We start from the raw sequence: 41,117 nt of genomic DNA, 5'->3' as shown, positions 1-41,117 counted from the left end.
TCACGAACTGGTCAATGAGTTCCTTCGGAATGGACGGCATCCGCGCCGCTCGGGCCTGGGCCGCAATCGTCGTTTTCCTGCTTGGCATACATGCTCCTCATCGTCATGATATGCCTCGCACACAAAATTCCGGACACCCTCTTTTCTCATGCTGAACACGTGGCGCACAGCACCTCTCTGGGTATAGCCGATCACGACCATGCGGCCCATCAGCATCCCGAAACAGAGGATCCGGAGTTCACCGTCATCCCTCCTGATGTCTTCCACCTCGGCAGTACGGCCGCTGAACACCAGCCAGGCGTCCTCGAAGTCCAGCCCTCTGTGGGCCAGTGTCCAGTCGCGCTTGGCTGGATCGTAAGACAGGGCATCAGAATTATTGTATATACGCAAAACAGGTCCTGCAATCGTCGTATCACTTGCCTGCCGCCCGCCCTCCGTGCAGGAGGTTGATCCGTCGATCGTGCAACGTCCGACGCCAGTCAACCCGGTCCGACAGGGCATTCTGGCGGCACAAACATCGTCATCGATCGACGCGCGGCCCGCGGAAAACGTCTGCGCCTTGCCGATGCTTGCCGAAGCTGCCAACATCGATTCCACCCCGGCTCACCGCAGCACGGATTTTCGAAACCTTCTCAACCCCCAGTCGGAGATCCATCGGGATGGATGAGCCGCCACCTGTGAACCCGATGGCCCGTATGGCAGGCCCTGTCGCGCTGGTTGCGATATCCATGGTCTTCGCCTCAGGGCTCGCCACAGGCGCTGCCCTCGACGACTACCCCACCCGCCCCATCCGCATCTTGGTCGGCTTCTCCCCCGGCGGTGGCACCGACACCTACGCCCGTATCCTCGCCCCGCGCCTGGCCGCCCGCGTCGGCCAGCAGGTGATCATCGACAACCGCGCCGGCGCAGGCGGCAACATCGCTGCGCAGGCGGTGGCCAAGGCGCTACCCGACGGCTACACGCTGCTGTTCATCTCGCCATCGCACGTGATCAACCCGTCGCTGCAGAAGTCGCTGCCGTTCGACCCCATCGCCGACTTCGAGCCGATCTCGACGGTCGCGGCCGGCACGGTCGTGCTCGTCGTGCACCCGGCGCTGCCGGTGAAGCACGTGAAGGACCTGATCGCGCTCGCGCGCAGCCAGCCGGGTGCGATCAATTTCGCTTCCGGCGGCACCGGTTCTTCGAGCCAGATGAACGTGGAGCAGTTCCGCAGCCTGGCCAAGATCGAGCTCGGGCATGTGCCATACAAGGGCACTGCCTCGGCCATCCCCGACCTGCTGGCGGGCGAGGTCCACATGGCGATCGACACCGTCGCTGCGCTGCTGCCGCACATCAAGTCCGGCCGGCTGCGCGCGCTGGGGGTCGGCGACCGCGTACGCTCGACCCTGCTGCCCGGCGTACCGACCATCGAGGAAGCGGGCGTGCCCGGCTACGAGATGTACGGTGGCACCGGCGTGCTCGCCCCGGCCAAGACGCCGCGCGAGATCCTTGAGCGCCTGAGCCGCGAGATCAACGCCGTGCTGAAGGAACCCGAGGTGGTGCAGCGCTTCACCGAACTGGCGGTGCGCCCGACCGGCAACACGCCAGAGGCCTTCCGCGCCCAGATGAAGACCGACATGGCCCGCTACGCGAAGATCATCGCGAACGCGGGCATCCAGCCGCAGTAGGAGGACCCCGATGCCGATGACCGCACAGGCCGCGCTCGAACGCGCGCAACGCATCCACGCCGAACACGTGGTGATCGATTCGATGGCGCCGCATTTCATCACCGAATGGGTGATGACCCCGCCGATGGTCGAGCTCGCGCGCGCACTGCAGGCGAAGGGGAAGAAGCGCTCCGAGATCCGCGGCGTCATGGCCGACTATCTGCTCGAGCACTGCGCCACCGACCCGGCCACGCGCGAGGCCTACCTGTCGTACTGGCGCCGGTCGGGGGTGACCGCAGGCAACATCACCCTGTTCGGTGGCGGCCGTCCGGGCACTGCCTGGGAGGCGCTGGTCGACAACCTTGGCCGCGCCGGGCGGATGATCGATGCGCTCGATGGCGCCGTGGTACGCGCCGACGGCGCTGCCGACATCGAGCGCGCGCACCGCGATAAACGCCACGCAGTGATCTACAACATCCAGAACGCCGAGCCGGTCGGTGACCAGCTCGACCGCGTCGACACGCTGTACGGCCTGGGCATGCGCAGCATGCAGCTCACGTACAACCTGCGTACCCGCTTCGGCGACGGCTGCCTCGAGAAGAACGACGGCGGCATCAGCCGCTTCGGCGAGGCGCTGGTCGACAAGCTCAACCGGTCGCGGATGATGGTCGACGTGTCGCATGCCAGCCCGCGCACCGCAGCCGATGCAGTCGCCGCCTCGACGATGCCGGTGGTCGCCAGCCACACCGCGGCGCGCGCCATCAGCGGCCATGCCCGTGGGCTGCCAGACGACGTGCTGCGCGCAATCGCCGCGCGCGGCGGCTACATCGGCCTGGTGATCCTGCCTACCTTCCTGATGCCTGCCGGCGGCGACGGCCGGGCCTTGAAGCGGGGCAAGCCTGCGGGCTGGGGCACGCTCGACACCGTGATCGAACATGTACAGCACATCATCGACGTGGTCGGCGAAGACCATGTCGGCATCGGCACCGACTGGGGCAAGCCGTACTACACGGCGATCGAATGGGCGCCAGCGATGACGAACGAGGCGGCGTCCGGCTTCGACTGGATCGGCTGGCGCCCGCAGGACAACTTCGATCCGAACGTGCAGATGGTCGACATGGAGACCTGGGACAAGTGGCACAACCTGACCGCAGCGATGCTCGAACGGGGCATGCCGGAGTCGACGGTGGTGAAGGTGGTTGGCGGGAATTTCCTGCGGGTGTTCGGGGAGGTGTGCGGGTAGGGCCTGCAAGCAGCTGGGCATCGTTCACAAGTTCACCCGAGCCTACCGCCCTCAGACCAACGGCAAGGCCGAGCGCTTCATCCAGTCCGCCCTGCGCGAGTGGGCGTATGGATGGGTTCTACCAGAACTCGAGCCAGCCCACTGCCACGCTCGCCAGCTGGCAGCACCACTACAACTGGCATCGCCCCCATGCAGGAATCGGGGGCGTTGCTCCGATGTCCAGACTCAAGCCGTCAGGAAGGAATAACCTCTTGACGCTTCACAGCTAGCCCAGACCATCCCAGTGCCCGAACGATTCCCGCGTCGCCCATTCGGTGGTGACGTTCGAGCGAACGGGCGGAAACGCGCGACGCGGTTGTGGCGCGACTTCCGGTTAGTTCGGTACGCCGGCATATCCGAACCGCTTTTTCTGAAGACTGTACGATTTCAAGCCACTTCCGCGAATGTCACTCTCATGACGGTTCAGTGGCAGCTTGTGCTTGCGCGGCGCGACCACGCATCCCTTTCGATCCAGGCTCATCTGATGAGCCTCTTGACTACTACGCTGCCGTCTAATTTCGAATCTTCACCGCCTTAAACGTTCGCGCACATTTGGGTTGTCATATTCGGGAACCTACCGCTTGATCTGCATCCTTTGGCTATAAGCTCCAGCGTCAGTTCATCCGGCGGGCAGCGAATTCCTTACCGCGCCAGCTCTTCTTTATAGTACCCAACCTACCCCAATCCTGAGGCGCAATTGCCAGAACAAACTCCCAGTTGGAGCCCATGGGGAAAGCTAAGGTACGCTGATCAAGGAAAAGTGCGAATACACCCGTTGCTCGATCACATGACTGATGTGGCATGTGTATTGGAAGCGATGCTCAGCACTGTGGGCTTGCGCCGAGCTGCTGAACGCGCAGCAGAGCGGCCCTTGAGCCGTACCGATATCGCGCGCCTATGTGTGTTGGCATTTCTTCACGATATCGGGAAAGCAAACGCGGGCTTCCAAGGGCGGTACTGGCGGACAACCGCAGAGCGCCCGGTCGGGTGGCACGCGCAGAATTGCGGCCACGGGCCTCAGGGTTGGGGCGTGCTCATTGGCACCTTTGCAACCGCTGATCGGATCAAGGCATGCTTGCCCGTCGCCGAAATCGCTTCTTGGGGCGACGGGTGCGAAACCTTGCTGCACGCCAGTATCAGCCACCACGGTCGCCCGGTAGCAGACGACTGCACCGAGAGCATCTGGGAGCGTGTTGTAGTTGGTGGACGCGTTCTCTACGACCCCGCAGACGCCATCGCAGCTATGGGGCTATCGATCCGTTCCCAGTTCCCCTTGGCGTTCGAGCCGGAGACCTCGCAGCTTCCTACGACGCCGGCGTTTACGCATCACTTCGCTGGCCTGGTGCAGTTGGCCGACTGGTTAGGCTCGGATACTCGCGAGGGATTCTTCCCCTACAGCTTGCCCGGCGAGGACCGCAGCCACACCGCCAAGCAACGAGCCAGACGAGCGGTTAGCACCATCGGTCTTGACGTCGGCGATCCAGATGAGCGCAGACGCGTGACGCATTTCGACTTTGGCCTTGCGTTTCACGTGGCGAAGCCGCGCCCGATGCAGACAGCGCTAGCCACAGCGGGCTTGGGGCCCGTACTCATTCTGGAAGCTGAAACAGGCAGCGGAAAGACCGAGGCGGCGCTTTGGCGTTTCCTGCACCTGTGGCGCGCCGGTCACGTCGACGCGCTTTACTTTGCCTTACCGACTCGCGTCGCGGCCACTCAATTGCACGAGCGCGTGCGAAAGTTCGTTGACCGAGTATGGTCTTCCGACGCGCCGGTGGTCGTGCGTGCATTGCCCGGCTACACCGCAGCAGACGGCCAGGGCTACGAGGCCTTGCCAGGTTTCGAGGTGCTGTGGCACGACACTCCTGCCGACGACGAAGCAGAGCGGCGCTGGGCGGCCGAGTCGCCCAAGCGTTACCTTGCGGCGACCATCGCAGTGGGCACGGTGGACCAGGCACTGCTTGGTACGCTACAGATAAAGCATTCGAATCTGCGTCAAGCAGCGCTGTCCCGCAGCCTGCTCGTGATGGACGAGGTGCACGCGTCCGATGCATACATGACGCGCCTTTCCGAGCATTTGCTCCGGGCGCATGTTTCCTGCGGCGGTCACGCCCTCCTCCTGTCAGCCACGTTGGGCGCAGTAGCTCGCACGCGATATCTCTCAATTGGTGCGCAGAAAGCGGCACCCATGCCTTCACTTGCCGAAGCGCGGGCAATGCCTTACCCAGCTATTGGCAGCTGCGACAAAGCGGGCCCCTATCTGGAGTCAGTCGTCGGCAACCCCAGAGGTAAGACTGTGCACTGGGAGACACTGGACCTTATCGACGATGTAGAGCGCATCGCGGCTTTAGCCCTGAATGCGGCGGCTGAAGGAGCACGCGTCCTCGTAGTCCGCAACACCGTCGCCGCGGCCATTGCCACACTTCGCGCCGTCGAAGCCTTGCCTGCGGCACGGGCACTGGACTGCCTCTTTCGAGTGGCTGGCGTCAGCACGCTGCACCACAGCCGGTTCAGCCGACAGGACCGGCCACTGCTGGATGCCGAAGTACAGACCCAGCTAGGCAGACACCGGACGCAATCCGGCGGCCGAGTAGTGATCGGAACCCAGACGTTGGAACAAAGCCTGGACATTGACGCCGACCTTCTGATCACCGACCTATGTCCCATGGACGTTCTACTGCAGCGCCTCGGCCGGCTGCACCGGCATGAGAGGCCCAGCGCCGAAGCACCGGACGACCATCGGCCTGAAGGCTTTGGACTGGCACGCGCTTTGGTGCTGACCCCATTAGGCAACAACTTGGGGGCGTTGCTCAATCGCCAGCGTCATGGATTGGGTCCGATACGTATCAAGGGCCAGCCGTTGGCCGGCGTATATGTGGACCTGCGTGTGCTGGAAGCTACTCGTCGCCTTATCGCTGGAGCGCCAACGCGGAGCATCCCCGCCGACAACCGTATGTTGGTTGAGTTGACCACGCACCCTGCGGCTCTGGATGCCGTCGCCCGCGAAATGGGGCCGGATTGGGTCACCTTCGGGCATGAGGTAGACGGTGGACTGGCCGCGAACAAGACAATAGCTACGATGCACGCCTTGCCTTTCGATCAGCCCTTTGGCGAATCATTGTTCCCACAAAACGAGCATATGATCGGAAGCCGTCTCGGCGCAGCCGACCGCCTAGTGACGTTTGAAGACTTGGCACCAGTCGGGCCCTTCGGCCTCCCTGTTGTGCAGATCGCGTTACGTCATCACATGGTGCCGCGCGCGTTGGCAGCAGATACCCGGCCCGAGGCTGTGCGGCCCCTGCCCTGCGAAGGTGGATTTACGTTTCGGTTGGGCGAGGCTGAATACCGCTACTCTCGATGGGGCGTCGAGCGCCTTTCGTCCGACTGAAGGAGATGAGCTGCAATCATGCCAAATGATGTCGAATCGGACGGATGCCACTGGTGCCTGCTGGACAAGCCCGTTATCCGCTGGCGCGAAAGCGTCACGGGTCGCCTGACGCGTGGCAGCCTTCCTGAGCTTATGGCAGAGATGGCCAATGACCGCGTGCGGGACTTCCCCGGGCTTCGTGCACACCAGCGACATCCCTGGCACGCCTTCCTGGTGCAACTCGCCGCGATCGCACTGCATCGAGACGGAGCCACGCAACCCTTTCTAGATGCCACTGCATGGCGGCGTGCGTTGCTTGCGCTGACGCCTGATGCCCCGGACGGAGCAGCGTGGTGCCTGGTGTCGCCGGCGGATCGATCGGCCCTGCTTCAGGCGCCGGTGCCCCACGAGCGTCCAATGGACTGGAAGAACCAGTTACGTGCAGCCGATGAACTGGACATGCTGGTGACATCGAAGAATCACGACTTGAAGGGAGCGCGTGCACGGCATGCGGAACCCGACGATTGGTTGTTCGCGTTAGTCAGCTTGCAGACACAAGAAGGCTTCCTTGGCGCAGGCAACTACGGCATCTCTCGCATGAACGGGGGCTTCGCCAGTCGCCCGGGCGTTGGCGTCGCCGCCTTTGGGCTGTGGGGCAGACGCTGGCTGGACGATACTGAACGTTTGTTGTCGCAACGCGACCGAGTTGTATCCACCCAAGGCTTCGCACCCGAAGGAGGAACGGCACTGCTGTGGACAGTCGCGTGGGACGGGACTGCCTCATTGGCACTTTCAACGCTGGACCCACACTACATTGAAATCTGCAGACGCGTGCGCCTGATGATTAGCGAGGGAACGATCACGGCAGCCGTCATCGGCAGCAAAGTGGTACGAGTTGCAGCCAAGGATCGCAACGGGATCACCGGCGATGCTTGGACGCCCGTTGAGACTGCTGAAGCCAAGGCCCTGACCGTTTCCGGCACCGGCTTCGAGTACAAGCTCATGAGTGACCTCCTTATCGGAGAGCGCTTCACGCAAGGCGCGGCGTGGCGGATGGATTCCTGGCCGCCGGAGGTAGCGCTCGAGGTCATCGCCCAAGCGACGGTTCGCGGGCAAGGAAAAACGGAGGGCTACCACGAGCGTCGTGTCCCCGTCTCGCCCAAGATGCGTCGCTTGCTCGGCGGACCGCAGCGTGCAGCCGTTGCCGAGATCGCGAAGCAACGTATCGCGGCCATCGCAGCACTGCGAAAGCTACTGTGGAGCGCACTCGCGTTGCTTTTCGCGAACGGTGACGGAGACGACCGAAACGACACGATCAGCGATCGCGCCGGTCGCTTCGCGCGGCCCTTCGAACAGCAGGAAGACAGCCGATTCTTCGATGATTTGGCACAGGAAGCCGAAGCCGGGGACGGAGAGCGGGCTGCGATGCGCATGGCCTGGATGATTGGGCTGGTCGCGCGCGCTGATGCGGTCTTGAATGGGGCATTCAACGCCGGGCCGCGCAGCGCGATGCAACGCTACAAGGCACAGTCGGCAGCGTTGTCCCGTTTCCACGGCGGATTGCGTGGCGCCAAGCCGGTACTACCGGACCTGGCCCATCACTATGCACAACAACGTACCTCCGAGGGCACCGGAACAAAAGGAGAACCCCGTGGTTGAAGAATTATCCGACTCAGATACTGGGTTGGCGGCACAGACGAAGCGTACGAGTCCGCTCGCCGCTTTGGCAGCCTATGTGCAAAAGGCGGGTCTCGGCGAGCGTGCTGCGCTTGCACGGTTGGTACCCAATGCACTTCGTCCGCACGAGGTGGCTGCCCTGACACGCGCCCTCCTTTATTCCGGCATGAAGCCCGAGACGTGGCGAGCTGATACATGGCCTCGCTGGGCCTTGGTCGCCCAAGGGATAGCCCTTGCAGGGCACGATGGTGGAGGCCGCTTGGGCGTCCAGTTCGCGGATGCCGGGGTTGCCGAGTCCAGGGTCACCAAGCTACTGACATCTCGTGGCGAAGCCTTTCGCCAGTTACTGCCTCGCGTGTTGCGTCTCCTGGCGAGCAAGTCAGTGCGGCCGAACTGGTTCGAGCTCGGCGAACTTGTGCTTAAGGAAGACAGCGCGCTCGATGAAGACCTGGAGCGCGCCGAGCAGCTCAGGCTGCGGATCGCCAGCGCCTATTTTGCAGCGCAGTCCAGGAAGGACTGAATTTCCTCATGCACTTCAAAGGTAGATCGCAATGATGATTCCCCGCTTCATACAGATCCATACGTTGCACAACTACCCGGCTGCGCTGCTGAACCGGGATGACGCTGGCTTGGCGAAGCGGCTGCCATACGGCGACAAGGTGCGAACGCGCATCTCCTCGCAATGCCTGAAGCGCCACTGGCGTGTCGCCAAGGATGCATGCTCCCTTGAGCGACTGGAGGTGCCCATGGCCGTTCGCTCGCGTGAAACGCTGCGGCTCATACGGGACCGGCTGGTCGCGGCCGGCGTTTCCGAACCTCTCGCACAAACTGCTGTTGAGGGCTTGCGTGCGGCGGGATTGGTGGACAAGGCGAAGGACCTCAAGGGCAACGACGCCCTCGAGACAGGTCAAGCCGTCCTGCTCGGCTACGCAGAGGTCGACTATCTGGTCCAACGCTGTGCAACGCTCGCTGGTGAACATACCGAAGAGAAAGACTTAAAGGCAGCTATCGCCGGCTTCCTGAAGAACGAGAAGAAGAACATTGAGGCGCTCCGCCTGGGTAGCGGTTTGGAGTCCGCCCTATTCGGTCGCATGGTAACGTCCGACGTCCTCGCCAACCGTGATGCGGCGGTGTATGTGGCACATGCCTTTACGGTGCATGAAGCACAGGTCGAGAACGACTACTTCACGGTTGTTGACGATCTGCTGCGAGATGCAGGTCAACTCGGCTCCGCGGGCATTTTTGACACCGAACTCGCGAGCGGTTTGTATTACGGCTATCTCGTGGTCGATGTGCCACAGCTGATCGCCAACCTGGAAGGAGTATCCATCCACGACTGGGCCGCAGTGCGCCCCGATCAGCGCGAATTGGCTGGCCGCGTGGTGAAGAGCCTGTTGCATTTGGTAGCGACCGTCAGCCCTGGTGCAAAACGAGGCTCCACCGCGCCTTTCGAATGGGCCAAGTTCATGCTCGTCGAAGCGGGTGACTGGCAACCACGCAGCTTGGCAGGCGCTTTCCACAACGCGTTACCACTGGCACAGCCGGCGCTGCGCCAGGCTGCAGTGCAGCGCATAGCCCACGAACTGGGCGGCTTGGACGCAGCCTACGGCGCGCCGCTGGCACGACGTTTCCTTTCGGTTGACGAAGTGGCCATTCCCGGCGCACAGCGTTTGCCGCTGGCCGCGCTCAGCGATTGGGCCCAGGCGGCTGTCATGCAGGCAAGCGTGGAGGCATGAAGTGACGCGCCATCTCGTGTTGCGGTTGGCAGCACCGTTGATCGCCTTTGGTGGCGAGGCAATCGACAACCGCGGTGTGATCCGTGATTTCCCCGCCCTTTCGATGCTGACGGGTTTGATCGCTAACGCGCTGGGTTGGGATCGTGCGAATCACGAATTGCACAACCGATTGCAGGAGCGCTTACGCATGGGTACCGCGCTCGAGCCAGGATCGCGCCGGCTGCAGGATTTCCAGACCGCGGAGCTAGGTGCATCAGACAGTGGCTGGACTACGTGGGGCCAGCCGGAAGAGCGGCGTGGAGGCGCTGGGTCGTATGCTAGCCCTCATTTGCGCTACCGGGACTACCAAGCCGATTTTCGAGGCTGGGTGGTGCTTGCCCTGCAACCGGCGGACGAGGCCCCGACGCTGAGCGCAATTGCCGATGCGCTTGACCGACCAGTGCGCCCGTTGTTCATCGGACGAAAAGCCTGCGTGCCGAGCGAACGTCTGGTTGCCGGCTGGCAGGATAGCGACAACGTGCTGGGCGCCCTGCGGGCGCTCGTGAATGAGCACGTATCTCCGGGTGCAGAAGGTTGGCGGGTCCAGTGGCCTGAGGGTGAAGGTGCTATGGAGCCCAACCGCCGGATGGATATCTGTGACGAGCGCAATTGGACTAGTGGGCTGCACGGTGGCTGGCGTCCGGTCTATGAGGCGATCGTCGGTGCGCAGGAAATCGCGCCATGAGCAATGGCTTGCATTTGTTGCATACACGCCCGGACACCCGGCTGCTCGCGACGTGGATGGCGCAGCACCATGCCCGCCATGAGCGCCAGACGGCGGACCTCGGCGACGTTCTTCATGGGCTTCTTCGCGCAGTTTTCGGCAGTGCTCCCCCCCAGCCCTTCCGCTACCTGGAGGAGGGACGGGGCCTCCTTGCCTACACTTCGCTTGACGCCCATGCGCTGGCCGCTAAGGTCGAGCGGGCGGACTTGTTGGCGGCTCGAACGTTGGGGCTTGTCGCCACCAGCGAGCGCGAAGGTTTCCGCGTACGGCCGTTCCCGACAGAATGGCCAAAGGGCAAGATTCTGGGCTTTGAGGTCCGAGTCCGGCCCACGGTGCGCGCGGCCAAAGGCGAGCAGGATGCTTTTCTACACGCCGCGGCCCAGGCGCCTGATGCACCGCTGAATCGCGAAGCGGTCTACGCGCAGTGGCTGCGAGAGCACTTGGCGCCTCGCGCAGGCTCAGGAGTGGAGCCCTGGCAAGGCGCGGTGGATCTGCTGGATGTTCATCTGTCTGCATTCAAGCTAGGAAGCATCGTGCGGCGTGCCCAGGCTTCGGAGGGGATCCGTCGCAAGGCACAAGCTATAGAAGGCCCGGATGCAGTGCTCAATGGGCGATTGCAGGTTCTGGACCCCACGGCCTTTGGGCACCTGCTGGCCCGGGGCGTGGGTCGACACCGCGCCTTCGGCTTCGGCATGCTGTTGTTGAGCACAGCAGACTGACGAGCTGCTGGCATGTTAAAGGGACGCCTCGGTCTGGCGACTGCGCGCATGCCGCACACGGATCGCCACGGCCTGCTATGGCTTTCTCGGGGCGAGCTTTGCGTAAGCAATGGCTGTTTGAATTTCCTGCGCGGGCGCGAAAGTCTGAATCCGAGCATGGACCAGATTCCGCACCAGTCGGTGTCGATGGTTCTGCTCGGTCCTGGCAGCAGCGTTACACAGGACGCGCTGCGCCTGCTCGCGCGCCACGGCACGCTGCTGGCAGCAGTGGGCGAGGACGGCGTACGCACCTATACAGCGCCGCCGCTACTCCCAGATCGCTCAGATGTCGCGCGACGCCAAGCCGAGCTATGGGGTAATCCGCGAAGGCGCATAAGCGTCGCGCGTCACATGTATGCGCTGCGGCTAGGTGAGGTACTTCCTCACCGGGAATTGGATACGCTGCGCGGTATAGAGGGCGCACGTGTTAAGGACGTGTACAAGCACATGGCAGAGAAGCACGGTGTTCGATGGCAGGGGCGCAACTACGACCGGGCCGATCCGAACGCTGCCGACCTTCCCAACCAAGCCATCAACCACGCGGCTACTGCGGTGCAGGCAGCTGCAGCAATTGCGGTGCAATCACTTGCTGCCCTCCCGCCTCTAGGCTTCATTCACGAGCATTCAGGGCAGTCTTTCGTGCTCGACATTGCGGATCTGTTTCGTGAGACGGTGACCTTGCAGGTCGCTTTCACGGCGGCAAAGCGGGCCGAGCAAGGGGACGAGACGGTCGACCGACTGGTCCGGCGAGAGGCCGCGGCTGTGTTCCGAAAGCAGCAGGTGATCGGAGCGATGATCGACCGCATCAAGCAGGTTTTGCGCATGGATGAGAAGGATAGCGAGGCGAATAGTGGCGCTAGTGATTATCGTAATCCGTGACGCGGCCGACCGCTTTCACGGGTTTCTGTCGTCCGTGATGCTGGAGATGGCACCAAACGTATTCGTCTCGCCTCGGATGAATCCTAGGGTGCGCGAGAGGGTGTGGGAGGTGATGCGCGACTGGCATCGTCATGAGTCGCGAGGCAGCTTAGTAATGGTGTGGCGAGACCTTAATGCTGTCGGCGGCGTGGGCGTCGCCAGCCTGGGCGAAGTCCCACGTGAGTTGGTAGAAGCTGATGGAATGTGGCTGGTACGCCGCCGTTCCATGGTTGCCAGAGTTCCTTAAAATATTGGACTGACTTTGCTTTTCCCCCTTGCACGCCAATCGGTTGCATGCAAGAGGTTGCCCCGCGCGAGCGGGGATAGGCCTTTCCGCCCACTCCCGCAGCGTCTTGGCAACGGGGTTGCCCCGCGCGAGCGGGGATAGGCCCGCAAAGCCGTTGCCAAGACGCTGCGGGAGTGGGGTTGCCCCGCGCGAGCGGGGATAGGCCGTACCGTAGCGCAATGGTGCTGATCCCGCGAAAGGTTGCCCCGCGCGAGCGGGGATAGGCCCGCGCGGCACTCGTTCAACTACTTTTTTCGGGGGGTTGCCCCGCGCGAGCGGGGATAGGCCGACAGCGACCGTCTGGCGCGATGTAGTGCTTCCGGTTGCCCCGCGCGAGCGGGGATAGGCCCGTGGAGGCATGCTCCGATGACTGCACTTATGCGGTTGCCCCGCGCGAGCGGGGATAGGCCCGCGTCCATGTCGCGATCCTCGTGCAGTTTCCGGGTTGCCCCGCGCGAGCGGGGATAGGCCCATCAGCCGCGGCGCGTCTGGTGGCCCCGGCTAGGTTGCCCCGCGCGAGCGGGGATAGGCCCCAAGCAACTGCGCGCAGTGCGCGCACAAGTTGGGTTGCCCCGCGCGAGCGGGGATAGGCCGAATCGCAAGTCACTGGCCTGCTGCTCGGACGTGGTTGCCCCGCGCGAGCGGGGATAGGCCCTCATCATCCGTCGCCAGCCCGTTCGCGTGACGGGTTGCCCCGCGCGAGCGGGGATAGGCCCGTGATGTAGTTCGCCGCCGACGAAACCGCCCCGGTTGCCCCGCGCGAGCGGGGATAGGCCCGAGTGATGCGACGACGACTGAGTTCATGCGATGGTTGCCCCGCGCGAGCGGGGATAGGCCCGTCCGCTTGATCGCCGCCGCGCCGGAGATGCTGGTTGCCCCGCGCGAGCGGGGATAGGCCCGGGTCCGGTCGCAGGGCTAGCCCCTTTGAACAGGTTGCCCCGCGCGAGCGGGGATAGGCCCGAGCCGATTGCGCTAAAGCACGGCGTCAGTCCGGTTGCCCCGCGCGAGCGGGGATAGGCCCAGCTTCCGCGCGTCGCAAGGGCAGATGCTCGCGGTTGCCCCGCGCGAGCGGGGATAGGCCCGATGCGCTGCGCTCGGCTTCCCGTGGGCAGTCGGTTGCCCCGCGCGAGCGGGGATAGGCCCCCGGAGTCGATGTCTTGATCGCGCAGCGCGGGGGTTGCCCCGCGCGAGCGGGGATAGGCCCGTCGATCAGGAAATCCCGGCACTGATAGAGGCGGTTGCCCCGCGCGAGCGGGGATAGGCCCGTCGATCAGGAAATCCCGGCACTGATAGAGGCGGTTGCCCCGCGCGAGCGGGGATAGGCCCTGCGGCGCGCGGAAATCGACCGCTTCGCCCAGGGTTGCCCCGCGCGAGCGGGGATAGGCCCCAGAAGCCAATGGACACGGCGCGCGCATTGGCGGTTGCCCCGCGCGAGCGGGGATAGGCCCTGTCGATCGACATCTACACCGCGCCGCCCGGTGGTTGCCCCGCGCGAGCGGGGATAGGCCCTCATCAAAGCGGCCGAGATCCTCGAAGTGAGCGGTTGCCCCGCGCGAGCGGGGATAGGCCCCCGGCATTCGACGGCATGGAGTTCGTTGACGGGGTTGCCCCGCGCGAGCGGGGATAGGCCCTCGATCACCTCGGAGTCGGTCAGCAGCACGGCGGTTGCCCCGCGCGAGCGGGGATAGGCCCGCGGGCTACGCGATGGAGGTCAAGGCGCACGCGGTTGCCCCGCGCGAGCGGGGATAGGCCCCCCATGGCCGCGTCGCTGCCGGACAGCAGGACGGTTGCCCCGCGCGAGCGGGGATAGGCCCTTTCCGGGCGGTGCGGCGCTACAGTTCAGCCAGGTTGCCCCGCGCGAGCGGGGATAGGCCCTTCTCCGCCGACTTCACCGCGCGCGGGATCTCGGTTGCCCCGCGCGAGCGGGGATAGGCCCGCAGCCACGCCGCCGACGAACAGATCGCCCGGGGTTGCCCCGCGCGAGCGGGGATAGGCCCTGTCTGCCACGCTGGATCGCATCCGAGTGCGTGACAGGTTGCCCCGCGCGAGCGGGGATAGGCCCTTGACCGTGCGTTTCCAGCCCGCCACGCTGCCGGTTGCCCCGCGCGAGCGGGGATAGGCCCGTCGTTGATGCCGCGACCACCGCCGACAACGGGGTTGCCCCGCGCGAGCGGGGATAGGCCCCGGCCGGTGTACCTGCACTACCTGGTCGCACGGGTTGCCCCGCGCGAGCGGGGATAGGCCCTCGGCTGCCACGATCACCTCCGGGTCGACGCCGGTTGCCCCGCGCGAGCGGGGATAGGCCGTAGCCGACGCCGATGTCGGATTGCTCGAGCGGGGATAGGCCCTCGGACGGCTCGAAAAAGAACTCCAGGGCGCTGGTTGCCCCGCGCGAGCGGGGATAGGCCCGCGAGCGAGACGGCCACCGCGCAGCAGATCAAGGTTGCCCCGCGCGAGCGGGGATAGGCCCAAGCTGGGTTCCTTTCCACCGCCACCGAAAATGGTTGCCCCGCGCGAGCGGGGATAGGCCGCAATGCAGATGGCGCTGGAGTGTCTGGAGTCCGGTTGCCCCGCGCGAGCGGGGATAGGCCCCTCGGCGCAATCAACATCTCGTGGGAGTGACCGGTTGCCCCGCGCGAGCGGGGATAGGCCCTAGGCTGGCTGGATCGCGGACGTACCCCGTGGGCAAGTCCTGACGCTGCTCGTAGGCCTGGTGCCAGCCCTTGAGGGCGTTCTTCGTCGGATAGCCGAGCTGGCGGATGGTCAGGCCAGCGCGCTTGCCCAGCTTGATGTAGAGCTGAATAGCTCGCAGTCTGTCGTCGTATGAGTACATGAACTACCCCTGAAGGTAGTCCAAGAAATCGTCCGCACCCCCAGTGGGTCAGATTTACTTCGGCGTTGACAGCAGGTTGCCCCGCGCGAGCGGGGATAGGCCCACCTGGGCGGCGATCACCTAGAGCCCCAACACGGTTGCCCCGCGCGAGCGGTTCTACGCGTCCCCACCGTATCGGTCGTCTCGCGATCGCCGGCTCGGACAAACGCCGTCAGGTCGACTTCAGTTCTTCGCGCAGCACCTTCCGGAGCGTCGCGACCGTCAACGAACTTTCCCGAGGCGAGTCGATGGCCTTGCGCAGTGCGGCGTTGATCAGCGTCTGGTAGCCCGATCCTTCGGTAGTGGCACGCCCCTTGAAGGCCTCGAGTACGTCGTCGTCGATCATGATGGTGATGCGTGTCTTCCCGCAGCGAGGCAGGACGGCACCGCGCTTGCCCTTGCTGAAGTCATATTCGTCGCGCATGGTATTGCTCCGCTTCGCGGGGGCTGGCTTTCCGTGCCGAGATGATTCGTGTCGTGTCGCCACGTTGCGTATGGACCACCACCAGGATTCGTGCGAGTCCATCCATGCACAAAGAGATGAATCGATACTCTCCGCTCGAATCAGGGTCTTCGATTGAAATCGCGAAGTCGTCCTGCAAAGCCTGGATGGCATCGACGAAACGCACCCCATGCTTGCGGTAGTTGGCAGCCGCCTTCGCTGGATCGAACGATGTTTCCATGAAAATGATACGCATAAAATATGCATTGCGTCAATGCTGATCCAGGCCGATCCATGTGCCTTGAATCGGTGCGGAACAGGTACCGCAGCCGAACGACGACTTCGGATGCCGACTGATTCTGTCCTGTCCGCGTCTGCTCGACGCGTTGCGACAGGAACGCTTGGCAGCGCAAACCTTCCCGGTCAGGCGTCACCTTTCCCGCTCTGCATCGTTCGTCGGCTTATAGGCACCTCATGTGCGCCATATGGCAGGTTCTTCGAAAGTCGACATGGCTGCGCATCGTCGCTGGCTTCGAGCGTCCGAGCGAAGGCACGATCGAGACGTATGGCAGGCCGATCGGCGCGCCCGGCCCCGCGCGCTGCCCCGTGCGCCGTTTGACGCACCGCCACCCATCGGCGAGACTTCTTCCTCCAGCGTATGGATGCAGGCGGCACCGCCCTGCCTGCATCCCTGCCCACAAGAATGACAGCGGAGGAGAGTCAGATGGTCACGCGGCGTCGTTTCGTCCAGGCAATGGGTTCGTCGGCACTCGTGTCGTCCGCAGGAACCGCATTTTCGGCCGCCCCCTATCCGGCGCGCCCCGTTCGCATGATCGTGCCGCTCGCACCCGGCGGTGGCTCCGACGCCATCGCCCGCCTGGTGAGCGCCAACCTCACCGAGCGCTTCGGCCAGCAGTTCATCGTCGATAACCGTCCGGCGGCCTCCGGCATCGTCGGCACCGACCTGGTCGCGAAGGCCCCGCCCGACGGCTACACGCTGCTCACGGTGTTCTCCACCCACGCGATGAGCGCCGAGCTGTTCGCCAAGCTGCCCTACGACCCGATCAACGACTTCGCGCCGATCACGCTCGCCACGCAGTCGCCGCTGGTGCTGCTGGTGAACGCGAACCTGCCGGTGAACAACCTGAAGGAGTTCATCGCGTATGCGAAGGCGAACCCGGGCAAGCTGAACTACGGCTCGTCCGGCCCGGGCAGCGCGCCGCATCTGATGACCGAACAGCTGAACGCGATGGCCGGCATCCAGACCACGCACATCGCCTACAAGGGCGTGGCACCGCTGACCACAGCGCTGATCCAGGGCGAGCTGCAGTTCGCGCTGGCCAACATCTTCACCACCATGCCGCATGTGAAGGCGGGCCGGATGAAGCTGCTCGCCACCGGTGGCGTCAAGCGCTCGCCGATCGCCCCCGACGTGCCCACCATCGCCGAGGCCGGATTGCCGGGCTACGACTCGGTGGTCTGGTACGGGTTCTTTGCGCCGGCGAAGACGCCGCGGCCGGTCGTCGAGATCCTGCACAAGGAGATCGTCGCGGTCCTGCGCAAGCCCGACGTCGCGAAGATCATCATCGATGGTGGCAACGAGCCGGTGGGCAGCACGCCGGCCGAATTCGCGGCGCTGCTTCGCGCCGAGGCGAAGAAGTGGGGCGCGCTCGGCCGCAAGCTGGGTGTGAGCCTCGACTGACCGACATCCGCGCCTGACTCTGGGGTCTGACCCCGGGGTCAGACCCCGGGGTCAGACCCCAGAGTCAGGCCTCGGACACCAGGCCTCTGGTGCCGAAAAGCGTGTCTGACCCGTTTCATTTCTGAGGATCTGTTCCGTGCCTGCATTCACTCCCGATCCGTTCCCGCCCGGCAAGGCCTACAGCAAGGGCTTCGAGATGGTCGGTTACACCGACCTGCAGGGCCGTCCAGGCTTCAAGATGGCGTTGCACCGGGTGCCTGGCAACCCGACGACCGGCGCGGGCGAGCGCTGGTACCTCTACACCGCGCAGTTCTGGTGCAGCGGCTTTTCCATCGTCGAGGTGACCGACCCGGCGGCCCCGCGCTTCGTGCGCTACGTGGAAGGCACGCCGAACACGTGGACGCTGCAGGTGCAGATTGCCGAAGGCCGGATGATCACCTCCATGGAGCGGATCATGCCCGGCTGGGGTGATGTCCCCGGTGCGCCGTTCGGCGAGGGCTTCCTGATCTGGGATCTCGCCGACCCCGAAGATCCGAAGATGCTCGGCCATTACAAGACCGGCGGCAAGGGCACGCACCGCAACTTCTACGCCGGCGGGCGCTACGTGCACGCCACGGCGCTGCCGGTAGGCTACGAAGGCCACATCTACCAGATCGTCGACATCAGCGATCCGGCCAACCCGCGCGAGGTCTCGCGCTGGTGGCGCAAGGGGCAGTGGACAGCCGGCGGCGAGACCGACGCGCCGGCCGACACCGCGCTGCATGGCGGCGCCTACGTCAAGGGCGATCGCGCCTACCTGCCGTACAGCGGCGGCGGCTTCGTGATCCTCGACATCTCGGACGTGACGAAGCCAACGATGATCAGCGACCTGCCGTTCTCGCCGCCGTTCGCCTCGCGCATCGCCGTGCATACCGCGTTGCCGTTGATGGGGCGTCCGCTGGTGGTGGTGAACTCCGAGGCGATCGCCGAGCGCTGCGACGAGCCGCTGCAGTTCGCCGCGATCATCGATGTCGCGGTCGAGACGCGCCCGCGCCTCATCTCGCTGTTCCCGCTGCCGATTCCCCCGGAAGACGCGCCGTACAAGAGCTTCGCGCACCGGGCAGGCCGCTTCGGCCCGCACAACCAGCACCAGCCGCAGTACCAGGACATCCTGTACCAGGACGAGAACACGGTGTTCATCACCTGGTTCAACGCCGGCCTGCGGGTGTACGACATCTCGATCGAACGCCAGCCACAGGAGATCGGCTACTTCATTCCGCCCGACCCGCTGGTGCAGCGCGGCCCGCTGCCCAAGACCGGCCTGGTCACGCAGTCGGAGGATGTCGTGGTCGATGCGCGCGGCAACGTCTTCGTGTCGGACAAGAACCACGGCATCTACGTGTTGCGGTTCAAGCGATGAAGGCGCTGGTGCTGGGCGCGTTCGGCGGCCCGCTCGAACTGAAGGATGTACCGGTGCCGGCCGTCGGCCCGAACGACGTGCTGGTGAAGGTCGGCGCCTGCGGCGTCGGCCTGACCGTGGTAAACCTGCTCGCGACGCCGGGACGTGTCGACCGCTATCCGCGCATCCCCGGTCACGAGATCGCCGGCGAGGTGGTCGCGGTGGGCGAGGGTGTGCGCACGATCAAGCCGGGCACTCGCGTGACCAACCACTTCTACATGACCTGCGGCAATTGCCGGAACTGCCGCAACGGCCGCGAGACGCTCTGCCTGTTCCCGAAGGGCAATATCGGCCAGAACCGCGACGGCGGCTATGCCGAGTACGTGTCGCTACCTGAGCGCAACGTGGTCGCGATTCCCGATGGTGTGTCCGATATCGATGCCGCGGTGGCCTCCGATGCGATCGCCACACCATTCCATGCCTGCGTGAAAGAGGCGCGGCTGCGCGCCGGCGACAGCGTGCTGGTGATCGGTGCGGCCGGCGGAGTGGGCATTCACATGATCCAGATGGCGCGGCTGTGCGGCGCGCGGGTGCTGGCGGCCGATGTCGGCGCCGCGAAGCTCGATTTCGTGCGATCGGTCGACTCGGCCGACGTCGTGATCGACGCCTCGGCGGGCGACCTCGCCGCGCAGGTGATGGAACACACCGGCGGTGAAGGCGTCGATGCAGTGATCGACATCGTCGCCTCGCGTACCACGCTGGCGGCATCGCTGGGTTCGCTGGCCGTCGGTGGCAGGCTGGTGATCATCGGCGCACATCCGCCCAGGGTGTACGGTGAAGATCCCAGTTTCCTGGTCGACCCGATCCGCTTCCTGCACCGCGGCCTGGAGATCCACGCATCGCGCTACGTCACGTTGTCCGAGATCGAGCGCACGCTTGAACTGGTGCGCGATGGCAGGATTCGATCGATCGTCACGAAGACGGTGGCGCTGGAAGCGGTGCCGACGCTGCACGAGGCGATCCGGCGGGGCGACACGCTGGGGCGGGTGGGGATGGTGGCCGGCAGCGCGTAGCTAGACGGCCACGTCCTGCGTCGAGGCCGACTTCGTCCCGGGCAGCGGCAGGTTGTCCTCGGCCCGATAGGTGCACACCAGCGAGAACTTCGTCGCCTGCGTACGGTTTCGCCCGGCGGCATGGAACAGACGGCAGTGGAACAACACCAGGTCGCCCGCAGCGAGCGACGGCGCGACGGCGCTGGCGATCAGCGCCTGGTTGTCTTCGCGATCGGTGCGCAGGAACAGCTGGTCGTCGAGGCGGTCGCGCCCGAAGTTCATCCGGTGGCTGCCGGGGATGAACGACAGGCAACCGTTCTGCTCGGTCTCGTCGCCCAGGGCGAACCAGGCCGAGATCAGTTCGGGGCGCTGGTATGACCAGTAGCGCACGTCCTGGTGCCAGTTGGTCTGGCTGGAGTAGCTGGGCATCTTGGTCATCACGCAGTTGTGGTGCGCCTGCGCCATCAGTACCGAGCCGCTGCTGCCCGTCGGCAGCATCAGTTCGCGCAGCACCTGACCCAGTGCGGGAGCGGTCGCGAGCGCGCGGAAGGTGTCACCGCGGTCATGGGCGCGCAGCAGGCGCCGGACCGTCTGGCCGCCAGGGGTCGCCGTCGAGGCGGGTGCGCCGGGGTATCCGACCTCCGCCTCCAGTTCAAGCGGTGCCTGGCGGGCGTCGAGCTGGCGCATGGCGGCTTCGCGAGCGGCAGCGACGAGCTCGGACGGCGACCATGCGCGCAGCACCAGCAACCCGTCGCGCTCGAACGTGGCGCACTCCGCCTGGCTGAGCGCCGCCGCGCCCGGCCTGGCGCACGCGGAGCGGGGCTGGGTACTCATTCCGGCACGATACCGGCGTTCTTCACGATGCGCGCCCATTTCGCGGTCTCGCTGGCGACGAACCGGCTCAGTTCTTCCGGGCTGCTCGACTGGGCCGAGCCGCCGAAGTTCACGAAGAACTCCTGCATCTTCGTCGTTTTCGTGGCGCCGCCGAACAGTTCCGCCATCCGCCTGATGGCATCTGCGGGCGAGCCCGACGGCATGAAACCGGCGAACCAGACGGTCAGCTCGTAGCCCTTCACGCCGGCCTCGTTCATCGTCGGCAGGTCGGGCAGGATCGCCAGCCGCGCCGGCGTGGAGACCGCCAGCGCGCGCAGCTTGCCGGCCTTCACCTGCGGCAGCAGCGTCACCATGTCGGCAATCATCAGCACCACCTGGCCGGAGACCAGGTCGGTCACGGCCTGCGGGTTGCTCTTGTAGGGCACGCGCAGGAAGTCGATGCCGGCCATCTCTTTGTACATCTCGACCGAGGCGCGCGACGAGGCACTGCCTTCGCCGAAGCCGAGCTTGCCCGGGTTCTTCCTCGCCAGCGCGGTCAGCTCGGCGATGGACTTCACCGGCAGCGACGGGTGCACGGCGGCGATCAGGCCGGCGGTGCCGATCAGCGAGACCGGAGCGAAATCCTTCTGCTGGCTGTACGGCAGCACCTTGAACAGGCTGGCGTTCGCCGCATTGGTCGTGTTGGTGCCGATCAGCAGCGTGTAGCCGTCGGCCGGTGCCCGTGCTGCCGCCTCCGCACCGATGATGCCGCTGGCGCCGGCACGGTTCTCGACGAGCACCGTCTGCCCGGTGGTCTCGGTCACATGGGCACCGACCAGCCGGGCGACCGAGTCGGTCGCGCTGCCGGCCGTGAATGGCACGATGAACCGCACCTGTTTCGCCGGGTAGGCCTGGGCGTGGACTTCGCCCGCCCAGAAAAGGCTGGCGGGCAACAGGGCGGCAGCAGCTGCGGTAGCGAAGGTGCGGATCATCGGTGTTCGTCCTTTGGATGCGCGTCGGCTCGGGCCTGCCGATCGCGGGCAAGCCCCGATTATTGCCGGGATGGCGCGGTTCCGCGAGCGGACTGGACAAGCTGCTGCCTGCGGCGAACACCTGTTGCGGCTGGCGGGCCATGGGCTGATGCCGATGCCTGTCCGGTCCGGGTGGACCGGCTGGGTATCGTCATCCCATGGGATACTTTCGCCATGGGGTCTGTTTTTCGCGGGTCTGGGACTGTCCATCGTCCTCCATGGCTGCGAACGCATCATGCGCCTGAGCCGTTCCGGCGCGTACGTTCTGTCGATCGCAGCGGGTGCCGGCATGGCGCTGATCCCTGCACTCATCGCATCGATGTCCCGCAAAGGAAGAAGGCAAATGGCTCCACCGGAATCCAACGGCAAGATCGCGCTCATCACCGGGGTCACCGGGCAGGACGGCTCGTATCTCGCCGAGTTCCTGCTGAACAAGGGCTACACCGTCCACGGCATCAAGCGGCGGTCGTCCCTGTTCAACACGAACCGGATCGACCATCTCTACCAGGACCCTCATGTGTCCAGCCGCAGGTTCATCCTGCACTATGGCGACCTGACCGACTCCACGAGCCTCATACGCATCGTGCAGCAGGTGCAGCCTGACGAGATCTACAACCTGGCCGCGCAGAGCCATGTGGCGGTCTCCTTCGAAGAGCCGGAGTACACGGCGAACACCGACGCGCTCGGTGCGTTGAGGCTGCTCGAGGCCATCCGGATCCTCGGGCTCGAAAGAAAGACACGTTTCTACCAGGCCTCCTCGTCGGAACTGTACGGCCTCGTGCAGGAGATTCCGCAGAAGGAAACGACCCCGTTCTATCCGAGGTCGCCCTATGCAGTGGCGAAGCTCTACGCCTACTGGATCACGGTCAACTACCGCGAGTCGTACGGGATCTACGCCTGCAACGGAATACTGTTCAACCACGAGTCGCCGGTACGGGGCGAGACCTTCGTGACGCGCAAGATCACCCGTGCAATGGCGCGCATCAAGCTGGGACTCCAGGAATGCCTCTACCTCGGCAACATGGACGCGAAGCGCGACTGGGGCCATGCGCGGGACTACGTCGAGATGCAGTGGCTCATGCTGCAGCAAGCCGAAGCGGAGGATTTCGTGATCGCGACAGGCGTCCAGTACAGCGTGCGCCAGTTCGTCGAGATAGCGGCGGCCGAGATCGGGCTTTCGATCCGGTGGCAGGGTACCGGGGTCGACGAGGTCGGCATCGACGGCGATGGCCGCAGGATCGTGGCGGTCGATCCGCGCTATTTCCGGCCGGCCGAGGTCGAGACCCTGCTCGGGGATGCGACGAAGGCCCGCGAGAAGCTCGGGTGGACGCCGCGCACGACCTTCGCCGAACTGGTCAGGGAGATGGTTCAGGAAGACCTGCGTTCCGCCGAGCGCGACGAGCTGACCAAGCGGCACGGATACAAGGCGTTCGATTTCAATGAGTAACCTGCTCTTGCCGGAGCACCGCATCTATGTTGCCGGTCATCGTGGGCTGGTGGGATCCGCCGTCGTGCGCCGGTTGAAAGCCGCGGGATATCTGAACCTGGTGACCCGGACGCATGATGAACTCGACCTGCTCGACCAGGCGGCGACAAGGGCTTTTCTCGCCGCCGAAAAGCCTGATGTCGTCGTGCTTGCTGCGGCGAAGGTGGGTGGAATCGTTGCGAACGATACCTACCGCGCGGAGTTCATCTACGAGAACCTGCAGATCCAGAACAACGTGATCCACGGGGCCTGGCTCAGCGGGGTCAGGCGGTTGTTGTTCCTGGGCTCTAGCTGCATCTACCCGAAGCTCGCGCCGCAGCCATTGAAGGAAGAGCACCTGCTGACCGGGCTGCTCGAACCCACCAATGAGCCCTATGCGATAGCGAAGATCGCGGGCATCAAGTTGTGCGCTGCCTACAACAGCCAGTACGGCACCGATTACATCGCGGCCATGCCCACGAACATGTACGGGCCGGGCGACAACTACGACCTGCAGAATTCACACGTGCTTCCTGCGCTGATCCGCAAGATGCATGAAGCCCGGACGAGGGGGGATGCCCAGGTGGCGATATGGGGGTCCGGTCAGCCACGCCGCGAGTTTCTCTACAGCGACGATCTGGCGGACGCGTGCGTATTCCTGCTCGAGCACGCGCGCGCATCGACGATCGGCGAGTTCGTCAATATCGGTTGCGGTGAAGACGTGAACATCGGCGAGCTCGCCATGATGACCGCAAGAGTGGTCGGCTTCACCGGGCAGCTCGTCTACGACCGATCGAAGCCGGACGGTACCCCCAGGAAGCTCATGGACGTATCGCGTATCCGTGCGGCCGGATGGGCGCCCAGGGTCTCTCTCGAAGAGGGCATCGCACTCGCGTACGGCGATTTCCTGGCTCGTTACGGCGCAGGCGTTCGCACAGCCTCGTGACGGTGTCTGTCCAGGTCGTGTCGTTCGCTCGACGGCTCGACCTGGCGCACCCGATGGCGGAGTTGTGCGTACACAGACTGTCGAAGATCGGTGTCGCGGCAGGAGTGACCCGATTCGGTGTGCTGCTCAGCGGGCCGAAGCCACGGCGAGCGCGTCGCGCAGCTCGGCTTCCACGGCGCTCGCGATGGCGCTGGCTGCAGTCTTCGCGTTTCCTTCGCTCGCATCGAACAGCAGTTCGAAGCGCGCCGGCCCGGTAAAGACCAGCGGGCTGCTGCGGACCTGCCCCGCCGACCACTCGATGAGGCGCGTTCCATGGTCGGTGCGCAGCGCGCCCTTGGCCCGCAGCAGGCGGGCGCTGCTCGCCGACACGATCCCTGAGAGCCGCATCATCAGGCGGTCGATGCGCTCGGCGTCGAATGCAGCCCGTTCACTGCATGGGTCGTCGAACAGCCATCCGAGGCTTGCGGTGGTGCCGGAGAGGGCGGCGTGGCGGGTGCCGAGGCCGGGCAGGCCGCACGCGGGTTCGCGCGCGAGCGTGGAGCCCGCTGCGTGGCCGCCCGCCAGCACCGGCCGCCAGCGCGCCCTCGGCATGTCGAGCAGCGCCGCTGGCACCTCGCCCTCGACCGCCGGGACGATGGCCTGCTTCGGCGGGTAAAGGGATTCGACCCATGCGGCGAACGCCCGGTAGCGTTCATCGTCCACGAGGTCGCGCTTGTTGGCGACGACCACATCGGCCATCGCGAGCTGGTCGCGCCAGGTATCGTCCAGCGGGTCGGCGTGGCCAGTTCCCGGCAAAGGATGCCGCGGGTCGGCGACGCATACGACCGCGCCGACCGAGAGGGCTTTCGCGAGTCCCGGCTCGGCCAGCGTCGCCAGGATCGCAGCCGGATGGCCAAGGCCGGAGGGCTCCAGCAGCAGCCTGTCAGGCCGTACCCGCCGCAGTACATCGGTGATCGCAACCCGAAGGGGCACGTTGGCCGCGCAGCAGATGCAGCCGCCGGCGACCTCGCGCAGCTCGACGGTGGTTGAACCGGACCGCGCCACGGCCAGGGCGGTACCGTCGATCCCAACGATCCCGAACTCGTTGACGATCACCGCCCAGCGTTCGTTCGCGGGACGCCCGGACAGCAGGTGGCGGATCAGCGTGGTCTTGCCGGCGCCCAGGAAGCCGGTGATCAGGTTGCAGCGCGTGGTCATGCCGGGACTGTACGCGGACCGATGAAGTCCGGCCATCCGCGCCCCCGCTGCCACCTGTCTGCCTCGACGAATGCGACGATTCTCCGGTCGTTCGTCTACACTCGCCATGCCATGCATATTCATGTCCTCGGTGTCTGCGGAACCTTCATGGGAGGGGTCGCCGTTCTCGCCCGCCAGGCCGGCCACCGCGTGACCGGCTGTGACGCCAATGTCTATCCGCCGATGAGCACCCAGCTCGCGGAGCAGGGCATCGAACTGATCGAGGGCTTCGAACCCGCGCAGATCCGCCTGAAGCCCGATGTGTTCGTGGTCGGCAACGTGGTGTCGCGCGGCAACGCGCTGATGGAGGAGATCCTCAACCGCGGCCTGCCTTATGTGTCCGGCCCACAGTGGCTGTCCGAGCAGGTGCTGCGCGGCAAGTGGGTGCAGGCGATCGCCGGCACGCACGGCAAGACCACTACCACGGCGATGCTGGCGTTCATCCTCGAGCAGGCCGGCCTGAATCCGGGCTTCCTGGTCGGGGGGGTCGCGCACGATTTCCCGGTGTCCGCACGGCTCGCCAATTCGCAGTTCTTCGTGATCGAGGCTGACGAGTACGACACGGCCTTCTTCGACAAGCGGTCGAAGTTCGTCCACTACCGGCCGCGCACGGTCGTTCTGAACAACCTCGAGTTCGACCACGGAGACATCTTCCCGGACCTGGCCTCGATCGAGCAGCAGTTCCACCACCTGGTGCGTATCGTGCCCGGCGCCGGGCGGATCGTCTGGAATGCGCGCTCGGAAGCCCTCGGGCGGGTGCTCGAGCGTGGCTGCTGGACGCCGAACGAGTCGTTCAACACCGAGGGCGGATGGCATGCGGGTGCCGTCGATGAGAGCGGTGCGGTCGAGATCGGCTTCCGCGGCGAGTCGTTCGGGCACCTGCGCTGGTCCCTCGCCGGCGAGCACAACGTGCAGAACGCGATGGCGGCGATCGCCGCAGCGCGGCACGCGGGCATCTCGCCCGGCATCAGCCTGTCGGCGCTGGGGAAGTTCCGCGGCGTCAAGCGGCGGCTCGAGACGCGGGGCGTAGCCGGCGGCGTCACCGTGTACGACGACTTCGCCCACCACCCGACGGCGATCGAGACGACGCTCAAGGGCCTGCGCGCGCGCATCGGCAGTGCGCGTGTGCTGGCCGTGCTCGAGCCGCGCTCGAACACCATGCGCATGGGCATGCTGAAGGATGCGCTGCCGGCAAGCCTGGGCGAGGCCGACCGTGTGTTCTGCTACACCGCGAACCTCGGCTGGGATGCGAACGGCACGCTGGCGGCACTCGGCCCGAAACTGGCGACGCATGACGACCTGCCCGCGCTGATCGAGGCGATCGTCGCCGAGGCGCGCAGCGGCGACCATGTGCTGGTGATGAGCAACGGGGGCTTCGGCGGGATCCACGAGAAGCTGCTCGGGCGGCTGCAACAGGTGGCCAACGGCGGAGGTCGGACGCCAGCGTGAACGACGTCAAGGACCTCTCGATCATCCTCGAGTCGCGCTTTCCGCTCGTCACGATCGAGACCACCGAGGAAGCGCGCATGCTCGGCGTGATCGAGAAGAGCGCGAACCTGCTCGGTTGGGCCTCGTTCGCGTGGTCGGTGGTGGACGGACTGCGCCGCACGACGCGTACCGACCGCATGACCGGCACCAACAACCTGGTCGACGCGCTGCGCCATATCGACAAGACACCGCAGAACGGCGTCTACACGCTGCTCGATGCCCATCCTTACCTGCAGGATCCAGGCAACGTGCGGCTGATCCGCGAGATCGCGCAGGGCTACGCCAGGTGCGCCCGCACGCTGGTGTTCGTCAGCCCGAAGCTGGAACTGCCGCCGGAACTGCACCACCTGACCGCGCGCTTCGAGATCGCGCTGCCCGACGCCACGCGCATCCGGCAGATCATCCGCGAAGAGGCACGGATGTGGGAGTCGCGCAACGGGGCCAGGCCGAAGGGCGACCCGGAGGCGATAGCGCTGGTCACCCAGCACCTGACCGGCATCCCCGTCGAGGATGCGCGCCGGCTGATCCGGCAGGGACTCGACCAGGACGGTGCGCTGAACATGGCAGATGTCGATCGCATCGTTCGCTTCAAGCGCGAGAACCTCGCGGCCGGCGGCGTGCTCGACGTCGAACTCGATACCGGCAGCTTCGCCAATGTCGGTGGGCTGGCCAACCTCAAGCGCTGGCTGAACCTGCGTCGCGCGGTGTTTGCCGGAGAGCCGGGCACGCAGGACCTGCCGCCCCCCAAGGGTATCCTGCTGCTCGGCGTGCAGGGCAGTGGCAAGAGCCTGGCTGCGAAATCCGTTGCGGGGGCCTGGCGGCTGCCGCTGCTGCGGCTCGATTTCGCGACGCTCTACAACAAGTTCACCGGCGAGACGGAACGCAACCTGCGCGAGGCGCTTAAGGGCGCTGCGCGGATGTCGCCGTGCGTGCTCTGGATCGACGAGATCGAGAAGGGCCTCGCAGCGGACGAATCCGGCGGGGATGGGGGCGTCTCGAAGCGCATCCTCGGGACGCTGCTGACCTGGATGTCCGAGCGCCGTGAGCCGGTGTTCCTGGTCGCTACTGCGAACGACATCTCACGGCTGCCGCCCGAACTGCTTCGAAAGGGCCGCTTCGACGAGATCTTCTTCGTCGACCTGCCGGATGCGACGACCCGCAGCGACATCCTCGCCATCCACCTGGAGCGGCGCAAGCGCGATCCGACCGACTTCGACCTGTCTGCGCTTTCGAAGGCGACGGACGGCTTCTCGGGTGCCGAGATCGAGCAGGCGATCGTCGCCGCCATGTACGAGGCGCATGCTCGCAAGGAGCCGCTTGCGACCGCCCACCTGCTCGACGAGATCGGCCGCACGCGCCCGCTGTCGGTGATGATGGCCGAGAAGGTCGAGGCGTTGCGCGCCTGGGCGTTGGAGCGCTGCGTCCCGGCGAACTGACGCACGTGGCCCGGGGGGCAGGGCGCGCGCCCATCGGGCCTGACCCCGCGTGTTGCATCGGCTATATTCGCCGGGCTGCAGATACCCAAAGGAGGAGTACACAGATGATCCGCAAGCTGCGCACCCAGCGCGACGATCAACAATGGATGCTCGACCTCGCGCTGAACATGCGCGGCCGCGTGCAGAACTTCGAGCGTGACGACATCGAGGTGCCGGCCGGTACGCGCGCACGCAACTACCGCATGTTGCCGAAGGTCTGGCGCAAGTCGGCCGAGCGGCACGAGCGGCTCGCCAAGCGCGCGCAGGCAATGGGCGCGAACGCGACCGCCACCCACCACTATGACCATGCGGTCGAGGGCTACCGGATGGCCCAGCACCCGATCTTCTTCGACAATCATCCGGTCAAGAAGGCGCTCTACAAGAAACTCAACGAGATGGTCGACCGGCGCATCGAGACCGCGTCGTATCCGATCGAGCGCGTCGAGGTGCCGTTCGACGACGGCAAGACGATCTCGTGCCTGTACCACATGCTGCCCGGCAAGCCGAAGGCGCCGGTGGTGATCTACGTGCCCGGCATGGACCAGACCAAGGAAGTGTTCCCCAAGGTCTCGCACAACATCGCGCTGTCGCGCGGCTTCCACGTGATCGCGATCGACGGCCCGGGCCAGGGCAACTCGAACCTGCAGAAGATCCGCGCGGTCGGCGACAACTACGAGCGCGCCGGCGCGGCGGTGATCAGCTGGCTGATGAAACGGCCGGAAGTGGACAAGAAGAAGATCGCCATCTACGGCATCAGCATGGGCAGCTACTGGTGCCTGCGCCTGTCGAGCTACGACCATCGTGCAGCTGCGGTGGTGAGCTCGGTCGCCTGCTTCAACCCGAACAACACGATCTTCACGCAGTCCTCGCCGCGCTTCAAGCAGATGTTCATGTACATGGCCGGCTACGACGACGAGGCAAAGTTCGATGTCGAAGTGGCGCAGCCGATGACCGTGCGCGGCTACCTCGACAAGGTGAAGTGCCCGACGCTGCTGGTCACCGGCGAGTTCGATCCGCTCTGCCCGCTCGAGGAAGCGATCGAGGCCTACGGCGACCTGAAGGTGCCGAAGGAGATGTGGATCATGGAGAACCAGTACCACCCGCTGTGGGGCATTCCCAACCTGGGCGGCATGGACTGCCACGACTACGTGATGGACTGGCTGCAGGGCCTGTTCAGCGGCAAGCGCGTGCCGAAGAAGTCTGGCCGCATCGCCTATGTCGGCGAGCAGGGCGACGGACCGTGGTCGGCCTGCGAGTGGGAGCCGCCGGTCAAGGCGGGCCAGCCGTACTTCTGAGTTGGTCCCACCGGCAAAGCGGGTCGTGGCCCGGGCTGCGACCCGCCCGCGTCCTGCCGTCCAGGCGGAATCGCCCCGGCTGTCCGAGGCGATGACCGTGGCGCTCGGCACGCGCATCCGGGATGCGCGTGAACGGGCGGGGATCGGCATGCGGGAGCTGGCGCGCGCCGTGGGCGTGTCGGCGAGCCTGCTCTCGCAGATCGAGCGCGGCAACGTGAAGCCGTCGGTCGACACCCTGTGGGCTATCGTGCGCGAGCTGTCGATCTCGCTCGACCACCTGTTCGATTCGCGCGAGCACGGCGCTGCGGCGCACGTCGAGGCGCCGGTGCCCTCGCCGGTGATGCGTGCCGGCGCAGGAAAGAAGATCGGCCTTGCCAGGGGCGTCGAGTGGCAGCAGCTCACGGCCGGAAGCGACCCGGACGCCGACTTCGTGCTCGTCACGTATGCGGTCGGAGCCTCGTCCTCCGAGTCGGGAGAGATGCTCCGTCACCATGGACGCGAGTATGGCTACCTGGTGAGCGGACGGCTCGGCGTGGCCGTGGGCTTCGATGAGTACGAACTCGGCCCCGGGGACGCGGTGAGCTTCGAGTCTCAGCGGCCGCACCGGCTCTGGGCGATTGGCGACCAGCCCGCCGTGGCCGTCTGGCTGGTGATGCGCGGCGCCGGCCTGGATGCGCCGCGCCGACGTGCCGCGCGGCGTGTTAAGTGACAGGCAACAGCTGTTGACCACCACTTAACGGGAATCCTATACTGCCTGGCATCGAAGACGGCCGGAGTGCCGTGGAGGAGGGCAATGCGCATCGGATTCGCAGGGCTGGGCGCCATGGGCCAGTGCATCGTGCCGCGGCTGCTGGCCGCCGGTCATCAGGTCACCGGCTGGAACCGCAGCCGGGACAAGGCCGAGCCGCTGCTCGCCCAGGGCATGGGCTGGGCCGACACGCCAGCCGCGCTTGCCGCGGGCAGTGACGTCGTGTTCTCGATCCTCACCGATGCCGCGGCAGTACGCGCGGTGGCGCTCGGCCCGGACGGCATCCTGTCCGGGCTGCGAGAGGACGCGGTCTACCTCGACATGAGCACGATCACGCCCGAGTCGAGCCGCGAGGTGTCGGCGGCTTTCCTGGCGGCCGGGCGCACGATGCTCGATGCGCCGATCTCCGGCAGCCCGGTCACGGTGGTACAGGGCAAGGCGTCGGTGATGGTTGGTGGCGACCGGGCGGCTTTCGAGAAGGTGCTGTCGGTGCTGCTGGCCATCGGCGCGAAGGCGACCTACATCGGCGAGCGCGGGCTCGCGGTGCAACTCAAGCTCGCGATCAACCTCGTGCTGATGGTCGAGGTGATCGCCTTCTGCGAGGGCGTCGCGCTGGCGGAGAAGGGCGGCGTCGACCGTGAGATCGCCGTCGAGGCGATGCTCGCGAGCGTGGTGGCTTCGCCGGTGCTGGGCTACCGCGGGCCGTTCATCCTGGAAGGGAAGATGCCCGCCGTGCCGCTGGCCGACGTGACGCTGCAGCAGAAGGACATGACCATGGTGCTGGAACTGGCGCGCAAGCTGGGCATGCCCGCGCCGCTGGCTGCCGCGGCCAACGAGATGATGAACGCCTGCCGGGGCTTCGGCATCGACCACCACGACTTCGTGGTCGCGCACGAAGCCTACCGGCGACTTGGAGGCATGAGCCGATGAAACCCGATGAGTTCACGCAGGGCGCCAGCCCCTTCATGACCCGCCTCGCCGACGTTCCCAAGGTCGGCGGCCTGAAGGCCAAGGACGGCTGGGTCGACATGCAGGTCCAGTTCCTGATCAACGCGCAGAACTGCAAGAGCGACAAGCTGCTGGTGGGCTGGACGGTGCTTCCGCCCGGTGCCCAGCACGACCGGCACCGGCACTTCAACTGCGACGAGTTCTGGATCGTGGTGAGTGGCCGCGGCGTCATGTACCTTGAGGATGGCACCGAGCGGGAATCCTGCGAGGGCGACGTAGTATTCACGCCGCGCGGCCACTGGCACGGCTTCAAGAACACGTCGGACAAGGACGTCGTGCTGGTGTGGGGCTGGAGCGGCGCAGGCTCGCTCGAGGCGGCCGGGTACGAGTCCATCGAAGGCGGCCGCACTCACTGACTGCAGGAGGCCTGCGCATGCAAGTCGGCTGGAGCGATGATCGGGCGATGCGGGGGTTTGCCAGGCAGATGGTCGCCCTGGACGAGGCTCAAGCCCGTGGCGAGTCGTTGCTTGGATGGAAGGTAGGTTTCGGCGCACCGGCCGCGATGGTGAAGCTGGGCCTGCAGGCGCCGGTGGTAGGGCACCTGCTCGCCAGCGCACGGCTGGACGACAGCGCGGTCGTCGATGTGCGCGGCTGGGTGAAGCCGGTGGTCGAGCCGGAGGTTGCGGTGACGCTCGCCCGCGACCTCGACGGTAGCGAGGACCGTGCCGCCGCCGTTGCGGCAATCGGTACGATCGCTCCCGCGCTCGAACTGGCGGATCTCGCCTTCGCGCCCGACGACGTCGAGCGTATCGTCGCGGCGAACATCTACCAGCGCCACGTGGTGTTCGGTCCTGTCATCGACGTGCGGCCGGTCGACGGTGGCGAGGTGCTGCACCCGGCGCTGGCCGCGTCGGTATGGCACCGGAGCGTGCAGGGTGGGTCGCCGGTCGAGTCCAGTCTGGCGGTGCCTGACCCGCTGCATGCACTGACCGGCGATCCGGTCGACATCGTCCGGCATGTCGCAAAGGTACTTGCCGGTTTCGGGCTGCGGTTGCGGGCAGGGGAGGTCGTGATCACTGGGTCCATCGTGCCGCCGGTGTTCGGCGTTGCCGGAGACACGGTGCGCTACATGCTGCACCCTGCCGGCAGCGTGAAGGTAACGCTCGGGTGAACCAGAGGAACCCGGATCCACCGGGTCATCGGTAAACGGAGGAGGAAGATCATGTATAGGCATCTGCTCGCACGCCATCGGCGTGCACGCGCGTCGCTGCTGCTCATGGGGCTGGGTGCCGGGCTGGCCGCCGGGATGCCGGTCTTCGCGCAGCCGTCATCCGCCGTTTTTCCGCAGCGGCCGGTTCGCGTGCTGATCCCCGTCTCGGCAGGCAGCCAGACCGATATCGTCGCGCGGCTGCTCGGCCAGCGCATGAGCGAGAACTGGGGCCAGCAGGTGCTGGTGGACAATCGTCCCGGCGCGGGCGGGACGGTCGCCGGCAACATGCTGGTGTCGGCGCAGCCCGACGGGCACACGCTGATGCTCAACTCGATCTCGCATGCGGTCAACGCGTCGCTCTACGCGAAACTGCCGTTCGATACGCTGAAGGACTTCGCGGGCGTCGCCCAGGTCGGCAGCACGCCCAACGTGCTGGTCGTGTCGCCGGAGGTGCCCGCCAGGAACCTGCGCGACCTGATCGCACTGGCGAAGTCCAGGCCTGGGCAACTGAATTTCGCCTCCGCAGGCATCGGTACCGGTACGCACCTGAACGGCGAGCAGTTCAAGCTCGCGGCCGGGATCGACATCGTGCATGTCCCGTTCAAGGGTACGCCCGAGGCGCTCAATGACGTCGCTTCCAACCGTGTCCAGATGTTCTTCGCGCCGCTGTCCCCCGCACTGCCTTTCGTGCGCGACCGCCGGGTGCTGCCGCTGGCGGTGAGCACGCAGCGCCGGGCGCCTGCGCTGCCGGAACTGCCAACCGTGGCCGAGGCCGGGCTGCCTGGCTTCGAGTTCGACCTCTGGCTGGGTATCCTCGCGCCGTCGAAGACACCCAGGCCTGTGGTCAAACTGATCAGCGCCGAGGTGCGCCGCGTGCTGGAACTGCCGGACGTACGCGAGCGGATGCTCGGGCAGGGCGTCGATCCGCGCTACACCACGCCGGAGGAGTTCGACCGCTTTATCCGCAGCGAGGTCGACCGTATCGCGAAGATCGTCAAGGCTTCGGGCGCGCGGGTCGAGTAGTTCTGCGCGGTCGAGTGCGACCGGTATCGGGCACCGTTCCTGCATCGCAGGGCTGACACTGGATATCTGACCCCTGTGGGGTCAGACCCCAGCCGTTACCCCAGCCGTTCCAGGCGTTGCGGACGTTCCAGCCCTACCAGCCGATCGCAGCGCCGTCGCTGCGCGGGTCGCTTGCGCCTTCGACGACACCGCCCGGATGGGCGACGATCGCCCCGGCGTGTCCCATGGTTTCGTCGAATGCGCCATAAACCTCGACCTCGTGGCCCAGCGCCCGCAGCGCATCGACCACGACCGGCTCGAAGCGCGACTCGACCTTCAGGGATTGCGTCGCCTGGCCCCAGGTGCGCCCGAGCAGCCAGCGCGGTGCGCTGATCGCCGCCTGCAGGTCCTGTCCGTACACCACATGCCGCGTGAACACCGCGGCCTGCGTCTGCGGCTGGCCTTCGCCGCCCATCGTGCCGTAGACCATCACGCGGCCGTCGGACAGATGGGCCATCGCCGGGTTGAGCGTGTGGAAGGGCTTGCGGCCTGGCTCCAGCGTGTTCAGCGCGGCCGGATCCAGCGAGAAGGATGCGCCTCGGTTCTGCCAGTTGATGCCGGTGCCATCGAGCACGACGCCGCTGCCGAACTCGTGGTAGGTGCTCTGGATGAAGCTCACGGCGCGGCCGGCGCTGTCGACGACACCCATCCAGACCGTATCCGCCGGAGGCTGGGGCGCAGGCCAGGCCAGCGCCCGCCCGAGGTCGATGCGCGCGGCGCGGCGGTCCATCTCGGCCGCCGTGAGCAGCGACTGCGGATCGACGGTCATGTACTTCGGGTCGGTCACATGCCGGTCGCGCATGAAGAACGCCTGCTTGGTCGCCTCGACCATCCGGTGCAGGTAGGCGGCGCTGTCCGCAGGCACGGCTTCGAGGCCGAGGCGGTCGGCGATGCCGAGGATCGCGAGCGCCACCATGCCCTGCGTCGGTGGTGCCATGTTGTACAGCGTGCCGCGCGAATGCGCGAGGTGTACCGGCGGCCGCTCCATGGCCTGGTACGCGGCGAGGTCGGCTGCCGATACCGGGCTGCCCAGCGCCTTCAGGTCGGCGGCGATGCTGGCCGCGAGCTCGCCACGGTAGAAGTCGTCGGTGCCGGCGCTGGCGATACGCGACAGCGTGGTCGCGATCTTCCCCTGCTTCATCAACGATCCCGGAAGCGGCACTTCACCGCCCGGCATGAAGCGGGCCGCGAAGCCGGGCTGGTCGCGGATCTCGGCGAGCTTGGCGCGCGTGGTGTTCGTGTAGCTGTGGGTGACGGCGTGGCCGTGCGCGGCGTAATGGATCGCGTCGGCGAGCAGGCGTGACAGCGGCAGTCGTCCACCCAAGCGCTGCGCCGACAACTGCTGCGCAAGCCCCCAGCCAGCGATCGTGCCGGCAACCGTGTTCGCCGCGATCGGTCCGCGGAACGGGATCGAAGCCACGCCGTGCCCGGCGTACCAGTCGCGGCTCGCGGCCATCGCCGCCGGGCCGCAGGCATCGATCGTGGTGACTGGCTTGCCGGGCTCGTGCACCAGCCAGAACGCGTCACCGCCGATACCGTTCATGTGCGGATAGACGACCGAGATGGTCGCCGCTGCGGCGATCATCGCCTCGAGTGCATTGCCGCCCTCGCGCAACACGGCGACGGCGGATTCGCTGGCCAGTGAATGCGGTGCGGTCGCCATGCCGCGCGTTGCACGGGAAGTCTGGATTGCCACGATGAAGGTCCTCGAACGATGTACACCGCAGCTTACCGGAAGCGCCGGATGAATCGGGTCAGACCCGATCGGCCGGGCTGAAAGGTCCTGTTGGACGTGGCCCTCGCCCGATATCCGGGAAAATGGCAGGAAAATGGGGTCTGACCCCGGGGTCAGACCCCAGGGTCAGACCCCGGGGTCAGACCCGGATTTCAGCCTTGAGGAGTGGACGCGATGGATACCCTGCTGCGCAATGCGCGCATTCTCGGCCGTGACTACACGGCGACGTTCGATGTCGGCATCGAGGCCGGGCGCATCGCGGCGATCGAGCCGGCCGGGGTAATGCCTGCGGGCTACGCCGCCAAGGTGATCGATCTCGACGGGCGGCTGGTCGCGCCCGCTTTCGTCGAGACGCATATCCACCTCGACAAGAGTTGCATCCTGGACCGTTGCACCTCGGAGAAAGGCACGCTGGACGAGGCGATCTCGCAGGTGGCGCTGCAGAAGCGTTCGTTCACTGCCGAGGATGTCGCCGGCCGCGCGCGGCGTACGCTGGAGAATGCGATCGCGCAGGGCACCGGCGTGATGCGTACCCATGTCGAGGTGGATCCAGTGGTCGGGCTGCGGGGTTTCGATGGCGTGATGTCGCTGGTCGACGAATACCGCTGGGCGATCGACATCGAGGTCTGCGTTTTTCCGCAGGAAGGACTGCTCAACAACCCGGGCACGGACGAGTTGCTGGTGGCGGCAATGAAGCAGGGCGCGCGCGTGATCGGTGCCGCGCCGTACTGCGACAGCGACTCCCATGCGCAGATCGACCGCATCTTCGAGATCGCGCGCGAGTTCGACGCCGACATCGACATGCATCTCGACTTCGGCATGGCCACCGATCACATGGACATCGAGTACGTGTGCGAAGTGACCGAGAAATACGGCTACGGCGGACGCGTGGCGATCGGCCATGTCACCAAGCTGGCGCTGGTCGACCCGGAACGGTTTGCCCGCATCGCGAAGACGCTGGCCGAGGCCGGCGTCGCGGTGACCGTGCTGCCGGCGACCGACCTGTACCTGATGGGCCGCGACCGTACCCACGCAAAGCTGCGCAGCGTGCTGCCGGTGCATGAACTCCTCGCGTACGGGGTGAACGGCAACCTGTCCAGCAACAACATCCTGAATCCGTTCACTCCGTTCGGCGACTGCTCGCTGCTGCGCATGTCGAACCTGTACGCGAACATCTGCCACGTCGGCCGGCGCGACGAGATCCGCGAGTGCTTCGAGATGGTGACCCGTCGCTCGGCGAAACTGCTGCGCCGGGACGACTACGGCGTGGATGTCGGACGCGCCGCCGACCTGGTGGTGATCGACACCACGGCGCCCGAGCATGCAGTCGCCGAACTGCCGCCGGTACTGATGGGTTTCAAGCGTGGCCGGATGACCTTTTCCCGCCAGCCGGTTACCCTCCACCGTCCCTGACTGCCGTGACCGCCATGTCTTCGATCCTCGACCGCGATACCTTCAACGCCTTCGTCCGCGAGACCCATGCCGAACTGGCAGGCGCGGCTACCGGCCCGCTCTGCGGGCTGACCTTCGGCGCGAAGGACATCTACGATGTCGAAGGGCACGGGTGCACGTTCGGCAGCCCGACCTGGCTTGCCACGCACGCGCCGGCGAAGCACACGGCCGTGGCTGTGCGGCAACTGGTCGCCGCTGGCGCGACGCTCGTCGGCAAGACCCAGACTGCCGAACTGACCTACAGCCTGAACGGCGAGAACGTCCACTACGGCTCGGTGCTGAATCCGAATGCACCGGGACGCGATACCGGCGGTTCTTCCAGCGGTTCTGCCGCCGCGACGGCGGCAGGCCTGGTCGACTTCGCGCTGGGCAGCGACACCGGCGGCTCGGTACGCCTGCCGGCCAGCTTCTGCGGCCTGTACGGAATGCGTCCGTCGCACGGCCGCGTGTCGCTCGAGGGGGCCTGCCCGCTCGGTCCGTCGTTCGACACGGCGGGCTGGTTCGCGCGCGATGCAGCACTGTTCGAGAAGGTCGGACGCGTGCTGCTCGGCGACGACGCACCGGCGGCCGTGCCAGGCCGGCTGCTGCTGGCGGCCGACGCATTCGAGCGCGCAGGCCGTACGGTCGGCGATGCGCTGCAAGGCGCCGTAGCGAAGGTCGAGTCGGTGCTGGGCAAGGCCGAGCCGGTGACCGTCGCTGCGGAAGGCCTGGACGACTGGGGCATGAACGTGTTCCGCGTGATCCAGGCGCACGAGGCCTGGCAGTCGCTTGGCGCTTGGATCACCGAGCACAAGCCGGCGCTCGGGCCCGGCATCAAGGAACGCTTCCAGTGGGCATCCACCGTCGATCGTGCGATGCTGCTGGGGGCCGCCTCGAAGCGCGAAGAGGTCTCGCGGCGGATGGATCGCATGCTTGCCGGCAACGCGGTACTGGTGCTGCCAGCTTCCCCCGGCATCGCCCCGAAGATCGGCGCCCCGGCCGCCGAGATCGACGACTTCCGCGCACGCGCACTGGCGATCCTGTCCATCGCGGGCCTCGCCCGTCTGCCCCAGGTCTCGCTGCCGATGGCTACGCTCGACGGCTGTCCGCTCGGCATATCGTTGATCGCCGCGCGCGGCAACGACACCCTGCTGCTCGAACTCGCGAAGACGCTCGAGCACCAGATTCGGTGAATGTCGGCGCTGCCCTCGCCCTCAACGGCGCGGGCGGCGTTCGCTGAGCGATTCGAGGAACGCGACCAGGTCAGCGATCTCGCGCTCGTTCAGGTCGAGCGTGCGCAGCACGCTGTCGGTCGGCCGCGCGGGCAGATCGTCGCCCGGCTCACCATGTGAGTGTGGCATCGCGAGATGCAGCTTCACCGCGTCGATCGTGGAGTAGTGGCGGACGACATCGGTCAGCGTGGCCAGTGAGCCGTCGTGCATGTACGGCGCGGTGCGCGCGACATTGCGCAGGGCCGGCACGCGGAACTGGCCGTAGGCCTCGCTGGTCAGCGCGACATGCCGCGTGCTCTGGGCGGTCCTGCGCGCGGGGTCGTCGTTGAATCGCCCAAGCAGGGAGAAACGGCTCGACTGCAGTGCCTTGATGCCGTCATGTCGTCCCCAGTCGATGCGCCCGTCCGGGCGGCGGACGCTGATGCCGACCTTGTCGAACTCACCGTTGGTGAACTGCGGCCCGAAATGGCAGAGGTTGCACTGGGCGCGACCGACGAACAGTTGCAGGCCTCGCAGCGCGTCGGCCGGGTAGCGTACCTGGCCGCGCCGGTCGCCTCGCGCGAGTGCATCGCGATAGTCGTCGAACGCGCTGCGACCGCTGACCAGCGTGGCCTGGAAGGCCGCCATCGCCTTGCCGATGTCCGCGAACAACTGGCCATCGTCGACGTTGTCCGGGCGCTGGCCGAACACGCGCCGATAGCCGGATGCGAGGTCGGGCTCGCGCCGCACCCGGTCCACGACATGCCGTTCGGCGCTGCCCATCTCGCGCGGATCGAGCAGTGGCCGCAGGCTCGCCGCCCACAGGCTGTCGGTTGCGCCCGACCAGCCGAACCAGCGGTTGTAGCGGGCGTCGACGACCGATTTCGTGTTGCGGTCGGTGGGCGCTAGCCCGACCGCGACCGGCCGCCGGTCGGTGTAACCGAACTCGGGCACATGGCAGGTCGAGCAGGCGACGCTGCCGTCCGTCGAGAGGCGCGGATCGAAGAACAGCTTGTGGCCGAACCGGGCTGCCGCGGCCGAGCCTGCGACGCGATTGCTGGGGTCGGGCGAGGCAGGCGGTGGCCAGGGGCCATGGCCGAGGATCGCCTCGCGCAGGCTGGCATCGGGGGCTGGCGCTGCTCCGGATACCATCGCCGATGCCGTTCTCGGCCCTTGGGCCGCAAGGGCGGACGTGCCGCACAGCACTACCGCGAGCGCCAGCCCGAGCAGACACTCCGCGGTCGCGCTTCGGGATGGCATCAGCGGACCATCATCACCTGGGTGGCCCGCTCGACCGTGTCGCCCGCGCGCAGGTCGAAGACCATCTCCCACTGCCCGGGCATGTGGAACATCAAACCTTCGGCGCGATAGCGGTTCTCGCCGACGGGTTTCAGGGTCGGCTTGTAGTTCATGCCGTGCCCATGGGACGGCATGCGCGCATCGATGGCAACCGCCGTTGCCACGGCCGCACCCGCCTTCGCGCAGACCAGGATGTCTACCGAGAAGTGGCGGCCGACCGGAATCTTCTGCGGATCGGCACGCCATGCAATCGTGTAATTCGCAGAAGCGGTGCGCGCGCCGCCCGGCAGGCCGGTGCTGCAGTCCCCCGCCGCCTTCGCTGCGGGTGCGGCTGCAGGTTGCGCTGCGGCACCGGATGCCAGCGCAAATGCAGTGGCGGCTGCTGCGACCACCGCTTGCGCGCGGGTCTGCCGCAGGCGGGTGCAGCCTGGCCGCATCAGTTGCCGCCGATCGTCAACACGTCATGCCGGTCAGTGTTGGCGACCAGCCCGGGCGTGTTCGTGCCCGACTGCACCTGCCCGCTGACCACGTGCAGCCGGTTGCCGATGAAGTCGGCCGCCAGTCCGTGGCGCGGCATCGGCAACGGCGGCATGCGCGTCCAGCTGTTGGACTTCGGATCGAATGCATCGACCGCGGCGAAGGTCGCCCAGAAATCACGGTGCCGCATCTCGCCGCCGATCACGTAGAGGCGGCCGCCGTGCACGCCCCAGGCCACCGCACTGCGCGGGTTGGGCATGGGCGCCATCAGTCGCCCCCAGCTGTCGGTCGCCGGGTTGTACTCCTCGACGATATCGGTATTGGTTGCGGTGGTGATGAACACCGAGCCGAGCCGGCCGCCGATCACGTAGATGCGCCCATCGACGACCCCGGCAGCGGCGTGGTTGCGCGCGGTCGGCATGTCGGCGCGGGTCGACCACGCGTTGGTTGCCGGATCGAATACCTCGTGGGTGCCGAGGGCTCGGTGGGGGCGGGCCGGATGAAGGGCGGTCTCTTTCGATCCGGGATGCAGCCCCGCGCCGCCGATCAGGTGGATCCGGTTCTCGATCACGACCGCGTTGTGGGCACCGCGCGCCATCGGGGCGGGGGCCAGGGCGCGCCATGAATCGGCCACCGGGTCGTATTCCCAGGAGGTACGCACCGGTGCCCATGCGGCGTCGCCCTTGGCCGGCAACTCGAAGCCGCCGAACATGTAGATCTTCCCGTTGACGGTGGCCAGTGCCACATGGTGCAGGAACGCCGGCATGTCGCGCTTGCGCGTCCAGCGGTCGCCGGCCGGGTCGTATTCGAACACCATCCCCATCGGCTTCCAGCCGGGAGCGAGGCCACCGAACACGTACAGCTTCCCGCCGGCGGCGATGCCGTAGACCTCCTCGGCACCGACGGGGATCGGCGCGGCACTCGACCACTTCTGCGCGTGGGCCGTGCCGGGCGCCGCAAGGCCCAGCCCAAGGGTCAGCGTCAGGGCCAGGGCCAGGGTCGCGGCCAGCGACCGCTTTGCGGCGACGTTGGCCACGCGGAATCGGGTGATGGCTTGCATGTGCATTCCTCCAGGGTAGGACACTGCGGGTCTGCCCGGCACCGACCCGGCGGACCTTCCAGGCTCGGCCGGGAGTGGCGACTGCGTCGCTGCCCGCTCCGGCACCATCGTAAACGCGTCGCGGCCGGCTGACCAGCTATGCTTGTGGCCACCCCGCAATCAGTCCCGCATTTCCAGGGTATCGAAGATGATCGTCTACCTGCACGGATTCAACAGTTCACCGCAGTCGCTGAAGGCCCGCCTGGTCGAGGCGCGGATGGCCGACCTCGACCTGCTCGACCAGCTGGCCTGCCCCGCGCTGCCGCACTCGC

At 66.3% G+C, this 41,117-nt stretch carries 36 protein-coding genes, 2 pseudogenes and 1 CRISPR repeat array; of the genes and pseudogenes, 27 read left to right on the top strand and 11 right to left on the bottom strand.

Going from position 1 to position 41,117, the window contains the following annotated elements:
• Positions 1 to 501: a BrnT family toxin gene (locus ING98_21035; GenBank protein ID MCA3104359.1), complete on the bottom strand. Its 501-nt coding sequence runs from the start codon at positions 499 to 501 to the stop codon at positions 1 to 3.
• A 194-nt stretch (positions 502 to 695) separates the two neighbouring features.
• Between ING98_21035 and ING98_21030 the strand changes: the two genes are divergently transcribed.
• From ING98_21030 to cas2e, 11 genes and pseudogenes are all read left to right on the top strand, one after another.
• Positions 696 to 1,667: a tripartite tricarboxylate transporter substrate binding protein gene (locus ING98_21030; GenBank protein MCA3104358.1), complete on the top strand. Its 972-nt coding sequence runs from the start codon at positions 696 to 698 to the stop codon at positions 1,665 to 1,667.
• A 10-nt stretch (positions 1,668 to 1,677) separates the two neighbouring features.
• Entirely contained in the window at positions 1,678 to 2,889 is a 1,212-nt protein-coding gene (locus ING98_21025; protein ID MCA3104357.1) for a membrane dipeptidase, read from the top strand.
• Positions 2,888 to 3,158: pseudogene (locus ING98_21020) on the top strand (transposase). Before ING98_21025 ends, ING98_21020 begins: the two are co-directional and overlap by 2 nt.
• 467 nt (positions 3,159 to 3,625) lie before the next feature.
• Positions 3,626 to 6,313 carry a CRISPR-associated helicase Cas3' gene (gene cas3, locus ING98_21015; GenBank protein MCA3104356.1) on the top strand — a complete coding sequence of 896 codons (2,688 nt, stop codon included), beginning with the start codon at positions 3,626 to 3,628 and terminating at the stop codon, positions 6,311 to 6,313.
• Positions 6,314 to 6,331: 18 nt separating this feature from the next.
• Positions 6,332 to 7,951, top strand: coding sequence for a type I-E CRISPR-associated protein Cse1/CasA (locus ING98_21010; protein ID MCA3104355.1), 1,620 nt, complete (start codon positions 6,332 to 6,334; stop codon positions 7,949 to 7,951).
• A complete protein-coding gene (locus tag ING98_21005) occupies positions 7,896 to 8,489 on the top strand; it encodes a type I-E CRISPR-associated protein Cse2/CasB (GenBank protein MCA3104354.1) in 594 nt (197 codons plus the stop codon). Before ING98_21010 ends, ING98_21005 begins: the two co-directional genes overlap by 56 nt.
• Positions 8,490 to 8,520: 31 nt before the next feature.
• A complete protein-coding gene (cas7e, locus tag ING98_21000; protein ID MCA3104353.1) occupies positions 8,521 to 9,705 on the top strand; it encodes a type I-E CRISPR-associated protein Cas7/Cse4/CasC in 1,185 nt (394 codons plus the stop codon).
• Between the two features lies 1 nt (position 9,706).
• The gene (gene cas5e, locus ING98_20995) at positions 9,707 to 10,429 is read left to right on the top strand and encodes a type I-E CRISPR-associated protein Cas5/CasD (GenBank protein MCA3104352.1); all 723 of its coding nucleotides are present in this window, start codon (positions 9,707 to 9,709) and stop codon (positions 10,427 to 10,429) included.
• Complete coding sequence (locus ING98_20990) at positions 10,426 to 11,187, top strand: type I-E CRISPR-associated protein Cas6/Cse3/CasE (GenBank protein ID MCA3104351.1); 762 nt, start codon at positions 10,426 to 10,428, stop codon at positions 11,185 to 11,187. Before cas5e ends, ING98_20990 begins: the two co-directional genes overlap by 4 nt.
• A 12-nt stretch (positions 11,188 to 11,199) precedes the next feature.
• Positions 11,200 to 12,105: a type I-E CRISPR-associated endonuclease Cas1 gene (cas1e, locus tag ING98_20985; protein MCA3104350.1), complete on the top strand. Its 906-nt coding sequence runs from the start codon at positions 11,200 to 11,202 to the stop codon at positions 12,103 to 12,105.
• Complete coding sequence (gene cas2e, locus ING98_20980; GenBank protein MCA3104349.1) at positions 12,077 to 12,391, top strand: type I-E CRISPR-associated endoribonuclease Cas2; 315 nt, start codon at positions 12,077 to 12,079, stop codon at positions 12,389 to 12,391. The genes cas1e and cas2e overlap by 29 nt, the downstream gene beginning before the upstream one ends.
• A gap of 55 nt (positions 12,392 to 12,446) precedes the next feature.
• A CRISPR array of direct repeats spans positions 12,447 to 14,736; the repeat unit is 29 nt; unit sequence GGTTGCCCCGCGCGAGCGGGGATAGGCCC.
• Positions 14,737 to 15,098: 362 nt separating this feature from the next.
• Here the strand turns inward: cas2e and ING98_20975 are convergent.
• The 3 genes and pseudogenes from ING98_20975 to ING98_20965 form a co-directional block, all read right to left on the bottom strand.
• Positions 15,099 to 15,263: pseudogene (locus tag ING98_20975) on the bottom strand (IS3 family transposase).
• Between the two features lie 211 nt (positions 15,264 to 15,474).
• The gene (locus ING98_20970; GenBank protein ID MCA3104348.1) at positions 15,475 to 15,726 is read right to left on the bottom strand and encodes a BrnA antitoxin family protein; all 252 of its coding nucleotides are present in this window, start codon (positions 15,724 to 15,726) and stop codon (positions 15,475 to 15,477) included.
• The gene (locus tag ING98_20965) at positions 15,710 to 15,985 is read right to left on the bottom strand and encodes a BrnT family toxin (GenBank protein ID MCA3104347.1); all 276 of its coding nucleotides are present in this window, start codon (positions 15,983 to 15,985) and stop codon (positions 15,710 to 15,712) included. The genes ING98_20970 and ING98_20965 overlap by 17 nt, the downstream gene beginning before the upstream one ends.
• Before the next feature lie 483 nt (positions 15,986 to 16,468).
• Here ING98_20965 and ING98_20960 point away from each other — a divergent pair, with 483 nt between their 5' ends.
• From ING98_20960 to ING98_20950, 3 genes are all read left to right on the top strand, one after another.
• Positions 16,469 to 17,446, top strand: coding sequence for a tripartite tricarboxylate transporter substrate binding protein (locus ING98_20960; GenBank protein ID MCA3104346.1), 978 nt, complete (start codon positions 16,469 to 16,471; stop codon positions 17,444 to 17,446).
• A gap of 136 nt (positions 17,447 to 17,582) precedes the next feature.
• Positions 17,583 to 18,845: a hypothetical protein gene (locus ING98_20955; GenBank protein ID MCA3104345.1), complete on the top strand. Its 1,263-nt coding sequence runs from the start codon at positions 17,583 to 17,585 to the stop codon at positions 18,843 to 18,845.
• Positions 18,842 to 19,897 carry an alcohol dehydrogenase catalytic domain-containing protein gene (locus ING98_20950; protein MCA3104344.1) on the top strand — a complete coding sequence of 352 codons (1,056 nt, stop codon included), beginning with the start codon at positions 18,842 to 18,844 and terminating at the stop codon, positions 19,895 to 19,897. Before ING98_20955 ends, ING98_20950 begins: the two co-directional genes overlap by 4 nt.
• Here ING98_20950 and ING98_20945 read toward each other — a convergent pair whose 3' ends face one another.
• Together ING98_20945 and ING98_20940 are read right to left on the bottom strand one after the other, a co-directional pair.
• Positions 19,898 to 20,710, bottom strand: a complete 813-nt coding sequence (locus ING98_20945) for a phytanoyl-CoA dioxygenase family protein (protein ID MCA3104343.1) — start codon at positions 20,708 to 20,710, stop codon at positions 19,898 to 19,900.
• The gene (locus ING98_20940; GenBank protein ID MCA3104342.1) at positions 20,707 to 21,681 is read right to left on the bottom strand and encodes a tripartite tricarboxylate transporter substrate binding protein; all 975 of its coding nucleotides are present in this window, start codon (positions 21,679 to 21,681) and stop codon (positions 20,707 to 20,709) included. The genes ING98_20945 and ING98_20940 overlap by 4 nt, the downstream gene beginning before the upstream one ends.
• A gap of 382 nt (positions 21,682 to 22,063) precedes the next feature.
• Between ING98_20940 and gmd the strand changes: the two genes are divergently transcribed.
• Together gmd and ING98_20930 are read left to right on the top strand one after the other, a co-directional pair.
• Positions 22,064 to 23,167 (top strand): GDP-mannose 4,6-dehydratase, encoded by a 1,104-nt coding sequence (gmd, locus tag ING98_20935; GenBank protein MCA3104341.1) that lies wholly within the window; start codon positions 22,064 to 22,066, stop codon positions 23,165 to 23,167.
• 7 nt (positions 23,168 to 23,174) lie between these two features.
• On the top strand, positions 23,175 to 24,131 hold the full coding sequence (locus tag ING98_20930; protein ID MCA3104340.1) for a GDP-L-fucose synthase: 957 nt from the start codon (positions 23,175 to 23,177) through the stop codon (positions 24,129 to 24,131).
• Between the two features lie 126 nt (positions 24,132 to 24,257).
• Here the strand turns inward: ING98_20930 and ING98_20925 are convergent, their stop codons facing one another.
• Positions 24,258 to 25,328, bottom strand: coding sequence for a GTP-binding protein (locus tag ING98_20925; GenBank protein ID MCA3104339.1), 1,071 nt, complete (start codon positions 25,326 to 25,328; stop codon positions 24,258 to 24,260).
• A gap of 111 nt (positions 25,329 to 25,439) precedes the next feature.
• Here ING98_20925 and mpl point away from each other — a divergent pair, with 111 nt between their 5' ends.
• The 8 genes from mpl to ING98_20885 all read left to right on the top strand — a co-directional run bounded on the left by mpl (position 25,440) and on the right by ING98_20885 (position 33,554).
• A complete protein-coding gene (gene mpl, locus ING98_20920; GenBank protein ID MCA3104338.1) occupies positions 25,440 to 26,816 on the top strand; it encodes a UDP-N-acetylmuramate:L-alanyl-gamma-D-glutamyl-meso-diaminopimelate ligase in 1,377 nt (458 codons plus the stop codon).
• The gene (locus ING98_20915; protein ID MCA3104337.1) at positions 26,813 to 28,291 is read left to right on the top strand and encodes an AAA family ATPase; all 1,479 of its coding nucleotides are present in this window, start codon (positions 26,813 to 26,815) and stop codon (positions 28,289 to 28,291) included. The genes mpl and ING98_20915 overlap by 4 nt, the downstream gene beginning before the upstream one ends.
• Before the next feature lie 104 nt (positions 28,292 to 28,395).
• Complete coding sequence (locus ING98_20910; protein MCA3104336.1) at positions 28,396 to 29,625, top strand: alpha/beta fold hydrolase; 1,230 nt, start codon at positions 28,396 to 28,398, stop codon at positions 29,623 to 29,625.
• Between the two features lie 79 nt (positions 29,626 to 29,704).
• Positions 29,705 to 30,334 (top strand): cupin domain-containing protein, encoded by a 630-nt coding sequence (locus tag ING98_20905; GenBank protein ID MCA3104335.1) that lies wholly within the window; start codon positions 29,705 to 29,707, stop codon positions 30,332 to 30,334.
• Between the two features lie 84 nt (positions 30,335 to 30,418).
• On the top strand, positions 30,419 to 31,303 hold the full coding sequence (locus ING98_20900) for an NAD(P)-dependent oxidoreductase (GenBank protein ID MCA3104334.1): 885 nt from the start codon (positions 30,419 to 30,421) through the stop codon (positions 31,301 to 31,303).
• Complete coding sequence (locus ING98_20895; GenBank protein ID MCA3104333.1) at positions 31,300 to 31,737, top strand: cupin domain-containing protein; 438 nt, start codon at positions 31,300 to 31,302, stop codon at positions 31,735 to 31,737. Before ING98_20900 ends, ING98_20895 begins: the two co-directional genes overlap by 4 nt.
• A gap of 17 nt (positions 31,738 to 31,754) precedes the next feature.
• Positions 31,755 to 32,492, top strand: a complete 738-nt coding sequence (locus ING98_20890; GenBank protein MCA3104332.1) for a hypothetical protein — start codon at positions 31,755 to 31,757, stop codon at positions 32,490 to 32,492.
• Between the two features lie 105 nt (positions 32,493 to 32,597).
• Entirely contained in the window at positions 32,598 to 33,554 is a 957-nt protein-coding gene (locus ING98_20885) for a tripartite tricarboxylate transporter substrate binding protein (protein MCA3104331.1), read from the top strand.
• 133 nt (positions 33,555 to 33,687) lie between these two features.
• Here ING98_20885 and ING98_20880 read toward each other — a convergent pair whose 3' ends face one another.
• A complete protein-coding gene (locus ING98_20880; GenBank protein ID MCA3104330.1) occupies positions 33,688 to 35,256 on the bottom strand; it encodes a gamma-glutamyltransferase family protein in 1,569 nt (522 codons plus the stop codon).
• 246 nt (positions 35,257 to 35,502) lie between these two features.
• Between ING98_20880 and ING98_20875 the strand changes: the two genes are divergently transcribed.
• Together ING98_20875 and ING98_20870 are read left to right on the top strand one after the other, a co-directional pair.
• Entirely contained in the window at positions 35,503 to 36,741 is a 1,239-nt protein-coding gene (locus tag ING98_20875; GenBank protein ID MCA3104329.1) for an amidohydrolase family protein, read from the top strand.
• A 14-nt stretch (positions 36,742 to 36,755) separates the two neighbouring features.
• Complete coding sequence (locus tag ING98_20870) at positions 36,756 to 37,952, top strand: amidase (GenBank protein MCA3104328.1); 1,197 nt, start codon at positions 36,756 to 36,758, stop codon at positions 37,950 to 37,952.
• A 21-nt stretch (positions 37,953 to 37,973) separates the two neighbouring features.
• On the opposite strand, the gene ING98_20865 is transcribed toward ING98_20870, so the two are convergent.
• Genes ING98_20865 through ING98_20855 form a run of 3 tightly spaced genes read right to left on the bottom strand, consistent with a single transcriptional unit; the run spans position 37,974 to position 40,806 of the window.
• Entirely contained in the window at positions 37,974 to 39,230 is a 1,257-nt protein-coding gene (locus ING98_20865) for a hypothetical protein (GenBank protein MCA3104327.1), read from the bottom strand.
• Complete coding sequence (locus tag ING98_20860) at positions 39,230 to 39,706, bottom strand: FixH family protein (GenBank protein MCA3104326.1); 477 nt, start codon at positions 39,704 to 39,706, stop codon at positions 39,230 to 39,232. The genes ING98_20865 and ING98_20860 overlap by 1 nt, the downstream gene beginning before the upstream one ends.
• On the bottom strand, positions 39,706 to 40,806 hold the full coding sequence (locus ING98_20855; protein ID MCA3104325.1) for a kelch-like protein: 1,101 nt from the start codon (positions 40,804 to 40,806) through the stop codon (positions 39,706 to 39,708). Before ING98_20855 ends, ING98_20860 begins: the two co-directional genes overlap by 1 nt.
• Positions 40,807 to 40,993: 187 nt before the next feature.
• On the opposite strand from ING98_20855, the gene ING98_20850 reads away from it, so the two are divergent.
• Positions 40,994 to 41,117 (top strand): esterase (locus ING98_20850; GenBank protein ID MCA3104324.1); only part of this gene is annotated, 124 nt, incomplete at its 3' end.

Source organism: Rhodocyclaceae bacterium (assembly GCA_020248265.1).
Classification (GTDB): Bacteria; Pseudomonadota; Gammaproteobacteria; order Burkholderiales; family CAIKXV01; genus CAIKXV01.
Note: the sequence above shows the minus strand (reverse complement) of the source record. Positions and strands in the feature narration are given on the sequence as shown.

What these genes read in the sequence shown, in the direction of transcription:
- ING98_20875 (MCA3104329.1), top strand. Translation starts at nt 35,503, where the DNA reads ATGGATACCCTGCTGCGCAATGCGCGCATTCTCGGCCGTGACTACACG.
- ING98_20860 (MCA3104326.1), bottom strand. Translation starts at nt 39,706, where the DNA reads ATGCGGCCAGGCTGCACCCGCCTGCGGCAGACCCGCGCGCAAGCGGTG.
- ING98_21010 (MCA3104355.1), top strand. Translation starts at nt 6,332, where the DNA reads ATGCCAAATGATGTCGAATCGGACGGATGCCACTGGTGCCTGCTGGAC.
- ING98_20885 (MCA3104331.1), top strand. Translation starts at nt 32,598, where the DNA reads ATGGGGCTGGGTGCCGGGCTGGCCGCCGGGATGCCGGTCTTCGCGCAG.
- ING98_20950 (MCA3104344.1), top strand. Translation starts at nt 18,842, where the DNA reads ATGAAGGCGCTGGTGCTGGGCGCGTTCGGCGGCCCGCTCGAACTGAAG.
- ING98_20960 (MCA3104346.1), top strand. Translation starts at nt 16,469, where the DNA reads ATGGTCACGCGGCGTCGTTTCGTCCAGGCAATGGGTTCGTCGGCACTC.
- ING98_20970 (MCA3104348.1), bottom strand. Translation starts at nt 15,726, where the DNA reads ATGCGCGACGAATATGACTTCAGCAAGGGCAAGCGCGGTGCCGTCCTG.
- ING98_20965 (MCA3104347.1), bottom strand. Translation starts at nt 15,985, where the DNA reads ATGGAAACATCGTTCGATCCAGCGAAGGCGGCTGCCAACTACCGCAAG.
- ING98_20895 (MCA3104333.1), top strand. Translation starts at nt 31,300, where the DNA reads ATGAAACCCGATGAGTTCACGCAGGGCGCCAGCCCCTTCATGACCCGC.
- cas7e (MCA3104353.1), top strand. Translation starts at nt 8,521, where the DNA reads ATGATGATTCCCCGCTTCATACAGATCCATACGTTGCACAACTACCCG.
- ING98_21025 (MCA3104357.1), top strand. Translation starts at nt 1,678, where the DNA reads ATGCCGATGACCGCACAGGCCGCGCTCGAACGCGCGCAACGCATCCAC.
- ING98_20870 (MCA3104328.1), top strand. Translation starts at nt 36,756, where the DNA reads ATGTCTTCGATCCTCGACCGCGATACCTTCAACGCCTTCGTCCGCGAG.
- ING98_20990 (MCA3104351.1), top strand. Translation starts at nt 10,426, where the DNA reads ATGAGCAATGGCTTGCATTTGTTGCATACACGCCCGGACACCCGGCTG.
- ING98_21030 (MCA3104358.1), top strand. Translation starts at nt 696, where the DNA reads ATGGCAGGCCCTGTCGCGCTGGTTGCGATATCCATGGTCTTCGCCTCA.
- ING98_20945 (MCA3104343.1), bottom strand. Translation starts at nt 20,710, where the DNA reads ATGAGTACCCAGCCCCGCTCCGCGTGCGCCAGGCCGGGCGCGGCGGCG.
- ING98_20940 (MCA3104342.1), bottom strand. Translation starts at nt 21,681, where the DNA reads ATGATCCGCACCTTCGCTACCGCAGCTGCTGCCGCCCTGTTGCCCGCC.
- ING98_20910 (MCA3104336.1), top strand. Translation starts at nt 28,396, where the DNA reads ATGATCCGCAAGCTGCGCACCCAGCGCGACGATCAACAATGGATGCTC.
- ING98_20890 (MCA3104332.1), top strand. Translation starts at nt 31,755, where the DNA reads ATGCAAGTCGGCTGGAGCGATGATCGGGCGATGCGGGGGTTTGCCAGG.
- ING98_20855 (MCA3104325.1), bottom strand. Translation starts at nt 40,806, where the DNA reads ATGCAAGCCATCACCCGATTCCGCGTGGCCAACGTCGCCGCAAAGCGG.
- ING98_20865 (MCA3104327.1), bottom strand. Translation starts at nt 39,230, where the DNA reads ATGCCATCCCGAAGCGCGACCGCGGAGTGTCTGCTCGGGCTGGCGCTC.
- ING98_20900 (MCA3104334.1), top strand. Translation starts at nt 30,419, where the DNA reads ATGCGCATCGGATTCGCAGGGCTGGGCGCCATGGGCCAGTGCATCGTG.
- ING98_20880 (MCA3104330.1), bottom strand. Translation starts at nt 35,256, where the DNA reads ATGGCGACCGCACCGCATTCACTGGCCAGCGAATCCGCCGTCGCCGTG.
- cas1e (MCA3104350.1), top strand. Translation starts at nt 11,200, where the DNA reads ATGTTAAAGGGACGCCTCGGTCTGGCGACTGCGCGCATGCCGCACACG.
- ING98_21035 (MCA3104359.1), bottom strand. Translation starts at nt 501, where the DNA reads ATGCCCTGTCGGACCGGGTTGACTGGCGTCGGACGTTGCACGATCGAC.
- mpl (MCA3104338.1), top strand. Translation starts at nt 25,440, where the DNA reads ATGCATATTCATGTCCTCGGTGTCTGCGGAACCTTCATGGGAGGGGTC.
- gmd (MCA3104341.1), top strand. Translation starts at nt 22,064, where the DNA reads ATGGCTCCACCGGAATCCAACGGCAAGATCGCGCTCATCACCGGGGTC.
- ING98_21005 (MCA3104354.1), top strand. Translation starts at nt 7,896, where the DNA reads ATGCACAACAACGTACCTCCGAGGGCACCGGAACAAAAGGAGAACCCC.
- ING98_20925 (MCA3104339.1), bottom strand. Translation starts at nt 25,328, where the DNA reads ATGACCACGCGCTGCAACCTGATCACCGGCTTCCTGGGCGCCGGCAAG.